The organism is Devosia marina (assembly GCF_009758415.1).
Lineage (GTDB): Bacteria > Pseudomonadota > Alphaproteobacteria > Rhizobiales > Devosiaceae > Devosia > Devosia marina.
The window spans coordinates 344075-401745 of the sequence record NZ_WQRF01000001.1 but is presented as its reverse complement, the minus strand read 5'-3'; the positions used below and the strand labels follow the sequence as shown (position 1 = coordinate 401745).

Genomic DNA, 57671 nt, shown 5'->3' with positions numbered 1-57671 from the left:
CCGGCACGATCTGCATGGTGCAGACCTCGGCGGTGCTGACGGTGGGCAAATGCACTGCCATGATCGTGCCGCGCGGCTCGGCCATGCCCGCCGGTTCCACGGCCCAGCAGGCGCCGCCGTCAAATGTCGCCTTGAGCAGAATCCTTTCGGCATCAATGCGGCAGGCGGATAGATGGGTGAAGCTGGCAACTTCCTGCGCCAGGGCAGCGCCGCCGCATAGGGCCGCGGCCAGCGCTAGCGGAATGGAAGCCATGGTCCTGCGCATTAGACATCTCCTCGGGCGCGCTGTATTGGCACAGCAACATTGCAAACGACTTTATGGACCGCTGACCTTGCTTATAGGGTCGGCGAGATTGTGGCATGCTGACGATCAATAACCTGACCTATCGCATTCAGGGCCGCCCCCTGTTCGAAGATGCCTCGCTGGTCCTGCCTGATGGCGCCAAGGCCGGCTTTGTCGGCAAGAACGGCACTGGCAAGACCACGCTGTTCCACCTGATCCAAGGACATATCAGCGCTGATAGCGGGTCGACCGAGGTCAACAAAAAGGCGCGTATCGGCGCTGTGGCACAGGAAGCTCCGGCGGGCGAAGAAACCGTGCTTGAGGTGGTGCTGGCCGCCGACAAGGAGCGCACGGCGCTCTTGGCCGAAGCCGAAACCGCCACGGACCCGCACCGGATTGGCGAAATCCATATGCGCCTTGCCGATATTGACGCGCATAGCGCCGAGGCGCGCGCTTCATCCATTCTCAAGGGTCTGGGGTTCGAGCAGGACCGGCAGAATGCGCCGACCCGGCAGCTGTCCGGCGGTTGGCGCATGCGCGTCGCCCTGGCCGCAGTGCTGTTCAGCCAGCCCGACCTGCTGCTGCTCGACGAGCCGACCAACTATCTCGATCTCGAAGGCACGCTGTGGCTGGAAAAATATCTTGCCACCTATCCCTACACGGTCTTTCTCATCAGCCACGACCGTGACCTCCTGAACAAGGCGGTTAGTTCGATCGTGCATCTCGAGCACCGCAAGCTGACCTTCTACAAGGGCAATTACGACACGTTCGAAGAAACCCGTCGCATGCAGATGGAGCTCAACAACAAGAGCCGTGAAAAGACGCTGGATCAGATCGCGCATCTGCAGAAATTCGTCGACCGCTTCAAGGCCAAGGCCACCAAGGCCAAGCAGGCGCAGGCGCGCGTCAAGATGATCGAAAAGCTCAAGCCGCCCGAGGCCATGTTCGACGAGCATGCCGCCCCGTTCCAGTTCCAGCAGCCAAAGGTGGATCTGCCCACCCCGATGATCACGCTGGACAAGGTCTCGACCGGCTATGGCGACACGGTGATCCTCAAGAATGTCACCCAGCGCATTGATCCGGATGCGCGCATCGCGCTGATCGGCGTCAATGGCAATGGCAAGTCGACCTTTGCCAAGCTGCTGGCGGGCGATATTCCGGTGATTGACGGCCAGCTCAAGATCAACAAGAAGCTCGATATCGCCCATTTCGCCCAGCACCAGATGGACAAGCTCAAGCCCGAGCAGACGCCGCTGGAACATGTCACCGCGCTGATGCCGCTCGACAATGAGGCAAGACGCCGGAGCCGCCTGGCGCAGATGGGCCTGACCACCTCGCGCATGGACACCAAGGCCAAGAACCTCTCCGGTGGCGAGCGGGCGCGCCTCCTGATGGGCCTCATCACATTTTCCGGCCCCTCGATGATGATCCTGGACGAACCGACCAACCATCTCGACATCGATAGCCGCGATGCACTGGTTTATGCCCTGAACGACTATCAGGGCGCCGTGCTGATCATCTCGCACGACCGCCATCTGATCGAGGCCACCTGCGACACGCTCTGGATTGCGGAGAACGGCACGATCCGTGAGCTGGACGAGGATCTGGACAGCTACCAGCGCAGCATCACTTCGAACAAGGACGCCAAGTCGGGCAACGGCGGGCCGGGCGTGAATGATCGCAAGCAGTCCCGCCAGGAAGCGGCGGCGCGGCGGGCCGAGCTGGCCCCGCTCAAGAAAAAGATTACCGACGCCGAAAACAGGATGAAGCAGCTGAAGACCGAGATCGACAAGATCGAGGCCCAGCTTGCCGACCCCAAGGTCTATGACGGCCCGCCGGACAGACTGATCGCCCTGGGCAAGGACAAGGCCCGGTTCAGCAGCGACCTGGAAGCGCTCGAGGAAAGCTGGCTCGAATTTAGCGCCGAACTGGAAGAAGCCGAACGCGCATAAGGGATCAGCAGGTCCCCGTGTGCGAGTAGCGTCTTCACCATCTGGGGCCATCGGCTGTTGACGGGCGCGCGATGCTGGCATTTGCTGGGAGCCCAACTTCCCGAGGCTAGAAATGACACGTCTGTCCGCCTTGATTGTCGTGCTGATCCTGTCCTTCTGCACCCTGCCTGCTGCGGCCCAGGACCTGTCCGGCCTCACCAAGCAGGAGCGCGCTGAAACGCTGCGCTTTGCGGTCAATAACAGCCTGTTCACGCTCTATCACGAGGTTGCGCATCTGCTGATCGACAAGCTGGCCCTGCCCGTACTGGGCAAGGAAGAAGACGCGGCCGACAATATCGCCACCTGGATCCTGCTCAGGAAAAACACACCCGAAGCGAACCAGGCGCTGGAAGATGCAGCGGATGGCTGGGTGCTCACCGGGGAAAGCTATGACAATTATTTCGCCGGGGACGATTATGCCTCGGGCTATAGTCCTGACCGGCACAGGGCCATGCAGATCATCTGCCTGATGGTCGGCGCCGACCGCACGGCCTTTCGCACCATTGCCAATGCCTATGACATCCCTTCTGAGCGGCAGCACACCTGCCTGTTCGACTATGAGCTGGTCAATCGCAGCCTTGATGCGGTTCTGGAAGGCGGCCAATCGGGCACATCCGTCAATGTGACCTACCACGATGGCGGAAGACGACTCCGCCTGGCCGAGCGCGCTTTCCGTGGCAGTGGCATCTTCGACGATGTGGCCGACGAATTGCGCCGCGGATATCGGCTTGACGGCAGGGTGCGTTTCACCGCCCGCCGCTGCGGAGAATCCAACGCCTTTTATGACCCCGCGACAACCGAAATCATCTTCTGCTATGAGTTGATGCAGGACTTCATGCAGCTCCATCTCGATCGGCGGGCAGAGCGCAGCCGGCACTGAACGGCGAGGTCTGGCGGAACAGGCGGTCCGCTGCCATAGGGGGTTACCATGAACAGATATGCAGCGGCCCTGGCCGCTATTTCCGTGTGCGTGTCACTCGGCGCCAGCAGCGCTCTGGCGCAGGATGAGGAGAACGTGATTCTGCGCGATGCTATGGCCTTTGCCATGCACGACGCAGCGTTCACCATCTACCATGAAGTTGGCCACATGCTGGTGGGCGAACTGGGCCTGCCTGTCCTGGGCAAGGAAGAGGACGCCGTCGACACTTTGGCAACCATCTGGTTGCTCAATGACGAGGATCAGGACTACGCCTTCAATGCCCTGATCGACGCCTCGGATGGCTGGTACTACAACGCGGTCAATTCCACCGGTTCGGGCGTCGACGAATTCTCCTACTATTCCGAACACAGCCTGGATATCCAGCGGGCCTATGCCATGGTCTGCCTGATGGTCGGCGCCGACCCCGACAATTTCGGGGAAACGGCGGATATCTATGAGCTCGATCCCGACCAGCAGGAGAATTGCGCCTATACCTATGAACAGGCGCAGGCGTCCTGGGGTAGCCTGCTTTCCGCGCATGAACTCAACGGCAACAAGAGCGCACCGATCGAGGTCGTCTATGATGACGCTGGTGAATACGAAGAGTTTGCCAGCGCGCTCAAGGAACAGGGCATACTGGAGCGGGCGGCGAACGAAATCACCAGCTCCTACGCCCTGCCCCAGCCCGTAACCTTCCGGGCCGCGCAGTGCGGCGAAGCCAATGCCTATTATGATCCGTCCGCCAGCGAAGTGACCTATTGCTATGAACTGGCTGCCGAGATGTTCAATCTCTACGTTTACGACATCGTCGGCTGGGGTGACACTGGCGAGGACACCGGGCAGGAGTGAACCGGCGACCGCCCCTTAGCTGAAACCGACATATCGCCCTGGACGGTGGTTCAGGGCGATAATCAGGTTCAGCACCAAGGCCCCGAGGATAGAATAGATCACCCGGTCAAAGGGCAGCACGAAAAAGGCGATGATCAGGATCACCGCGTCGACGCCAAGCTGAAAATAGCCGGCGCGGATGCCGAAATTCTCCTGCAGGAACAGCGCCAGGATATTGATCCCGCCAACGCTCGCCTTGTGGCGGAACAGCGAGAGAATGCCCAGCCCCATCAGCCCGCCGCCAACCAGCGCAGCAAATAGCGGGTCGATGCGTTCAATGCCGATCCAGCCCGGAATCTGGCTGGTGAAATAGGATACCATGGCCACGCTGGCGATGGTCTTGAGGGTAAAGGGCAGGCCCATGCGCCACCAGGCCAGCGCGTAGAATGGCAGGTTGATGGCGAAGAACAGCCAGCCGAAGGGAATGCCGGTAATATATTGCAACAGCAGTGCAAGGCCGGCGCTGCTGCCGGTGGTGAGCTGGACCTGCACATAAAAGGCAATGCCCAGAGATACCAGCATGGTGCCGATCAGCATGGCGAAGATATCTTCGTGCAGCTTGTGCCGGCTCGGCGTCGAGAGGTCTGGCGTCATGCCGCGGCCTTCTTTTCCCAGCGGCCGGTGGCGTCCTGCTGCCAATAGGTCAGGGTGTCAGAGCCGCCCCGCAGCGCTTTCCAGGCGTCGCGCGCCGTCTGCACGGCCGCCGGGTCGTGACCCGAGAACAGATAGACCAGCCGCTGATAGCCCTCGCCCGATTGTGGCACGGCACCATCGGCGAAAAAGCGGACGCTAGCGCCATTGGGATTGCCGGTTTCAGTGGTGATCAGAATGGGTTGCTGTGCGTCCAGTTCCTCACCGGCCAGGCCATGCGCCAGGAAGCTGTCATCGCGATAGGTCCAAAGATGGGCGTCCAGCGCCTCGGCGCGTTCGCGCGAACCGACCTCGACAACGGCGCGCCAACCCCGCTCGATGGTTTTTTCGAGCAGGAGCGGCATGACCGCCTCGAGCGGTCGGGTTTCGAGATGATAAAACAGGACTTCGGCCATGGCTCCACATTATCTGCCGCACGCTGGCGGCACCAGTTCGCCACGCGCCATGCTGGCATGCGCGAGGGCTCATCTGTGACGGTATGGGAGATTGTGCCGAACCAAGAACTGCCGCAAGGTGCGGCGCGATTCATCCCACGCTAATCTGCGCGGGCGCCAGCTTCGGACCCATATGAGACGACTGACCAGTTATCTGACGCGCCTGTTTGGCAGCGATGCGCTGATCCTGTTCGGAATCATGTGCTTCCTGCTCTGGCTGGTCAATTGCCTGCGTTCTTTCGACGTCGTCTCGGTCAAGGGCCAGGGATTTGGCACGCTGGCGCTGCAGGCGCTCTACACCATGCCGCCGCTGGCCTTGTCCTTCTTCTATATCTGCGTGGGGATTGGCGTGGTGCGGGCGCTCAGCGCCCTGCAGACAAGCCACGAGCTGCATATCATCCACACCAGCAACGGGCTGAGCGGGCTCTGGCGGGCCAGCATCGTGACCTGCAGCATTGCGGTGGCAATGGTGTTGCTGCTCGCCCATGTGGTGGAGCCGCTTGCCAACAAGCAGCTCAACCGGCTGTCGGCGGAAGTGGCCGCCGACCTTGTCAGCTCGACGCTCAAGCCGAACAGGTTCACCCAGGTCACGCCCGGCGTGGTGTTGCTGATCGGCGGACGCGCCGATGGCGGGGAAATCACCGAGTTCTTTGCCGATGACCGGCGCGATCCCGAGACGCGCCGCACTTATATCGCAGCCTCTGCCCGCGTGGTCAGCGTTGGCGAAGATTATGTGCTCGAATTGCGCGAGGGCACGCTGCAGCACACCGAGGCCGATGGCCGCTATTCGGAGATCAGGTTTTCCCGCTATGACGTGAGCGTTGAAAGCCTGGCCCAGCAGGTCGCCTATATCGATGTGCTCTCGGAGACCGACAGTTTCGGCCTGATCGCCCAGGCGCTCGAAACCGGCTGGTCGCCCGAAATCGTCAAACGCCTGCTCGACCGTTCTGCCGAGGGGCTGCGCGTGCTGGGACTGGTCCTGCTGGTCGTGGCGCTGGCCGGCTTTCCCAGCGGCAACCGCATGCGCATCAAGCTGCCACTCGAGGCATTTGTGATGCTCGTGGCATTTGGCGAGCGCGGCATCAGCGCCTATAGCCCGCTTGGCAGCGGCACAGGCGCGATCCTGCTGATCCTGGCTGGCAGCGTCATCCTCCTCCTGCGGCTCTGGCCGCGGCGCCCGATGGAGGCGAAACCGGCATGATCAACCATATCGACAGGGTCATTGTCGCCCGACTCACCAGCCGCATCGCCGCCACGGTGTTCATCTTTTACGGGCTGATCGCGCTGGTGGAATCGCTCGACACTTGGCGGTTCAGCCATGTGGCCGACGAGCGCGGCGTGCATATGGCCATTGTCATGGTGGCTATGAGCGCGGTGCGCTGGACCATCAAGACCCTGCCCGTGACCGTGTTGATGGGCACCATTTTGGGGCTGGTCGACCTCAAGATGCGACACGAACTGACGGTGATCAAGGCCAGTGGCCTCTCGATCTGGCGCGTGCTGCGCGCGCCTGTGGCCGTGCTGTTCGTCGCCAGCCTGGTGATAGCCCTTGGGGCGGAGACCATCAGCACCACGATCAACCGCGACCTGGCCCCGACCCCGCCTGGACAGGTGACGCAGTTGACCCCGCCGGGCGAGGTCTGGCTGGAGCAGCGCGGCGATGGGGTACACTATGTTTTGATGGGGCGCGGTATGTCGCAGGGCGGCTCAAGGCTGGCAGATGTGACGCTGTTTCATTTGGGCCCCAGCGAAACGCCGCGCATCGAAGCAGATGAAGCCATGCTCGAAGGCGGATTCTGGAACTTTCCCGAAGCCAGCGTGCGCACGCCCGATGGCCCGTTGCGGATCATGCGTGATCTGCGCGTGCCGACCCGCTCCACTGCGGCCGAAATCAGCCTCAAACTGGCCTCGACTGAAGACATGACATTTTTCGAGCTGGCCCAATTGCTGCAGCGAGGGGTCAGCGATCCCTCGATTTATGCTTCGACCTCGATGAGGCTGATCAAGCTGCTGGCCCTGCCGCTGGTGCTGACCGGTTCCCTGCTGATCGGCTTTGCCTTTACCGCCGGCTATAGCCGGCACGCGCAGATCGGGCCGGCCGTGCTCTATGGCATTGTGCTCGGCTTTGTCGTCTTCATCATCACCGAAATGGCAGACCGGGCTGGCGCGACCGGCGTGCTGGACCCGCTGTTTGCGGCCATAGGCCCTGCCCTTGTCGCCATCGTCATCGGTGTAACAGTGTTGCTCCGCAAGGAGGATGGCTGGACCTGACCGGTTCGGGCCGTTCCGATTTTGGCCTCAATCATCGCCCAATTGACAAGACTGGCTCTGACGCCGCATTGAAGGCGTCACAAGACAAGCGGACCTGACCATGACCTTTGCTGAATTTCGGCGCGCCCTCGGCGCGATGTTCATCGGACTTGCCCTGACCCTGGGTGGCATTGCCCCCGCCGTGGCGGCGACCGTGGTGACGGTCAATGGCGAGCCAATCAGCGATATTCAGGTTGATCAGCGCCTGCGCCTCTTCCGCATGGAAGGCAACAATACCGGCCGCAGCGGCGCGACCCAGCAATTGATAACCGAGGCCATTCAAATCCAGGAGGCCAAGCGGTTGGGCATCAATGTGTCCAATGCGCAGGTCGACGACGCATTCCTCCAGATTGCCCGCAATCTCAATGTCAGCCGCGACCGGCTGACCCAGATGCTGGAACAGGGCGGCGTCAGCTCCCAGACGCTGCAGGATCGCCTGCGCGCTGCCATTGCATGGAATGCCGTAACCGAAGCCGCCATCACCCCGCAGGTGCAGATTTCCGAGCTTGAACTGGACCAGCGCGCGGCCGAGCAGATCGCCGATTTCCAGAACTTCGACTATATCCTCAAGGAAGTGATCTTTGTGGGTGGCAGTGGCCGGTCCGGCCAGGCCAATCGTTTTCGCTCAAGCTTTGCCGGCTGCGATACGGCTGTCGAACTCTCGCTGGCCTATACCGACGTCGCCGTCGTCGATATCGGCCGCCGCCACGCCACGCAGATGCCCGATGCGATTGCCCGGGAACTGGCCGGCCTCAATGTGGGGGGCATCAGCAAGCCGCGTGCGATCGAGGCGGGCCTGTCCATGCTGGCCATCTGCGAAAAGGTGCAAGCCGAAGACCTGACCTTCGTCAAGGGCGGGCTGCGCGAGGATGTCGGCGGCGACGCCCTGGCCAAGGAAGCCGAGGCCTATCTCGAACGCCTGCGCAGCCAGGCCAAGATCTTCTACCAGTAGGCGCATCGCGGCCTGCTCAGAATAGCGGCCCATTCCGGGGGCCATTTCGCGGCCGCACTGTCTTGCGGCCGCCTCGCCTTTGGGGGACAGCATGACTGCGCCTTTGGCCGTCACAATGGGGGAACCGGCTGGTATCGGCCCCGACCTGATCCTGGCGCTTTATGCGCGCCGCCAGGCCCTCAACCTCACCCCCTTCGTGGTTTACGGACACACCAATTTTCTCAAGGCCCGCGCCCAGCGCCTGGGCCTTGAGATCGCGATTGAGGCCGTCGGAGCTGACGCCGCTGCCGAGACGTTTGCGCGGGCACTGCCCGTGGCGCATATCGAGGGCATGGTGGCCGACCTGCCCGGCGTAGCCGATGAACACGCCGCCCCCGTCGTCATCAATGCCATCTCCGAAGCCGTGCAGGCGGCCATGACGGGACATTGCCGGGGGGTTGTGACGGCCCCCATTCACAAGGGTGCGCTCTACCATGCCGGGTTCCGATATCCCGGCCATACCGAATTTCTGGCCGATCTTTGCGCCATGGGCAGCAAGCCTCGGCTACCGGTGATGATGCTGGCGCATGAAGATCTGCGCGCCGTGCCGCTGACCATTCACGTACCGATCAAGGATGTGCCGGGGCTGATCAGCCGCAAGCTGATCCTCGATACGCTGCGGGTGATGGCCCATGATCTGCGGCAGCGATTTCATATTGAAAATCCCCGCATCGCGGTGGCAGGGCTCAACCCCCATGCCGGCGAGGGCGGCTCGATCGGCCGCGAAGACGTGGAGATCATCGCGCCGGCCATTGCCGACGCGGTGGCCGATGGCATAGAGGTTGTCGGCCCGCTGCCCGCGGACACGCTGTTTCATCCGCCACATTGGCGGCAATATGATGCGGTGCTGGCCATGTATCACGATCAGGCGTTGATCCCGATCAAGACCGTGGCCTTCGATGCCGGCGTCAATGTCACGCTCGGCCTACCCATCGTGCGCACCTCGCCCGACCACGGCACCGCATTCGACCTGGCCGGCACCGGCAAGGCCTCTGTTTCCAGTTTTGCCGCGGCCCTGGCCATGGCGCATACCATGACGGCCCCCAAAACATGAGCCAGATCGATAACCTTCCCCCGCTGCGCGAGGTCATCAACGCCCACGGCCTGCGCGCCAAAAAGGAGTTGGGGCAGAATTTCCTGCTCGATCTCAACCTGACCGCGCGCATCGCCCGTGTCGGCGGCTCACTCGAAGGCGTGCGGGTGATTGAGGTTGGTCCCGGCCCCGGCGGGCTGACCCGTGCCCTGCTCGCCGAAGGGACCCGCGAGGTCATCGCCATTGAGCGCGACGCGCGCGCCCTGCCGGCCCTGGCCGAAGTGTCCGACGCCTATCCAGGTCGGCTGACCGTGATTGGCGGCGATGCCATGGAGATGGACTATCGCCTGCTGGCTGACGGTCCGACGCGGATCGTCGCCAATCTGCCCTATAATATCGGCACCCAGCTTCTCACCGGCTGGCTGACCATGGAGCCATGGCCGCCCTTTTTCGAAAGCCTGACGCTGATGTTCCAGCGTGAGGTGGCCGAGCGGATCGTGGCCCGGCCCGGCGACAATCACTATGGGCGCCTCGGCGTCCTGGCCGGCTGGCGGGCTGACGCCCGCATCGCCTTCAATGTCGGCAAGCAGGCTTTCGTGCCGCCGCCCAGCGTCACTTCGGCCGTGGTGCACATCGTGCCCAAGCCCGTCGAAGAGGGATTGCCGGTCAGGCTGGTCGAACAGGTGACCAAGGCCGCCTTCGGCCAGCGCCGCAAAATGGTGCGGCAGTCGCTGAAATCGCTCGGCGTGCCGGTGGAGGCCCTGCTGGCCGCTGCAGACCTCAAGGGCGACGAACGGGCCGAAACCCTGCCCATCGAAGCCTTCCTCGCCATGGCGCGGGCTTTGCCGGGGTTAAGAGCGGAAGGCTAACTCTCCGCCCTTCAGAGGAGAGGCGATGGCACTGCGGGCTTTTCCGGCACCGGCAAGGGCGTCACGAAGATCAGCCTGATGGCCACCAGCAGCGCCAATATCGCCGCGCCGCCGCTGACCAGCATGACACCGGGCCAGGCCCAGGCCGTCCAGGCATAGCCACCCAGCGTGCCCAGGATCGAGGCACCGAGGTAATAGGCCACCAGATAGATGGCCGAGGCCTGCGCCTTGCCAATCCTGGCGCGGCGGGTGACCCAGGCGCTGGCAACACCATGCGCTGCGAAAAATCCCGTTGTCGCAATGGCCAGACCAATGATGATGACAATGGTATCCTCGATCATCGTGACAGCCATGCCCGTCCCCATCAGCGCTACCAGCGCCCAGAACACCTTTCTTCGCCCCAGACGCTGCGACAGACCCCCTGCCCAGGTCGAGCTGACGCCACCCAGCAGGTACACAAGAAAGATCGCAGCGATGGCAGCGTGGCTGAGGTCGAATGGTGGCAGGGCCAGGCGGAAGCCGGCATAATTGTAGAGCGTGACAAATCCGCCCATCAGCAGGAAGGAACTGGCAAATAGCCAGGGCAGCGCCGCATCGTCAAAACTGGCCCGGCAGCGGCGCCAGAGGTCCGGCAGCCGGATCGGATCGCGCACGAAATGACGTGGCCGGGGCAGCAGGACAGCAACGGCGATGGCTGCGGCCACGATGAGGCTGGCCAGTATGCCGGTGCCCAGGCGCCAGCCCAGCCAGTCCGACAGAACGCCGGAGATGACGCGCCCGGCCATGCCACCAATCGCGGTGCCGCCAATGTAGAGCCCCATGGAATAGCCCAGCGCCTCCGGGTCCATTTCCTCGGATAGATAGACCATGGCAACCGCCGGCACACCGGCCAGGGTCAGGCCCATCAATGTGCGCAGGGTGATGAGCTGCCACCATACTTGGGTGAAGGGCAGCAATGCGCCCAGAATGGCCGTTGCCAGCAGGGCACCGACGATCAGCCGCCGCCGTCCGAGCCGGTCGGCCAGCATGCTGGCCGGGATCAATGCCAGCGCCATGGTGGCCGTGGTGGCTGATAGCGCCAGCGAAGCGGTGCCCGCATCGCGCACCCAATATTGCGCGAACATGGGCAGCAGCGGCTGCACCGAATAGAGCGATGCGAAGACCGAAAAAGCGGCGAGGAAGAAAGCGATATTGGCGCGGACAAATTCGGCTGTGCCGCGCTGGATGGCGGGGGCGGTCATGGGGCGCAACGGCAATTCAGCATCAGCATCACAAATCCCGAGATTGCCGCCCGACTGCTGAGTTTTGGATCGGCTTTGTGGCAAGCGCCCGCCATTCGAGCATAGCTCTCATGGCCTTTTCAGCCAAATTCGCTCCGGTGGAGCGAATTTGCCCTTAGGCACGGATCAAAGAGAATCGATCTGACTTTGCAAGCCCTTGACGAAGCTCTCAAAATTGGTTTGACGCTCGCGCTTGAGACGGGCCGCCGCGAGGATCGAGCGGACGTTTTGGACAGACTGCTCCAAATCGCGGTTGATGATGACATATTCGTATTCACCCGCGTGATCGAGTTCGATGCGGGCATTGCGCAGGCGCTTCTCAATGGTGCCCACGCTATCCTGCGCGCGACGCTCAAGCCGGGCCCGCAACTCCTCAATTGTAGGCGGGAGTATGAACACCGTTACCATATCTTGGCGGCATTTCTCATAGAGCTGCAGGGTGCCTTGATAATCGACATCGAAGAGAATGTCGTTACCTGCCGTAAGCTGCTCTTCCACCTGGGCGCGCGGCGTGCCGTAGAAATTGCCATGCACCTCAGCGGATTCGAGCAGTCCGTCATCGGCCTGCATGCGCTTGAAGGTGGGCACGTCGATAAAATGGTAATGCGTGCCGTCCACCTCGTCGCTGCGGCGGGCACGCGTGGTCACCGAGACTGACAGGCGGATATTGGGGTCCTGCTGAAACAGTGAGCGCGAAATCGATGATTTCCCAGCGCCTGACGGAGAGGCAATCACCAGCATGACGCCGCGGCGCTGAAAATCCATCTGACCCACTCTATTCGACGTTTTGAACCTGTTCGCGTAGTTGATCGATCGCCGCCTTGAGGTCAAGACCGATGGCCGTCAGCTCCACTGCGTTTGCCTTGGCGCAAAGCGTGTTGGCCTCACGATTGAACTCCTGGGCCAGAAAATCGAGCCGGCGGCCCACCGCACCGCCGTCCCCGATCAGCTTGCGCGCGGCGGCTATATGGGCGCGCAGCCGATCCAGTTCTTCCTGAATGTCAGCCTTGGTGGCCAGCAGCAGCGCCTCCTGTGCCAGCCGGTCCTGCGGCAGGCTGGCGTCGTCCCTCAGTGCCGCGATCTGCTCGCGCAGCCTGGCCTCTATTTTGGCGCGATCGCGGGACGGGTGAGCCTCAGCGCGGACCACCAGATCGGCAATCGTATCGAGATGGCTCAGCAGCACCGCCGCGATCTCGGCTCCTTCCTGCCGGCGCGCCGCCTGCAGGGATACGAGCGCCTGCCGGGCACAGTCCAGGACCAGCTCTGTCTGCTGGTCTTCATCGATCTCCCCCGCCTCCTCGCCGGTTTCGAGCACGCCGGGCAAGGCGAGAATGCCCTCCGGCCGCGGCAGGTCTGTCGTGACCTGTTGCCGGACTTGCGCGATGGCAGCCAGTACGCCGGCCAGAGCCTGCTGATTGAGTCGAACCGCCCCGGCGCCTGCGCTACGATCCAGCGTCAGCACAAGATTAATGGCGCCGCGCGCCAGTGATCTGGACAGCAATTGGCGCAGGGGAATTTCGAGGGCATCCAGCCCGGGCCCGAGCCGCAGGCGCAAATCGAGCCCGCGGCTATTGACCGATTTCAGCTCGACCCGGAGCCGCATGTCGCCAAGCTGCCGCTCCGCTCGGGCAAAGCCCGTCATGCTGGCGAGCGAAGCGCTCACTGTGCCGTTTCGGCTTCGGCGGCGCCCTCAGCCTCCTGGGCCTCCAGTGCCTGGCGCGCCGCCTCGGCCTCTTCCTCGGCCTGCGCCGCCGCCTCGGCGGCTATCTCGCGGTAGCGCGCCACATTCTGCTGGTGCTCGGCATAGGTCTCGGCGAAAACATGGCCCTCGCGCGGCGTCGCCCCCTTGGCCACGAAGTAGAGGTAGTCATGGCTGTCCGGGTGGGCCACGGCCTCCAGAGCCTCGATGCCCGGATTGGCAATGGGGGTCGGTGGCAGACCATCAATCTGGTAGGTATTGTAGGGCGTCCGCTCCTCGATTTCGGAGCGCCGAATGCCACGGTCGAGCGTCGCCTGGCCCAGCGTAATGCCATAGATGATAGTTGGATCCGACTGCAGGCGCATGCCCTGGCGGATACGGTTGACGAAGACGGCGGCAATCTGCGGCCGCTCAGACGCAATGCCGGTTTCCTTCTCGACGATCGAGGCCAGGATGAGCAGTTCGGCAGGCGATTCGAGCGGCAGATCCGCCTCGCGCCCGGCCCAGACCTGCGCCAGCGCCTGGGTCATGGCCAGTTGCATCGCGTCCAGCACCGACTGGCGGGTGTCACCGGGGGTGTAGTCATAGCTGCCGGGCAGGATCGACCCTTCGGGAGGAAGCTGGTCGATTGTGCCAGTCAGCCGGTCATCGGCATTGATGCGCTGGATGGCCTGCCATACGGTCCAGCCTTCGGGGATGGTGACGGCATAGCGCAACGGATTGCCGAGCGTCAGCTCCTTGAGGATCTCGGACATGGAGGCGCCGGCCGGGATGCTGAAATCGCCTGCCTTGATGATGGCGCTCTCCTCGACGCGGCTGCCAAACTGGCTGAAGATCATCGAATTGGTAATGAAGCCCTGTTCTTCGAGGCGGTTGGCCGTGGTGGAAAGCGTATTGCCCGATTCCACGCGGAACACGCGGTCCTCCCGCAACGGGCCATCGCCGTAATATTGCGAGGCAACATAGAAAAGACCGCCCCCGACCACGACAAGGCCGATGACCAGGAGGGTCAGCAGGCCATTGAGGATGTCGACCAAGCCATTACCTGAGCGGCGGCGGCGGCGATTCCTTCGATCGTTCATCGTATCCCTGTCACTCGCGAATATGGGCCTTGGCGGCCCTGGTTGTCATTATTCTTGCGCCAAACTGTGGCGGGGCGCCGGCATTGTTCGCAACGCCGGCGCGCAAAGACAAGGGGCACATCGCAGGTGAGTGCAATGTGCCCCTTACAATTCGTGGAAAAGCTCAAATCGTACGCATCGACTATGCGGGAAACCGCCGTCCACTTTTCCGCGCGATGCTATTGCACCTTGCGCATGACCAGGGTCGCATTGGTGCCGCCAAAACCGAAGCTGTTGGACAGTGCCACATTGATTTCCTTCTTGAGCGGCGTGTGCGGCACAAGATTGATCTCGGTTTCGACCGAAGGATTATCCAGGTTCAGCGTCGGCGGCGCGGTGTTGTCGCGCATGGCCAGCAGGCAGAAGATCGCTTCCACCGAACCGGCCGCACCCAGGAGGTGACCAACAGCGGATTTGGTCGAACTCATCACCGACTTGGACGCCGCATCGCCCAGAACGCGGGTGACCGCGCCCAGTTCGATCTCGTCGCCCAGGGGGGTCGAGGTGCCGTGGGCGTTGATGTAGTCGATCTCGGAGGCTGAAATGCCGGCTCGCTTGACCGCCGCGCTCATGGCGCGGAAACCGCCGTCACCATCCGGCGACGGGGCGGTGATGTGATAGGCATCGCCCGACAGGCCATAGCCGATCACCTCGCCATAGATCTTGGCGCCGCGGGCCTTGGCCCGCTCATAGTCTTCCAGAACGACAATGCCGGCACCCTCGCCCATGACGAAACCATCACGGTCCTTGTCATAGGGGCGCGAGGCGGCGGTAGGATTGTCGTTGAAACCGGTCGAGAGGGCGCGGGCGGCCGAGAAGCCCGCCAGCGACAGCCGGTTGACGCAGCTTTCCGTGCCGCCGGCGACCATCACATCGGCATCGCCAAGGGCGATGAGACGGGCAGCGTCGCCAATGGCATGGGCGCCAGTCGAACATGCCGTCACCACAGAGTGGTTCGGGCCTTTCAGACCAAATCGGATCGACACCTGGCCGGAGGCAAGGTTGATCAGTCGACCGGGAATGAAGAAGGGGCTGATGCGGCGCGGCCCCTTTTCGTGCAGGGTGATTGACGCATCATAAATGCCGCCGACACCACCAATGCCCGAGCCGATCAGGACGCCGGTGCGTTCCTGCTCTTCCTGGGTCTTGGGCTCGACGCCGGCATCTTCGATGGCCTGCTGGGCCGCAGCCATGGCATAGACAATGAAGGGGTCAACCTTGCGCTGCTCCTTCACCTCCATCCATTCGTCGGGGTTGTACTTGCCATCGGCATAGTCCCCGAGCGGAATGCGGTGAGCGATCTGGCAGGCGATATCGTCGATTTCGAAATCGTCGATACGCTTGGCGCCACTCTTGCCGGCAAGAATATTGGACCAAGTTGCTTCCACACCGCAACCAAGCGGTGTGACAAGCCCCAGTCCGGTGACGACGACTCGGCGCAATTCCATGGTCAGCGGCCTAGCCCCAGCGTTAGCTGGTGGCCTTGGTCAGGAAAGCGACCGCGTCACCGAAAGTCTGGATCGACTCAGCAGCGTCGTCAGGAATCTCGACCGAGAATTCTTCCTCGAATGCCATCACCAGCTCGACCTGATCCAGCGAATCTGCGCCCAGATCGTCGATGAAGCTGGCCTTTTCGGTGACCTTCTCGGCATCCACATTGAGGTGTTCCACAACGATCTTGCGGACCCGATCAGCGACATCGCTCATATTTGACTTCCCTTTTTAGAAATCGACGTTTCGTTTCGCTTCTTATTGGCGCAAAGCCAAATCATCAAGCGCACAATTGGTTTGCACAGGGGCAATGTATGCGGCCTTCTGTGCGCCCGCAAGGCAGGCTGGCAAGATCGACCGGGGCGCGAGGTACCATGTTTCTTCCGCCATAGCCAGCCGCAATTGCCAAGGTTTCCAAGGCTTTTGCCATGCAGCACCGCCATTCGAGCCTAGCTCTAATGGCCTTCTCACCTCAATTCTCTCCACCGGAGAGATTTACCCTTTGGGACGGTTCAAAGCATCGCCATGCCGCCATTCACGTTGAGCGTATGCCCTGTGATGTAGGCGGCAGAATCGCTGGCGAGGAACACCGTGCAACCGGCAATTTCCTGTGCAGTACCAAGGCGTCCAGCCGGAACGGTCGAGAGGATCGCGTCCCGCTGCTTGTCGTTGAGTTCGTCTGTCATGGCCGAAGCGATGAAGCCCGGGGCGATGGAGTTCACGGTGATGTTGCGGCTCGCCACTTCATAGGCCAGCGCCTTGTTCATGCCGATCAGGCCGGCTTTGGAGGCAGCATAATTGCCTTGCCCCGGATTGCCCATCACGCCCACCACCGAGGAAATGCCGATAATGCGGCCCCAACGCGCCTTCATCATGCCGCGCAGCACGGCGCGGTTGAGGTGGAAGGCAGCGGTCAGGTTGACGGCGATGACGTCGTCCCACTCCTCGTCCTTCATGCGCATGAAGAGATTGTCGCGGGTCATGCCGGCATTGTTGACCAGGATATCGACGCCACCCATCGCGGCCTCGGCGGCCGGCACGAGCTTGTCGACTTCGTCGAGCTTGGAGAGGTTCGCGGGCAGGATGGGACAATCCTTGCCGATTTCCTTGGCCGTATCTTCCAGTGCACCCACGCGGGTACCGGAAAGCGCTACCGTCGCGCCGGCAGCGGCCAGGGCCTTGGCGATTTCGCGGCCAATGCCGCCGCTGGCGCCCGTCACAAGAGCGCGTTTACCAGAAAGATCAAACATTTAGGTCTCCTCCGGGGAGAAAGCGATTCAAGCGCTTCAGATTGTGATTCAAGCGGGTCAGGCCCCGAGCTGGGCGGCGAATGCCTCGATATCGGCCGGCGTTCCGACGGCCTGGGCCGAGGCATCCGGTGCGATGCGTTTAGCTAGGCCCGTCAGCACCTTGCCCGAGCCGAGTTCGACCAGATTGGCCACACCACCCGCGGTGGTGAGCCAGGTCACGCTTTCGGTCCAGCGCACAACGCCGGTCACCTGCTCGACAAGGCGCTGGCGGATTTCGTCCGGATCGGAAATCGGAGCGGCAAGGACATTGGCCACGAGCGGCACCACGGGCGCCTTCATTTCGACTTCGGCGAGTGCCGCTGCCATGGCTTCGGCGGCCGGCTGCATCAGCGAACAATGGAAGGGCGCGCTGACCGGCAGCAGCAGAGCGCGCTTGGCACCCTTGCCCTTGGCAATGTCTACGGCGCGCTCGATGGCGGCCGTGGCGCCGGAGATCACAACCTGACCCGGAGCATTGTCATTGGCGACGGCACAGACCTCGCCCTGCCCGGCTTCATCGGCCACGGCCTGCGCGGTTTCAAGGTCCAGACCCAGCAGCGCCGCCATGGCGCCATGGCCCACCGGCACGGCTTTCTGCATGGCCTGCCCACGGGTGCGCAGCAGACGCGCCGCATCGGCCAGGCTGAAGGTGCCAGCGGCACACAGCGCCGAATATTCGCCCAGTGAGTGGCCCGCGACATATTTTGCGTGGTCCTTGAGCGAAATCCCCCTGGCCTCTAGCACCCGGATCACCGCCACGCTGACAGCCATCAGCGCGGGCTGCGCGTTTTCTGTCAGGCGCAGAATGTCTTCCGGCCCCTCGAACATGATCGAGGAAAGGCGCTCGCCCAAAGCCTCGTCCACCTCGTGAAAGACGGCCCGCGCCTCGGTGAACTCGTGCGCAAGATCTTTGCCCATGCCGACAGCCTGGCTGCCCTGCCCTGGAAAAGTGAAAGCGGAAATGGACATGTTCGATCCCTTTTCGAGCCAATGTGACAAGCCGCAAGCGGCCTGTCCAGTTGCCCGGCGCTTTGCCGGGAGTGTACGGCGGAGTCAAGGCGAACGGATGCGCCGCTTGCCTTCTTCCCCTCATTCCTCTATAGCCGCGCCAGCAATTCGTTTGGCCGGGGGCTGAACGGAGGGTTTATGCTTTGCATGAACAGGGTCCGGCGGACCCGGCCTCCCGTGTTCCCGCTCTTTGCAAGACTGCTTTGACGCCTTTCCGGCTTCGAAGGGGCTCCGCGCCAGGCATTGTTGAGTAAAACTCGAAAGGAAGGCGCATCAATGGCCCTCTACGAACATATCTACCTGGCTCGCCAGGACGTTTCCCAGCAGCAGGTTGAGGAACTGACCGCACAGCTCGCCGAAGTTCTCGGCCAGGGCGGCGGCAAGATCACCAAGAACGAATATTGGGGCCTCAAGGGTCTCTCCTACCGCATCCGCAAGAACCGCAAGGCGCACTACACCCTGCTCAACATCGAAGCACCGGCCACTGCCGTCGCCGAAATGGAACGCCAGATGCGCATCAATGAAGACATCCTGCGCTTCATGACCGTGCGCGTCGACGAGTTGGAAGAAGGCCCGTCCGCGATGATGCAGAAGCGCGACCGTGATGACCGCGATGGCGGTCGTGGTGGCTTCTCCGGCGAACGCCGTCCGCGCCGCTTCTAAGAGACAAGGAAGATCACGAAAATGGCTATCAAAGACCTTACCACTTCCCAGGCTCGCCGTCCGTTCCAGCGTCGCCGCAAGACCTGCCCGTTCTCCGGCGAGAACGCGCCCAAGATCGACTACAAGGATGTGCGCCTGCTTTCGCGTTACGTCTCCGAGCGCGGCAAGATCGTGCCGAGCCGCATCACCGCCGTGTCGGCCAAGAAGCAGCGTGAACTGGCCCGTGCCATCAAGCGCGCCCGCTTCATCGGCCTGATGCCCTACGCTGTCCAGTAAGCTTCAGCTTCACTGAGATTGCATCGCTGGGGTCGCGAATGGTTCGCGGCTCCTAACCGCTCCTATGAGAGCGGGACAGCCAAAGGAAAAAAAGACATGAAAGTCATTCTGCTCGAGCGCGTTGGCCGTACTGGCTCCATCGGCGACGAAGTCAACGTCAAGGACGGCTTTGCCCGTAACTTCCTGCTGCCCCAGGGCAAGGCCCTGCGTGCCACGGAAGCCAACCGCAAGAAGTTCGAAAACGAACGCGCCCACATCGAACAGCGCAATGAAGAGCGCCGCAATGCGGCCGCCGGCATTGCCGAGGGTCTGAACGGCCATGCCGTGATCATGATCCGTCAGGCTGGTGAAACCGGCCAGCTGTACGGTTCGGTTGCTGCCCGCGACATCGTCGATGCCCTGGCCAAGGACGGCTTCACCGTCCAGCGCAACCAGGTCGACCTGGCCGACCCGATCAAGACCGTCGGCGTGCACTCGGTTGATCTTTCGCTGCATCCGGAAGTGGCCGTTTCGATCACCGTCAACGTGGCGCGTTCGGAAGACGAAGCAGTGCGCCAGGCTGCTGGTGAAGACGTTACTGTCCCCACCTTCGACAGCGACGAAGATGGCGATTTCGCAGCCGGCCAGGCCGCTGCTGCCGCTGAAGACCGCTACGAAGAGTAGCCTTCGTTCAAATCTGCATTTGAAAGGCCGGGCCCAATGCCCGGCCTTTTGCTTTTGCACGACAATTGCGACAGACTCAGTGCAGCGCGCCAGTGAGTCTTGAGAAGCAACCGGCGTCAGGTGAAATCCCCGTTGTCCACAGAGTTCACAGGGGCCATCAGGGAAACTTTAACCCCCGTCCCGCTAGCCCAAGACTCAGCGCCAAAATGCATGGTTAAGAAAGGCTAACCCCCAGGAAGACCCATGGCCGAGATCGCCCGCCTTCACCCTGCCGATGACAAGTCGTTTCGCGTCGCGCCGCACAATGTGGATGTGGAGCAAGCGCTGCTGGGCGCCATCCTGATCAACAACGACGCTTTCTATCGCGTCGCCGATTTCCTGCTGCCCGAACATTTCTACGAGCCGATCCACCGCGATATCTATGAGCTCGCCGGCAAGATCATCCGCGCCGGCAAGGCGGCGGAACCGGCCACGCTCAAGACCCATCTGCCCGACCAGCTTCTGCCCGAAGTCACGATGATGCAGTATCTCTCGCGCCTGGCGGCAGAGGCGACGACGGTGCTCAATGCCGGGGACTATGGCCAGGCCATCTATGACCTCGCCATCCGGCGCAATCTGATCATGGTGGGCGAGGAAATGGTCTCGGTCGCCTATGACAGCGACGTCGAGATGACCCCGGTCAAACAGATCGAGAAGGTTGAGGGTGAGCTTTTCCAACTGGCGGAAAAGGGCCGCTATGACGGTGGCTTCCAGGCCTTTGGTTCTGCGCTCAATGCTTCCATCCAGATGGCGGGCGAAGCCTTTCAGCGTGATGGGGGCCTCTCGGGCGTTGCGACCGACCTGCACGATCTCGATCGGCAGATGGGCGGGCTACAGCGCTCCGACTTGATTATCCTTGCCGGCCGTCCCGCCATGGGTAAGACGTCGCTCGTGACCAATATCGCCTACAACGTCGCCAAGAACTGGCGGGGCGATGTGACCCCTGACGGGCATTCCAAGACCGTCAATGGCGGCATTGTCGGGTTCTTCAGCCTGGAAATGAGTTCCGAACAGCTCGCTACCCGTATTCTGGCCGAGCAGGCGGAGATTTCCTCGTCCGACATCCGCCGCGGCCGCATTCACGACAACCAGTTCGCCAAGCTGGTTGATGTGTCCAATGTGATGAGCAAGGTGCCGCTCTATATCGACGATACCGGCGGCATCTCGGTGGCCCAGCTTGCCGCCCGCGCCCGGCGCCTGAAACGCCAGAAGGGCCTGGATCTGCTCATCGTCGACTATTTGCAGTTGCTCTCGGGCTCCTCGAAGGCCTCGAGCCAGAACCGCGTGCAGGAACTCACGGAAATCACGACGACGCTCAAGGCGCTGGCCAAGGAGCTCGAAGTGCCGGTGATCGCGCTTTCCCAGCTCTCCCGTCAGGTGGAAGCGCGCGAGGACAAGCATCCGCAATTGGCCGACCTGCGCGAATCGGGCTCTATCGAACAGGACGCGGACGTGGTCTTGTTCGTGTATCGCGAAGAATATTATCTCAAGAACAAGGAGCCCAAAGAGGGCACGCCGGAGCATCTGACCTGGCAGGGCGAAATGGAAAAGGTGCATGGCAAGGCGGAAGTGATTATCGCCAAGCAGCGCCACGGCCCCACCGGCACGGTGCAGTTGAGCTTCGAGGCGCAGTTTACCCGCTTTGGTAACCTTGCTCGGGCAGACTATCTGCCTGAACGCATGGAATAGGCATGGCGCTGACTTCTGGCCTTGGTGGCCAATTGAGCATTGATCTGGGGGCCCTGGCCCGAAACTGGCGCGCCCTGGACAAGGTGAGCGCCGGCGCGCTGACCGCTGCCGTGGTCAAGGCTGATGCCTATGGCACCGGTATCGAGCAGGCGTCAAAGGCGTTGCATGCGGCAGGCGCGCGCTTCTTCTTCGTGGCAACGCCCGATGAAGGCATGGCGGTGCGTGCCGCGGTGCCGGACGCGCATATCTTCATTCTCTATGGCCTGTATCCGGGCGCGGCCAATCTCTACATCCGGCAGAATCTGATGCCGGTGCTCTCCTCCATGTCGATGCTGGAAGAGTGGATGGCCAAATGCATCGAGCGCAATGAGGCCTATCCGGCGGCCTTCCATTTCGACACCGGCATCAACCGCCTCGGCTTCCGCCTCAACGAGGCGAGCCTTGTGCGCGAGAGCATCGAAAAGCTCGGCTATGCGCCCCAAATGGTGATGAGTCATCTGGCTTGTGCCGATACGCCCAATCATGAAAAGAACCGGACGCAATTGGCACTGTTCGGTTCGGTCATGTCGCAATTTCCTGGCATTCCAGCGTCGCTCGCCAACTCAGCGGGCCTGATGACTGGACGCGACTATCATTTCCAGATGGTGCGCCCCGGTATCGCGCTGTTTGGCGGCCGCGCCGTGGGTGGCCGGAAGAACCCGATGCAACCGGTCGTCACGCTGCATGTGCCGATTCTGCAGGTTACCGAGGGCCGCACCGGCGAGTCGGTGGGCTATGGGGCCACCTATACGCTCAATCGCAATTCCAAGCTGGCCATCCTCGGCTATGGCTATGCCGATGGGTTCCTGCGCTCACTGTCGGGCACCAATCCGCGCCCGGGCGGCAAGGTCTTCATTCGCGGCAAGCACTGCCCGGTGATCGGCCGAATTTCCATGGACCTCACCGTGGTGGATGTGACTGAGCTCGGCTCCGACCTGCCCACGCCCGGCGAAGGCGCCGAAGTACTGGGCGTCAATGTCAGCGTCGACGATCAGGCCGATGCGGCCGGCACAATCGGCTATGAGATCCTCACCAGCCTCAAGGGCCGCTACAGCCGGAATTATGTCGGCGACGGAAACATCCCGGAATAGCATCACCTCCGCACGCCGCTCCAATCTTGCAATGGCGCAGCCGATTGGCCGGAGCGGCCATTAAACTCGCCATTGATTTGTTCTCATTTCGTTCTTGCCCAGGCCATCCAGTTTCTGCTAGCCTTTTTGGCGATTCAACGTCCGGATTCGCTTTGGCTGTCTTCCCGCCTATCTACGCCGTTTTGCCGCGCGCCAGTGGTCTGTCGACGCCCAGTTTCGTCCCACCGAAACGGGCGTCTATTTCTTCGCCGCTCGGCAGCCAGCTTTTGCTAGGCTGAACGACTATGAGGGTTCGGAGATCATCCACATCGTCCAGAAGCATCTGGTTGTGGATTTCTCGCAGGACGACGCCGGGTCGGGTAAGCTGATCCGGCTGATCGACTAGCGATTCGGGCTCAACACGGCCCGGAACTGGAACACGACGCGCAAGCTGGCGGAACGCTCGATCGCGCGGGGGAAAGAGTAAGCGTGGCCAAGAACCGATCCCAATTCATCTGCCAGTCCTGTGGGGCCGTCTCCAGCCGTTGGCAGGGGCGCTGCGACGCCTGCGGCGAGTGGAACACCATTGTCGAGGAACTGGTGGATTCCGGGGTTGGCGCGGGTCCGAAATCGGCCAAGGCCAGCGGCCGCCCGGCCAATCTGGTGCCGCTTTCAGGCGAAACCGAAAGCGCGGCGCGCGTGGTCACCGGTTTTGCCGAGCTGGACCGGGTGACCGGGGGAGGCTTCGTCAAGGGATCGGCCCTCCTGGTTGGCGGTGATCCGGGCATTGGCAAGTCCACCCTGTTGCTGCAATCGGCAGCGGCTCTGGCCCAGAAGGGCAAGCGCGTCATTTATGTCTCGGGCGAAGAAGCGGTCGCACAGGTCCGGCTGCGGGCGCAGCGATTGGGGCTGGGCGAAGCCGGGGTGCTGCTGGCCGCCGAAACCAATGTCGAAATCATTCTTGCCACCCTCGAAAGCGGGCCGCCGCCGGACCTGGTCATCATCGATTCCATCCAGACCCTGTGGACCGACCGCGTTGATTCGGCTCCTGGCACAGTCACCCAGGTGCGCACCTCTGCCCAGGCCCTGACACGCTTTGCCAAGAAGAGCGGCGCCGCCGTGGTGCTGGTGGGCCACGTCACCAAGGACGGGCAGATTGCCGGACCGCGTGTGGTCGAGCACATGGTCGATGCAGTGCTCTATTTCGAGGGCGACAGCAGCCACACCTTCCGCATCCTGCGCGGGGTGAAGAACCGTTACGGCGCCACCGACGAGATCGGCGTCTTCGCCATGACCGAGCTTGGCCTTGAACAGGTGGCTAACCCTTCCGCCCTGTTCCTGGATCAGCGCGACAAGGACGCGGCCGGGTCCGCGGTCTTTGCCGGCATGGAGGGGACCCGTCCAATCCTCATCGAAATCCAGGCGCTGGTTGCCCCCTCCCCGCTCGGCACGCCGCGCCGCGCCGTGGTGGGCTGGGACAGTTCGCGCCTCTCCATGGTGCTGGCTGTGCTCGAAACGCGCTGCGGGGTCCGGATCGGCGCCAATGACATCTATCTCAATGTCGCCGGCGGGCTGAAGATCAACGAGCCGGCGGCCGATCTGGCCGTGGCTGCGGCCCTGATCTCCTCGCTCACCGGCGCGTCACTGCCCGCCGATGCTGTCTATTTCGGGGAAATCTCGCTGGCCGGCGGGGTGCGGCCCGTGGTGCATGGAGCGCTACGCCTGCGCGAGGCCGAGAAGCTGGGCTTTGGCTCGGTCGTTACCGGCAAGCTGGGCAAGGCGGATCGCAATAGCGGCCTTGAGGTCACTGAATATGCGCAATTGAGCGACATGGTCAGCCGCATTGCTGCGCGCGGCAAGCGCCAGATGCCGGAACCGGAGCCAGAGGGCTGGTAAACAAATGGTTTCCGGGGAGATTATGAGGACGCGGCACCGCTAGGCTTGGCAGGGCGCATCAAAGCCGTTAAAGGTCCAGCAAAAGCCGGGGCGGCAAGACAACAGGGCAAAGACATATGCTGACTGCGTTCGACGTTGGTGTGGGTGTGCTGGTGCTGATTTCAGCGATCCTGGCCACGGCACGGGGGCTCACCCGCGAAGTCCTGTCATTGGCGACCTGGGCCGGCTCGGCCGCCATCGCCGTTTACATGTGGCAGTACCATCCCGATATTGCCCGGCAATATATCGCAGAACCCGTGGTAGCCGACATTGCCACGGTGGTCGTGACGTTCATCGTTGCGCTGATCGTACTGCATCTGCTTACCATGCGCATTGCCGATTTCGTGGTGGATAGCCGTATCGGCCCGATCGACCGCACGCTTGGTTTCGTATTTGGCGTGCTGCGCGGCATTCTGATCGCCATCGTCATCACCATTTTTGGCATCTGGCTGCTCGGCACCAATCTGCCGGATTGGGCCAGCAACGCCCAGTCGCTGCCTTATCTGCGCGACATGGGCAACACGCTGATTTCCATGCTGCCCGAAGGTCTTGAGCAGCAGGTGACCGACATTCTCTCGGGTGGCGGCGCCAATCTGACCGAAGATCCGCAGGCGCCGGCTGCCCCGCTTGAGGGCGGCACGCCGGACCCCAGCATCGATGGCACCGTCGACCCGACCGACCCGGTGGTTGACCCGGCGCCCGAGGCTTGAGGCCAGACAAGTTTGGCGGGCAGCAGCGCACCCGCCTCAATCCTGCCGACCCCATCTGTCATTGATGGCCGGCAGGTAAATGCGCTATTTGCGAGCAGGCCCCAATTCGCATGGAGAACCCGGTGACCCATTGGAACGATGACGATTTCGATCTCAATGGAGACACGCTGCACGAAGAGTGTGGCGTGTTTGGCATTTTGGGGCACACCGATGCCTCGACCCTTACCGCCCTCGGTCTGCATGCCCTGCAGCATCGCGGTCAGGAAGCGGCCGGTATCGTTAGCTTCGATGGCCGCCAGTTCTATCAGGAAAAGCGCATGGGTCTGGTGGGCGACCACTACACCGACCCCGCTGTGCTGGCGAAACTGCCCGGCAATATCGCGATTGGCCACACGCGCTATTCAACCACGGGGGAAGTGGCGCTGCGCAATGTGCAGCCACTATTTGCCGAACTGGAAGCCGGTGGCATCGCCATCGCCCACAATGGCAATTTCACCAATGGGCTGACCCTGCGCCGGCAGATCATCGCCACCGGCGCCATCTGCCAGTCGACATCGGACAGTGAGGTGGTGCTGCACCTGATCGCCCGTTCGCGCCATTCCTCCACCGCCGACCGCTTTATCGACGCGATCCGGCAGATGGAGGGGGGCTATGCCATGCTGGCCATGTCCCGCACCAAGCTGATCGCTGCCCGCGACCCGGTCGGCATCCGGCCGCTGGTGATGGGCGATCTAGATGGCAAGCCGATCTTCTGTTCGGAAACCTGCGCGCTCGACATCGTCGGCGCCAAATATGTTCGCGATGTCGAGAATGGCGAAGTCATCATCTGCGAGATGCAGCCGGATGGTTCCATCAGCATCGAGGCGCGCAAGCCCGCCCATCAGGTCCCCGAGCGCCCCTGCCTGTTCGAATATGTCTATTTCGCCCGCCCCGACAGCATGGTTTCGGGCCGCAGTGTCTATACGGCGCGCAAGAACATGGGCAAGAACCTGGCCATTGAGGCCCCGGTCGAGGCCGATGTCGTGGTGCCGGTGCCTGATGGCGGCACGCCAGCCGCCATCGGATTTGCGCAGCAGAGCGGGATTCCGTTCGAGCTGGGCATTATCCGCAATCACTATGTGGGCCGCACCTTCATCGAGCCAACCCAGCAGATCCGAGCCTTTGGCGTGCGCCTCAAGCATTCTGCCAACCGGGCAGAGATTACCGGCAAGCGTGTGGTGCTGATCGATGATTCCATCGTACGCGGCACCACATCAGTCAAGATCGTGCAGATGATCCGCGAAGCAGGTGCGACGGAGGTGCATATCCGCGTCGCCAGCCCGATGATTTTCCATTCGGATTATTATGGCATCGACACGCCCGATCCGGACAAGCTGCTGGCCAACCAATATGCCGAGCTTGACGACATGTGCCGCTATATCGGGGCGGATTCACTGGCCTTCCTGTCCATTGACGGGCTCTATCAGGCCGTGGGCGGAGAAAAGCGCGACGCCAAGGCACCACAGTTCACCGATCATTATTTCACAGGTGACTATCCGACGCAGTTGACCGATCTGCATGGACGCACGATGAGCGATCCCAAGCAGATTTCGCTGCTCAAGGAAGCGGGTTGATGACTGACAAAACCGAACTGGCCGGCAAGGTCGTCCTGGTCACTGGCGCATCGCGCGGCATTGGCTATGCCGCCAGCATTGAAGCAGCACAGCGCGGCGCGCATGTGATTGCCGTGGCGCGGACCGTTGGCGGGCTGGAAGAATTGGACGACGCAATTCAGGCGGCCGGAGGCTCGACCACTCTGGTGCCGCTCGATCTGCGCGATGGTGACGCAATTGACCGGCTGGGCGCTGCGATCTTTGAGCGCTGGGGGCATCTGGATGGGTTGGTGGCGAATGCCGGCCAACTTGGCGTACTGAGCCCGGTGGCCCATATCAAGCCCGATGATTTCGACAAGGTGCTGGCAGTCAATGTGACGGCCAATTATCGCCTGTTGCGCTCGCTGGATGTGTTGCTGCGCCAGTCCGAGGCTGGACGCGCCGTCTTCGTCTCTTCCGGCTCCGCCCGCTCTGCTCGCCCATTCTGGGGCCTTTACGCAGCCAGCAAGGCGGCTCTTGACGCGCTGGTCAAGTCCTATGCGGGTGAGGTCGCGACCACCAAGGTGCGCGCCAATGTGTATTATCCGGGTATTGTGCGTACCGCGATGCGGGCCAAGGCCATGCCTGGTGAAGATCCCAATACGCTGCCGACCCCGGCGGAGGTGGCGCCGAGCCTGATCGACATGCTGAGCCCGTCGCTTGACGAAAATGGCCGGCTGTTCGATGTCGGCACTGGCGCCTTCGAAGACATCTGAACCATGCTGGCCTTGCGTTCCTACCGCCCTGACGATCTCGACGCGCTCTATGCGATCTGCCTGCAGACGGGCGACGCCAGCAAGGATGCAACCGAGCTGCATAGCGACCACAAGCTTGTGGGACATATCTACTCGGCGCCCTATGGGGTTCTGGAACCCGAGAACGTCTTCGTCGCCGAAGATGACGCGGGCGTTGCCGGCTATATCGTGGGCACTCATGACAGCAATCGCTTCACACAGCGGCTGGAGCAGGACTGGTGGCCAGCTCTGCGCGCCAGATATGCCGACCCTTCCGGCATGACCGAAGCTGACCGGGGACGCATCGCAGCCATCATGCAGCCGGAAAAGACGCCGGCGGACATCGTGGCGGGCTATCCCGCCCATATCCATATGAACCTGCTCTCGCGCCTGCGCGGACAGCGGGTGGGCACACGCCTTCTCGATATGTGGGTCACCCAGGCGAAAGCGGCTGGCGTAAGCGGCATTCACCTGGGCGCCAGCGCCAGCAATAGTGGCGGCATAGCCTTCTGGACCCGCAGCGGCTTTACGCCGCTTCGTGAGGAGCCGGGTGTAGTCTGGTTCGGTATGACGCTTTAGTCCACGTTCTGCGGCGCGGCCGGCGTCACCAGCACCTTGTCGATACGGTGTCCGTCCAAATCAAGCACCTCAAATCGCCAGCCATCCTGCTCGAATATCTCGCCGACAGCGGGCATGTGGTTGATCTGAGACAGTACAAATCCGGCCACGGTTTCATAGCGCGCATCCTTGGGCACGGGCACGTTGAAGCGCTCGGCAAAGTCATAGACAGGCATCCAGCCTGCAACCAGCCAGGAGCCGTCCTGGCGCTGGGTCAATGCAGGCTCGTCGCCTGGCTCCTCATTGTAAATGCCGGTGATGACCTCAAGAACATCGCCATAGGTGATGATCCCCTCAAAGTGCCCGTATTCATCGACAACAAGCGCCATCTGGGCGCGTTCCTTGCGCATGGCCTCGACCACATCAAGCGCATCGGAATGCTCCATCACGACCGGAACGGGCTTGACCAGGGCACGCAGGTCCGGCTGCTTCCCGGCAACCAGTGCCGGTAGCAGGTCGGACTGGGCCAGGACGCCTTGTATGCTGTCGGCATCCCCTTCCTGCACCAGCACCTTGGTGTGCGAGGTCTCGAGGATGATCTTGAGATTGTCCTCATAGCTGTCTTCGAGGTCGATCAGCACAACATCGAGTCGTGGGGTCATGATGCCGCGTGCCGAGCGGTCGGCCAGCTTCATCACGCCCGAAATCATGGAGTGTTCCTCATGCTCGAGGATACCGGCTGTAGTGGCCTCGGCGATGATGGTACGCACTTCTTCTTCGGTGACGGAATCCTCGGTCTGGTGTCCCTGCCCCAACAGGCGCAGGACGGCCTTGCCCGTCGCGTCCAGCAGCCAGACGACCGGCGTGCCAATGAGAGCCAGCAGCGCCATAGGCCGGGCCACGCGAGCCGCTACAGCTTCAGGGTTACGCAAGGCAATTTGCTTGGGCACCAGCTCCCCCAGGATCAGCGACCCATAGGTAATCAGTACGACCACGACGCCAACGCCTGCGATGTCGGCAAGATTGTCCGCCAGCCCGACATCCTTGAGCCAGGTGGTAAGGCGCAGGCCCAGCGTCGCACCGGAAAAGGCGCCCGAAAGGATACCGACCAGGGTAATGCCGATCTGGACGGATGAGAGAAACTTGCCGGGTTCTTCGGCCAGGCGCATGGCTGTGGCCGCGCCGATATTGCCCTGTTCGGCCAGGACCCTGAGCCGCGCGGGGCGGGCCGAGACCACCGCCAGCTCAGACATGGCCAATGCGCCGTTCACCAGGATCAGCACAACAACAATGAGAATTTCTGTAAACAAGAGAGTGCACTATTGGCACGCCGCGACCAATGGCGGGGTGCTCCGACGGGCGCATCATAGGGCAAGGCGCCGAGACGTAAACAGGGCTTGGTGTGTTATCAGATGCCCCGGGCTCAGATTTGGCTATTTCTTGTCCACGTAAGGATTCTTGCCGCCACGCAGCCAAAGGCGGATTGGCGTCCCCTTCATGTCGAAGGCCTCGCGCAATCCGTTCACGAGATAGCGCTGATAGGACGCGGGCACCGCGTCCGGGCGGGAAGAGAAGACGATGAAGCTGGGTGGTCGCGTCTTGGCCTGGGTCATGTAGCGCAGCTTAAGGCGTCTGCCGGAGACGGCCGGGGGCGGATGCCCCTCAATCATGCCTGCCAGCCAGCGATTGAGGCGCGAGGTGGACACGTGCGCATTCCAGTTCCGCTCGATCTCGAAAATGGCATCCATCAGCCGATCGATATTCTTGCCGGTCAGCCCCGACAGGGTCACAAGTGGAACGCCGCGCAGTTGCGGCAATAGCCGTTCGCATTCCTCGCGCAGGAATTTGAGCGTTTCGTTCTTGTCCTCAATCAAGTCCCATTTGTTGAGCGCAATGACCATCGCCCGGCCCTCACGCTCGACCAGGTCGGCCAGGGCCAGATCCTGCTTTTCGAATGGCACGGTGGCATCGAGCATGAGCACGACGACTTCGGCATATTGGATGGAACGCAGACTATCGCCCACAGCCAGCTTTTCCAGCTTGCCGGTGACACGGGACCGGCGACGGATACCGGCGGTGTCCACCAGGTTGACGATGCGGCCTTCCCATTCCCAGGGCACCAGGATGCTGTCGCGGGTAATGCCAGCTTCGGGGCCAACCAGCACGCGATCCTCGCCCACCATGCGATTGACCAGGGTGGACTTGCCCGCATTGGGGCGCCCGACAATGGCCACATTGAGATAGCGGCGCGGGTTCCAACGCAAGGTCGCGTCATCCCCCTCCCCTTCGAGCATGTCGGGGGTGATGTCGACATCGACTTCCGGCAGGAAATCGAGATCGTCTGCGACTTCTTCGCCAAGGGCCGCAGCAGCCGCCTTTTGCTCCTCGGCCTTGTCGATGGCCGCCGAAACGATGGAATAGAGCTCAGACAGGCCCAGGCCGTGTTCTGCCGACAAGGGAATGGGTTCACCAAAACCAAGCTTGAAGGCTTCGACAAGGCCGGCTTCGGCGGCGCTGCTTTCGGCCTTGTTGCCAACGAGATGCACGTGTTTTCCGGCCTTGCGCAGCACCTGGGCAAAGCGCTGGTCGAGCGGCACGACGCCGGCCCGGGCATCGATCATGAACAATATGATATCGGCTTCGCGGATGGCCAGTTCGGTCTGCTGGCGCATGCGATCCTCAAGGCTGCCATCCTTGACGTCTTCATAGCCGGCGGTGTCGAGCACTTTGAAATGCAGGTCCGCAATGCGCCCATCGGCCTCTCGCCGGTCGCGCGTCACGCCCGGCGTGTCGTCGACCAGCGCGATCTTGCGACCGACCAGCCGATTGAACAGGGTGGATTTGCCGACATTTGGACGGCCGACAATGGCAAGTGTGACCGTCATGGCGGTTCCCCTGAAATGCGGACTATTCGGCCGCGGCTTCGGCAGCGGGCTCGCCGTCGATCGCTGCGCCATCGGCGTCGTTCGCGGCCGGCTCCGGCGCGGGCTCAGCCACCACGCCTTCGGACAACATCTGCGCCAGATAATAGGCCATGCGATTGCGGATGCCGCTCTGTGCCAGCGGATCGTTCAGCACGGTTTCAAAACTCTCTTCGGCCGCAGCGAATTCGCCCGCCTTATACTGTGCCAGGCCGAGCAGTTCTCCGGCAACGCGGCGCATCTGGCTGTCCTCGGTCGCAAGCGTGCCGATGCGCGCCTCGACATCGGCCAGCGAGCCGCTGTCGACCAGAAGGTTGGCGGCCAGCAACAGGGCCAGTTCGCGCAGGCGGGGGTTGGACTGAGTATTGGCCAGGCTGTCATAGGCCGCAACCGCACCAGCCGTGTCTCCCTGTTCGGCCAGCAGGGCGGCCTTGCGGAACTCGGCCAGAACCGGATAGCCGCCCGAACCACCGGCGGCCAGAGCATCGAGCTGGCTTATCGCCTCATCGATATTGCCGGCTTCAGCCGCGTCATAGGCTGCATAGAGTTCTTCGGAGGCCGCGGCCGATTGGCTGCTGGTGTACCAGGACCAGCCCTCATTGATCGCCACCAGAGCGACGATGGCAACGGCGCCACCGATGACAAACGGCGCAAAGCGGCGCCACAGCGCCCGCATGCGATCGGTGCGCAGTTCCTCGTCGATTTCACGGAAAATGTTCTCGTTGGACATGGTCAGCCTAAGGCAAGAAAGAATTTGAGGGCGAGCATTATCACGCGCCCCCCGGAATGCAAACCGGCTCGCCAAGGCGAGCCGGGTGGAATGGCACTGTGCTCGTTAAGGCCTATGGCCGGTCACCGATGCCCGCCGAGCATAGCTCTCCGGGCGTAGCCCCCTAAAATCAGTCCACTGGACTGATTTTGCGGCGCTTTGCACCGCCGGTGGCTACTCCCACTCAATCGTGCCGGGCGGCTTGGATGTCACGTCGTAGACCACCCGGTTGATGCCCCGAACTTCGTTGATGATGCGCGTGGCCGTCTTGCCCAGGAAATTCATGTCGAACTGGTAGAAATCGGCGGTCATACCATCGACTGAGGTGACGGCACGCAGCGCACAGACGAACTCATAGGTGCGGCCGTCGCCCATGACGCCGACCGTCTGCACCGGCAGGAGCACCGCAAAGGCCTGCCAGATCTTGTCGTATTGGCCGGACTTGCGGATCTCGTCGAGATAGATGGCGTCGGCCTGGCGCAGGATGTCGAGCTTTTCAGGCGTGATGCCGCCGGGACAACGGATAGCGAGGCCCGGCCCCGGGAATGGGTGGCGACCGATGAAACTCTCTGGAATGCCCAGTTCGCGACCCAGCGCGCGCACTTCATCCTTGAACAGTTCGCGCAACGGTTCGACAAGCTGCATGTTCATGCGCTCGGGCAGACCACCCACATTGTGGTGAGACTTGATCGTGACCGATGGGCCACCACTGAAGGACACGGATTCGATGACGTCGGGGTAAAGCGTGCCCTGCGCCAGGAAATCGGCGCCGCCGAGCTTCTTTGCCTCTTCCTCGAACACCTCGATGAAAAGGCGGCCGATGATCTTGCGCTTGGTCTCGGGGTCCGACTGACCTTCCAGCTCGCCGATGAAGAGTTTTTCGGCATCGACATGGACGAGCGGGATATTGAACTGATCGCGGAACATGGTGACGACCTGTTCGCTCTCATTCAGCCGCATCAGGCCGTGATCGACATAGATACAAGTGAGCTGATCGCCGATGGCCTCGTGAATCAGCACGGCGGCCACCGAAGAATCGACACCGCCAGACAGACCGCAAATCACTTTGCCGGTGCCCACCTGTTCCCGAATCTTTTCGACCATCTTCTCGCGGTAAGCCGCCATGGTCCAATTGCTTTCGATGCCACAGATGTTGTGCACGAAATTGGCGTAGAGCCGGGCCCCATCGGGCGTATGGACCACCTCGGGGTGGAACTGCACGGCCCAGATCCGGCGCTCCTCATTGGCAATCATGGCGAAGGGCGCGTTGGGCGAGGTGCCCACCACCTCAAAGCCTTCAGGTAGCTCGACCACCCGATCGCCGTGGCTCATCCAGACCTGATGATCGGAGCCGAGTACCCACACACCTTCGGAAAGGCTGTTGTTCTTGTGGACGGTCAGGTCAGCGCGGCCGAACTCGCGATGATGGCCGGCTTCGACCCTGCCACCCAGCGCCATGCAGAGCGCCTGCTGGCCGTAGCAGATGCCCAGGATCGGCACGCCGGCGTCGAGAATGACCGGGTCGATGGTGGGCGCATTCTCGTCCAGCGTCGAGGCAGGGCTGCCCGAGAGCACGACGCCCCTGGGATTGAGCTCTGCCATGGCAGCGCCGGCGGACTGAAAGGGATGAATTTCGCAGTAAACACCTGTTTCGCGAATACGGCGGGCGATCAACTGGGTGACCTGCGAGCCGAAGTCGACGATCAGGATGGTGTCGTTGCGGGTGGCGGTGTCTGGGTGCTGCATGGCGAGGCTTTAGCCTCGCCACACGAATTCCGCAAGGTTACGAGCCATGCAAAAACGCAAGGCTCCCCGTAGCCCTATGCGTTAAGGACCGCGATTGAGAGATTGAGGTAGGTCGCAAAGCTCACCCAGGCCAGATAGGGCACAAACAGCCATGCGGCCAGTTGATCCCGTTTGCGGGCGATGACAATGAACCCGACAATGACAAGCCAAAGCGCAACGATGATAGCCAGCGCCAGCCAGGGCATGTTCGCGCCGAACCAGGTTGGCGACCAAGCCCAATTGAGCAGCATCTGCACACCCCAAAGTGTCATGGCCGTGGATTTGGGTTGATCCATCCAGATGCGCCAGCCTGCCACGGCGATCATGACGTATAGCGTGAACCAGACCGGCCCGAAAACCCAGTTGGGTGGGTTGAGTGGTGGTTTGACGAGTTCTTCAAACCACGGACCCGGCGCCGTTTGGCTGCCGATAAACCCACCAACACCCACGACGAGAGCGAGGAAGATCGCCAAGGTGATCCAAGATTGCGGACTGCGATATTCGCTGGTGGCTGCAGACATGTTGCTCTCCCGTCGGACTTCGTTTGAGAAGAACGTTGAATAACGTGTCGTGGTTCAACCTTGAACCCGCGTGGCCCACTGGTCAATCAAGCGCCGGCTGCCCCCCCAGGCCAAGCGGGAAGCTTACGCCATCTTGCGCAGCAGATGGCAGTAAAAGCCATCGGTATTTGTACGTTGGGGTGTCAGGCAGATGCCACCGCCCGGGGTAGCCAGGCCCTCGGGAAGGTCGGTGATCAGGGTCTGGCGCCACGCGATGGTCATGTCCTGGGTTGCAAAGCCGGCATTGGCCGCCAGAAACGCGCTGATTTGATCGTCGTTCTCCTCGGGCAGAATGGAACAGGTGATATAGACCAGCGTGCCGCCCGGCTTGAGGTAGCGCGAGGCCTCCACCAATAGGGCCGCCTGTTCGGACTGGCGCTGGGCCAGCAGTTCCGGCGTCAGCTTCCATTTGGTATCCGGACGGCGACGCCAGGTGCCCGTGCCGGTGCAGGGCGCATCGACAACCACCCGGTCCATCTTGCCGACCAGATCATCCAGCGCGCCATCCTGCGGCGCACGGACCTGGGCATTGCGCACCGTGTTGCGCTTGAGGCGGTCATAAATCGGCGCGAGCCGCGAACGGTCGGCGTCATAGGCAAAGATCTGGCCCTTATTGCCCATTGCGGCGGCCAGGGCCAATGTCTTGCCCCCTGCCCCGGCGCAGAGGTCGAGCACCTGTTCGCCCTCGCGGGCACCAGAGAGGATGGCTACGATCTGACTGCCCTGGTCCTGCACCTCGAACCAGCCCTTCTGGTATCCCTCGTCAGTTGTGACATTGGGCGTGCGAGCGTCGCGCGGGCCGGCCGGAATGGTGATACCGAACGGCGCGATCGTGGTGGGCTGAGGTGAAAACCGCGCCAGCGACTTCATCACCTTTTCGGGCGATGCCTTGAGCGCATTGGTGCGCAGATCCAGTGAGGGACGCCCGGTCATTGCCGCGCCTTCTGCGATCCAGTCATCCCCGAACGCACGCTCGAGCGAGGGGACCAGCCATTCGGGCACATCGGCGCGCGCAGCCGCCGGCGCACTGGAAATATCCGCCGTCGCTCCCGCAATCTCATCTGTCGTCAGCGCCTCGGGGGCATGGCTATCGCCCTCGAAGGCCGCAGCAAGGCTGTCCGGCGTTTCACCCCAATCGCGCATGGCCACAGCCAGCACGAGGGCACGCGGGCTGTCCGTGCCCATCGCGGCTGCGTGGGAGGCGCGGCGGCGCAGGGCGTCATAGACAAGATTGCCGATGGCGGCGCGATCTCCGGCCCCCGCGAAGCGATTGTTGATGCCCCAGGCCTTTAGCGCCTCGGAAACGGGTCGGTGCCGCGTTTCGACGTCGGACAGAACTTCAATGGCGGCGGCAAGTCGGCCGGGGAGGCGCATGGATCAAACACTCGGGGCAAGCAAAAGGCGAAGGACCAGCCATAGCCAGAACAGGGCCAGGACGGCAAGACCGGCAACATAAGCGGTAAATCGCCGATAGACCCGGTTGGTGGTGACATGAATGGCGGCGTGTACGTAGCGCAGGAAGACGAATAACCAAGCCAGGCCGACGGTGAACCAATCGAGCAGGCCAAAGAGGAGAGCGGTCAGCGCGCCGACGAAGAACAGCAGGGGCAGCTGAAACTGATTGTCGAAGCTATTGGAAAGCAGCCGCGCCTTGAGCGGATAGGCGTCTTTTTCAACGGCAATGTCAGCCACCCGGATTTCGCCCCGCACGACGCGTGGCACACGCTCCCGTCCCATCCATACCAGCAGGCCCAGCGTCAAGAGGACCTGGGCAGCCATGGCGAGGGCGAGCATTTTGTCGAGAAGGGGCATGTCTTGAGGCTCCGCCAGAGAGTCGGTTTTTCTCAGTAACGTCTTGTTGCTGAATCAGTTTTCCGGCGAGCCGTGCGGCGCCGCCGGGCGCGCCGGCAACGCCAGGGTGTCTTAGCGCCCGCTGCGGTAGTTGGGCGCTTCGCGGGTAATGGTGACGTCGTGCACATGGCTTTCGCTCAAGGCTGCGCCGGAAATCTTCACGAAGACCGAGTTCTCGCGGAAGTCCTTGAGATTGTGCGCCCCGGTATAGCCCATGGACGCCCGAAGGCCACCGGCAAGCTGGTGCAGCACGGCGTTGACCGGGCCCTTGTAGGGCACCTGGCCTTCTATGCCTTCAGGGACAAGCTTCATCTGGTCGCGCACGTCCTGCTGGAAATAGCGATCGGCAGAGCCGGCGCCCATGGCGCCGACCGAGCCCATGCCGCGATAGGATTTGTAGGAGCGGCCCTGATAGAGGAACACTTCGCCCGGCGCCTCGTCGGTGCCCGCAAGGAGCGAGCCGACCATGACGCAGGACGCGCCACCGGCGAGAGCCTTGGCCAGGTCGCCGGAGAACTTGATGCCGCCATCGGCGATGACCGGCACGCCCGATTTACCCGCCTCTTCGGCACAGCCCATGACTGCGGCCAGTTGCGGCACGCCGACACCAGCCACGATGCGGGTGGTGCAGATCGAGCCGGGACCGATGCCCACCTTGATGGCATCGGCGCCGGCATCGATCAGGGCGCGCGCAGCTTCCGGAGTAGCAACATTGCCCGCCACGATACGGGTGGAATTGCTCTCGCGCTTGACGCGCTCGACGGCCTCGGCGACGCGTACCGAATGGCCGTGCGCCGTGTCGATGACCAGAAGATCGACGCCCGCATCGATCAGTTGCAACGAACGATCAAAGCCGGCGTCACCCACGGTCGAGGCGGCGGCGACGCGGAGGCGCCCCTGCTCGTCCTTTACGGCATTGGGGTGAAGCTGGGCCTTTTCGATGTCCTTGACGGTAATCAGGCCGACGCAACGGAAGTCGGCATCCACCACCAGCAGCTTTTCGATGCGGTGGCGATGCAGCAGCACCTTGGCTTCGTCCTTGGACACGCCATCGCCGACGGTGATGAGATTGTCCCTGGTCATCAGCTCGGCAATGGGCTGATTGGGATTGGAGGCGAAGCGCACATCGCGATTGGTGAGGATACCGACCAGCCTGCCGATGGCCCGGCCACCCTTGCCGCCATTTTCGACGACTGGAATGCCCGAAATCCGGCTTTGCTGCATCAGCGCAAGGGCGTCGGCCAGGGTCGCCTCGGGACCGATGGTGATGGGGTTGACCACCATGCCGCTTTCAAAGCTCTTGACCATCCGGACCTGCTCGGCCTGCTGCTCGGCGGTCAGGTTCTTGTGAATGACGCCCATGCCGCCGGCCTGCGCCATGGCAATGGCCATATTGGCTTCGGTGACCGTGTCCATGGCCGACGACAGGATCGGCAGCTTGAGCGCTATGTCCTTGGTGACATAGGTGGAGATGTCGGTCTCGGTGGGCAGAATGTCCGAACGCGCTGGCTGCAGCAGCACATCGTCGAAAGTGAGCGCCGATTCGCCGGTGATGGTGGTAATAATCTTCGCCAAGGCCAGACCCTTCCTGCCTTCTGATGAAATCCAGAACTGTTGGAATGTGAACCGGCGATTGAATGTGCGCGGGTTCAGGTTGGCGAGGGTCAATAGCACCCGAGACAGCCTTTGCCTAGAGTGCCGTGGCGCTTTGTGCCCGCCGGATTTGACCGATGACAAGATCTGACACACCCGAAGGTGATACGCTTTCAAGATGACAACTTCTTGGGTGCCGAAATGAACGATTGGCGACTTTATCTGCAATATGGTGCCGGCTGGGGACTGCTGTTGTGGCTCTTCGGCTATCTTCTGGGCATTGCCCTGTTTCCTGTCGTCCCGACGCAGCATCTGGGCTGGTACATTAGCCCGCTTGGCCTGGCGGCGACCTTTTTCGTTCTGTGGAGATGGGCCCATGTCAAAACGCTCGCACAGGGTTTGGTCGTTGGCCTGATCTGGGCGTCAATTGCGGTTGCGATGGACTATGTGTTCATCGTCCTGCTGCTGCAGCCCGCCGATGGCTATTACAAGGCCGATGTCTATCTCTACTATGTGAGCGCCCTGGTTTTGCCTCTGTTGGCCGGATGGCTGCGCGGCCGTCGCTAGCGCGTTCCGGTCCAGCCACATGCGCCTGAAGCGAACGAGCGGACGCATTTTTGACTAGGCGCATGCGGCGGATGGGCTCATAATGGCGCTGTCGCATTCGCGTCCTTTCCCCTTGTCCCATTCGCAATAGTGTCTTGATCCGCGTTACCCCGCTCATCCTGGCGGTCGCCCTGTTCATGGAACAGATGGACTCGACCGTCATCGCCACGTCGCTGCCCGCGATTGCCAATGATATCGGCACCGAGCCGATTGCGCTCAAACTCGCGCTGACGGCCTATTTCGTGGCGCTGGCGATCTTCATTCCGATCAGCGGCTGGATGGCCGATCGATTTGGCGCAAAGAATATCTTTCGGCTGGCGATCTTCGTGTTCATGCTCGGGTCGCTTGCCTGTTCCTTCGCCTATTCGCTGGAAACTTTCGTGGGCTCGCGCTTCTTCCAGGGCATCGGCTCGTCGATGATGACGCCGGTTGGGCGCCTTTTGCTGGTGCGCTCCACCCCGCGCAACGAACTTGTGGCCGCCATGGCGTGGCTGACCATACCCGCGCTGATAGCCCCGGTTTCCGGACCACTTATCGGCGGGTTTCTGACAACCTATCTTTCCTGGCACTGGATCTTCTGGATCAATATCCCCATCGGTATTGCCGGGATCATCTTTTCCAGCATCTATCTCCAGGTGCCCGACGAGCGCACGCCGCGGCCGGTCGACATGGTCGGGTTCTTCATTGCGGCTGTCGCCTTTGCCGGCTCGGTGTTCGGGCTGTCGGTGATCAGCCTGCCGGCCCTGCCGATCATCTATGGCTATATGACACTGGCGATTGGGGTGACCGCGGCCCTGCTCTATCTGCTGCATGCCCGCAAGACGAAATATCCCCTGCTCGATCCGAGCCTGTTCCGCCACAAACTGTTCCGTTCCTCGGTCACCGGGGGATCTTTCTTTCGCATCGGAGTGGGCGCAATGCCCTTTCTGCTGCCGCTGATGCTGCAGCTGGGCTTTGGACTCAATCCGTTTCAATCCGGCGCCATCACTTTCGTCTCGGCGATTGGCGCAATCATGAGCAAGTTCATTGCCGAGCGGATATTTGCGCGTTTCGGCTTTCCGCGCGTACTGGGTTTTGCGGCAGTATTTGGTGGCCTCCTGATCGCAGCGCAGGGACTGTTCACCACCGAAACACCGGTGGCAGTGATGATGATCATCCTGGTCGCTGGTGGTGTGTTGCGCTCGATATTCTTTACCGGCACCAATGCCATAGGCTATGCCGATATCTCCGACGAAGAAGCCAGCCAGGCCACCGCCATCGTTGCGGTGGCCCAGCAACTCTCGGTCGCCTTTGGAGTGGCGGTGGCAGGTGCCATTCTCGAGATCACCACTACTTTCAGCGGCGGCCACCTGTCGCTGCTCAATTTTCAGATCGCCTTTTTCGCTGTTGGGGGCATGAGCGCCCTCGCCGGCATCATCTATTTCCGCCTGCCGCATGACGCCGGCAACAATGTTTCCGGCCATCGGGCCGTCCGGGAGTGAGCGGCACCGGAACACCGGGCCGAAACAAGACATGTCGCGCGCAACGCCTCTGATCCTCGCCACGGCGATCTTCATGGAAAACATGGATTCGACGGTGATCGCCACGTCGCTGGCGGCCATTGCAGCCGATATCGGCACCGATCCGATCTCGCTCAAACTGGCCCTGACCGCCTATTTGGTGGCCCTGGCCATCTTCATCCCGATTTCGAGCTGGATGGCGGACCGCTTCGGCGCGCGCCGGGTTTTCCGGCTGGCCATGCTGGTGTTCATGATCGGCTCGATCGGCTGTGCGTTTTCCGGCTCGCTGGCCCAGTTCGTGGGCGCCCGCTTCATTCAGGGCATGGGCGGCGCGATGATGGGACCGGTGGCGCGGCTGGTGCTGGTGCGGATGACGCCGCGCCATCAATTGGTCGATGCCATGGCCTGGCTAACCATTCCGGGGCTGATTGGCCCGATCGTCGGCCCACCCTTTGGCGGGTTCCTGACCACTTATTTCTCCTGGCACTGGATCTTCATCATCAATATTCCCATCGGCCTGCTCGGAATGGCGCTGGTGGGGATCGCGCTGCCCAATGAGACGCGCAACAAACCGCGCAATATCGACGGCAAGGGCTTCGTGCTAGCCGGGCTGGCCTTCGCGCTTTTCGCCTTCGGCTGCTCGGTCATAAGCCTGCCCGCCCTGCCCCCGATTTACGGTTTTGTCGCCGCGGCGCTAGGGATCGGGCTGGGCTATTTCTACACCCGCCATGCGCTTGCAACGGAATATCCCCTGCTCGACTTGCGACTGCTCCGCCTGCCGATCTTCCGCGTTTCGGTGGTGGCGGGCAGCTTCTTCCGCCTCGGCCAGGGCGCCGTGCCATTCCTGTTTCCGCTGATGCTGCAACTCAGCTTTGGGCTTAGTCCGTTCGAAAGCGGCATGGTGACCTTCGTCGCCGCTGTCGGAGCGCTGGCCGCCAAGTTCGTCGCCAACTGGATCTTCAAACTCTGGGGGTTCAAATACCCGCTCCTGATTGCCAGCCTGGTTTCGACCCTGGGCATACTGGTGATGGGCTTTTACGTGCCTAGCACGCCCATTCCTTTGATCCTGGGCATTCTCGTGTTCACCGGCTTTTGGCAATCGACTTTCTGGACCGGCTCGAACGCCTTCGTTTTCGCGGACGTCGAGGACAAGGATGCCGGTCAGGCCAATGTCATCAGCCAGGTCTGGGGACAATTGATGTTCGCCATGGGCGTGGCTGTGGGCGGCGGCACGCTCGAACTCGCGCATCGCCTGCGCGGCGGGGGCGAACTGGCCCTGGCCGATTTCCACATGGCCTTCTTCGTGGTCTCTGCCATCAGCGCCGTCGCCGTGGTCATGTTCCTGCGCCTTCCGCGCAATGCGGGCCACCAATTGATGAGCGGCCCGCATATGCATTGATCTGGCGAAGGATCAGTTCACCGTGACCCAGCGCAGCATGAGGAAATTGTCTGGGCGCTGCACCAGGTCGATTCCCTCACGCGCGGCCCAGACCAGCGGCTCTTCATAGAGCGGCACATAGGCCGTTTCGTCCTGAATGATGCCCGCGACTTCGTCCAGCATGGCCTGGCGGGCCGCCGGATCGAGTTCCTGCTGGATCTGGGGCAGCAATTCATCGATGCGCGCATTGGAATAGCCGCCGAAGTTCCAGGTACCGAGTTGCTCGGTCGGCGTGTGTGCGAGGAAGCGGATGGGATGCTCGGCGTCGAACGTGCCCGGCGACCAGCCGAGCAGGTAGATGTCGGCATTGTCCTCGCGCAGTTCGGGCCAGTAATTGGCAACCGGCATGGTTTCAAGTTCGGCATTCAACCCCACCTGCCGCAGCATGCCGGTGATGGCCAGGCACACATCGGCGTCATTGAGGTAGCGGTCGTTGGGGCAGCGGAAGCTGAAGGTGAAGCCGTCGGGATAACCCGCTTCGGCCAGCAAGGCGCGAGCCGCCTCCGGGTCGTAGGCGGGGCGTTCGGTATGGGCTTGTGAATAGCCAGAGAGCCCTGCAGGCTGCAATTGCGCCGCCGGTTTGGCGAGACCGCCCATGATCACCTGAACGATCGCGGGAACGTCGACCGCATGCGCGACTGCCTGGCGGACGCGTTCATCGGTGAAGGGATTCCCCTCGACATTGCCGTCGGTGAAATAAAGCGTGTCCTTGTCCTGGCTGAAGCCGAGCATGATGACGCGCGCCTCGACCCCGGAGAACACCGTGACGCCATCGGTCTCTGCCAGGCGCGGCGCGTTCTGCACCGGCACGGTGGCCAGCATGTCCAGTTCCCCCGAGAGCAGCGCGGCAATGGCCGTAGCCGAATTGGTGATCGGGCTCAGCACGGCTTCGGTGAGGTTGTGTTCGGGCTCATCCCACCAATCGGGGTTGGCCACCAGGCGCGTGGCGACGCCCGGCTCGCGCCTATCGAGCATGAACGGACCGGTGCCGTTCGCGTTCAGGGTCGCGTAGGTTTCGCTGTCCCGCGCCGGCGCGGTCGCGCCATTGGCCTCGGCCCAGTCGCGATCGAGAATCATCCAGTTGGCGATGCTGTCGGGAAACAGCGGATTGGGGCCATTGGTGATGAATTCGACGGTATAATCATCGACCACCCGCAATTCGCTGACTGGCGCGAACCAGGATTTCACATCCGACTGCTCGGAAATTGCGCGCTCATAGGAGAACAGCACGTCATCGGCATTGAACTGGGCACCATCCTGAAAGGTGACGCCCTCGCGCAGCGTGAAGCGCCAACCATCCTCATCCCCGGTCAAGGGTTCCCAGGCTGTGGCCAGGGATGGCTCGATGGCCATGTCCTTGCCCCGTCGCACCAGCCCTTCATAGATATTGTTCAGGAACGAGGTGACCGGCGCCAGATTGGCGGCATGCGGGTCCATGGTCTGCGGGTCGGTCGCGGCAGACCAGCGGAAGGTTTCGGCCATGGCGGTGCCGCCGAGCAGGGCGACCATCGATGTGGCCAGGATTATTCGGGTCGTTGTATGACGCAACATGGGTTCCTCCCGGGTCATTACTGCCAAGCAGCATTTCAGCCTTGGCCGCAATGACCAAGTGCAATGTCAAAGAAGTGTTCGAATGCCAGGGGCGCTCGGTTACCGGCGCAAGTATTTTTTCTCGATCCAGCGCCACTTTGGGCGCGATAACACCTTGCTAGTCCCGGTCGCTATCCTCAGCGTCGACGCCGTTGTTCGAGCCTTTGAACCCCTTTGCCACAAGATAGGCCTCCGCCGAATCCTTGCGGCTCGAAGGCGGTTTGACGTGAAAAGTGGTCGCAAAGTGCCGCTTGAGCATGTGCAGCAGCTCATGCTCGGTTCCGCCCTGAAACACCTTGGCCACAAAGGACCCACCGGGATTGAGCACCTGGATGGCGAAATCGGCGGCGATTTCGATCAGATGCACGATCCGCAAATGGTCGGTGGCGCGGTGGCCAGTGGTCGGCCATGCCATGTCGCTCATCACCACATCGGCGCCGTGACCGCCCATGGCCTCGATCAGCATGGCGGGCGCATCCTCCTCGGTGAAATCTTTCTTGAGCAGGATGACGCCGGGGATGGCGTCCATGTCCAGATAATCGATGCCCACGATCAGCGGATTGTCGGTGGTAGACCCCACCGCACTGGCCGCGACCTGCGACCAGCCCCCGGGCGCGGCCCCGAGATCGACCACGCGCATGCCCTTCTTGAAGAGCTTGTGCTTCTCGTTGATCTCCCGAATCTTGAAGGCTGCGCGGGAGCGATAGCCTTCGGCGCGTGCGCGCGCCACGTAGGGATCGTTGAGCTGGCGTTCGAGCCATTTGGTCGAGGCGACCTTGCGACCCTTGGCCGTTTTCACCCTGATCTTGAGGTCCTTGTCGGACTTGCGGCCGCCCGTGCCCAGCGCCTTGTTATTGGCCATTGCCTTGCCTCCTGGGATAGCGGTTCGGGCGCTTCTGCGTGCGGTCGGCGTCCATCAGGGAAATCAGAATGCCTTCACGCAAACCGCGATCGGCGACGCGGACGCGATCGGTGGGCCATTCACGGCGGATGGCCTCGAAAATGGCGCAGCCGGGCAGCACCAGATCGGCCCGGTCCTTGCCGATGCAGGGATGCGCCACGCGCCGCGCGAAGGGCATGCCGAGCAGGGCCCGCATGGTCTCATCGACCTGGTCGCGCCGCATCCAGAGGCCATCGACCTTCTGCCGTTCATAGCGCTCCAGCCCCAGATGCAGCCCGGCCAGGGTGGTTACTGTGCCCGAGGTGCCGATCAGGTGGACCGGGTGCGTGCCAATCATCTGCTTGAGCTTTTCGCGGCCGCGGAACTGGCGCAGATGCGAGCCGACATGCTCAACCATGGCTTCGAAGACTTCTGGGGTGACATCGACACCGCCGAATTTCTCGGCAATCGAGACGACACCCACCGGAAGGGATTGCCAGGAGCGGATGGAGGCCGACATGCGGCCCTGGGCGCGCGGGCGTCCCCCACGAAAATCGAGCCAGGCCAGTTCCGAGGAGCCGCCGCCAATGTCGAACATCAGCGCGCCCTGCGCTTCACCATCGATCAGGTCGGCACAGCCGGTCACGGCCAGCTCGGCCTCGGTGCGGCGATCGACGATCTCCAGCTCCAACCCCACTTCATTGCGGACACGGTCGAGAAAAGCCGGACCGTTTTCCGCGGCGCGGCACGCCTCGGTGGCGATCAGACGCATGCGCCCGGGTTGATGGTCGCGCAGCTTGTTGCGGCACTGGCGCAAGGCGTCCAACGTACGGTCCATGGCGGCGTCTGACAGCCGGCCAGTGACTGAAACCCCCTCGCCCAGGCGGACGATTCGGGTGAACCCATCGAGCACGCGAAAGCCGCGTTCATGCGGACGGGCGATCAATAAGCGGCAATTATTCGTGCCTAGGTCCAGCGCCGCGTAGAGCGGCCCGCGACCGCGCCTGGGATGGGGGGCGTTTGGGGTCCGTTGGTCCGGCACGACAGGCGGGGCAGCGCCCGCCCTCTCCCTCCGGCTCTGGCCGGTAGAGACGCCGGCTCCAGCCTCGTCCACAAGGGCCGAGACCAGGGCGGACCGAACAGGTTCGGTCACTTTTGGCTCCTTTGTGCACGGTCGCTGGACCGGTTGAACCGGCCGCGCCCGAGGGCACATCATGTTGCGTTGTCGAAAACGACGGTAGAGCAAGGCAGGCGGAAGCGCAACGCAAAGCATGCCCCCCACGCCCACTGCCCCCGCGCCAATGGATGACGACATCAGCCCGATTTGCGGGGCGCATGGCCGGGCACAAGGATTTTTCCCCAGCACCGCATTATTCGCGCGCCGTTCCGCTTGCATTCGGCCCCAGCTTTGTCTAATGAGACCCCCGTCGCGCTTCGCCGCCCCCCGGGCCGCCGCGCTGACCTGCCAGCAGGCATCTGCTGGGGAATAGTTCAATGGTAGAACAGCGGACTCTGACTCCGTCGATCTTGGTTCGAATCCAGGTTCCCCAGCCAACTCAAAATATACGTTATAAATCAATGATTTGAGCCACTGTCGATTGGCTTGTCTAGTACACTTTTCTAGTACGGTGGGCCTCCCACGCCCAACTAGAATGACGAGACAAAAACAGAGGCTTCTGTCTGAACGCAGCGAAAGTAGATGTCCTGGCAAAGCCTTGGCGGCATTCGCCATTGGTGAGAAAATCTCCGGTTCGAACTATTCGGAAACCGAAAAAACGGTCCGTTAGGGTTGCCGCTGCGGTTCTACAATCCCGAGCGCGGGCCAGAAAGCGGGGTTGATGACGTAAGTGCCGCCGTCTGCCTCGCGCTCTGCACGCACTTTGAGCACTTTCAGATCATAGTTGACGTCGTGGATGTAGTACTCGTCAGCACCCACTTTTGACCCTAGAACTCCGTAATATAGAAGATAGTCCACGACTTCTGTATATTCCTCAGGAGGAATAGCAGCCTGACGCATGATATCCTCGAGGTTTGCTCTGCTCAGTTCCGACGGTTGATCTAGGAAATGATAGAGCAGGTCCTGAGCTACAGGTTTGACGTCTGTTAACTCTCGGTCCAATTCCTGCAAAAGATCTTGAGCGTAAGCCTTAAGGCCCTTCTCAATGTGATCCTCTGCTACCACGCTATGGCGAAAGTTGATGGCAAACCCGCGACAGTGGTTGAACAGTTTCAGCAAATTTCGCGGACGCATCAAGGCCCGTCCTATCAGGAGTGTCGAAGTCTCTTCGCCTTGAAAATGCGATACAAAGAGATGCCGCCATATCGTCTGAAAGTCCATAGTATCGAATGCATCCACGCGGTCGCTCAAGCGTAACCTAAGCATTTCACGCAACATGTCGGCATCACTCCAGTCGGTCGACACCCGTATTTCCTTGCCGTAGTCCGGACTGTTCTTCATCAAGTGATCGTAAACGTCGTTTCGCACAAAGACGATGCAGTGAAATATGTGCCCATCACGGCGCATATCTCTCTCTAGTTTTCGCCCCGCGTCTACGAGGCAGCGCAGAATAATGGCATCGATGACATCTACGCCCTGGGTACTCCACCCTTTGTCAAGGTTATCGAACAATACCCATATCTCTCCACGTTTACGCATATATCGGGAGATAATGTCCCTTAACTTTCTGAGATCGTGTCTGTGAACGAGTTGAGTGATTTCCGCCGCAGATAGTTTGTCGCCCCCAACCTCCCCTTTGGTTTCATAGTCTCGGGCGATATGAGCAGACAAACTCGACAATCTCTCTGAAAAGTCGCCCTCCGCAGTGAAGTCGCCAGCTTGATAAGTATCCTCTAACTCCCGATACAGATCATAAATCTCGTGATTGTGGCGATGCGAGACCCGATCTTTCTCAAGTATCTTATATGCCACCTCAAGGAGGACGAGGTACTCCCAGAAGACAGTAATAAGGTGCTGCGCGGCGCCTTGAGAGAGATGTGAAAGTATGTCTTCTTTAATTTTGATAAGCTGGTATCCTTCGGGCTTCAGGTCCACAACGACGTTGCGCCTGTTTGCTCGGACCTCGTCCCGAACTCGGATGAACAGGGCCGTTTTGCCAGAACCTTTGCGACCGACAACCAAATTGGCCTCGCCCCGGATGGCCCTCCCGAATTGGGCTGTTTCCAAATAGTATCGTCCTAGTGATGCCATCTCGTTCTCAGCACGAGGGTCGCCCACGTTCAGTGAAACCAGAAGACCTTTGTCGACAGCAACCTTCGGCTCATATTTACTGCTGTATTCAGCGACAAGAGGGCAAAAATCCGCAACTATTTCGACTATATCTTCCACCTTGCCGAATTTCTTTGCGTCATCACGTAGATCTAATGGGACCTTGTACGCAGAAGGAGCCAATAGGAGCTTGGGCTTCTCCATTCCGTCGGCAAGTCCTGCCACGAACATCGCTCGCACATTGTGAACCAGACCGTCTTCCCGGCCATCAAGCGGCAGCACCACCCCTAGAGATGAAGCCACCTGTCTGATCGCTTCGGTGGCAGAGAGGCGGGCGTCTTCGTCTGGGGTGAAGCTTCTATAACGTCCGTAGCCCGCCTTCTTTAGCCGAGAAACAAGTACCCCGACCGCATAGTCTCGGTTTGGAGGTTCGACAATGTATATTGGTGATCGCCTATCGAGGCTCGCTTCATGCTCCAGCGCAAACGGCTCAATTTCTGCGGCAAGGCGGTCTTTTAGCTCGCTAGCGTCTGAGTACTCGAAGTATCCCAGTGTGTCGAAGATACCGACCCTGTCAGAGATGGCCCTGTGGGTGGTGTCATCTCGCCGCCGTATGAGGAACGCACGCTTCCCTCGGCCGATTGCGTACCCGATTTCATAGACCACATTGAGGTTGAGAAGCGTGATGTCCGCTACGATGAACGAGGCATTGCTAATCTTGCCCACAATGGGAGAGGTCAGCGGCGACCCCGGGACGTCATTGAATGGCCAAGGTTCGTACCTTACGGGTATTGCCAACGCGTTCGCTTGACGAACGGCCGTAAAGACGTCTTCGGCGACAGCGCCGTCAGAAGGATATGCGACGAACGCTGTTTGATCCTTCAATGCCTACTCCCCATTTCATGAAACTGAAGCTGTTGCGGCTAAAGTTGGCAGATCATCCCTGTCCGCATCCATCTTTGGCAATGGCCCTGAGTCTCGCATTCGACGAATTATTGCCCAAACACAGAGGAATAGACTAGCTATGGTTTAGTTATACAAGAGTTTCGCATGACCCCTGAAGCCTTCATTGCCAAGTGGCAGAACTCGAAGATCAAAGAGCGCGCTGCGGCCCAAGAGCATTTTCTGGACCTTTGCCGGATGCTTGGCGAGCAGACACCAGCGGAGGCGGACCGGGATGGCATCGACTATGGCTTTGAGTTCGGCGCGACGAAGACCACAGGAGGTCGCGGCTTTGCGGATGTCTTCAAGCGCGGCTTCTTCGGCATGGAATATAAGGGGACCCATGCCGACCTGACGGCAGCCTTTGCGCAACTGCAGCGCTACGCAGTTGCACTAAACAACCCCCCGCTGCTGATCGTATCCGACGTCGGCACCACCATCCGTATCCACACAAATTGGACAAACTCGGTTTCAAGAATTTATGACATCCCCATAGCCGAGTTGGGTGATCCCGAAAAACGTGGGTGGCTGAAAGCTGCCTTCACGGACCCTGACGCGCTCCGTCCCAAGCAGACCCGGCAGGAGCTGACGGAAGAGGTCGCTGGTGAGTTCGCACGGCTAGCCCGATCGTTGCGCGATCGCGGCCACGAACCAGAGCCGGTGGCACATTTTATCAACCGGCTGGTGTTTTGCATGTTTGCTGAGGACGTGAAGCTCCTCCCAAACCACATCTTCACTCAGATGCTAGAGCGCGCACTAGAAACGCCTGAAGAGTTCGTTGATTTCGCGGGGCAACTCTTCGCAGCGATGCGCTCCAAGGGCGGTCGCGTGGGCTTTGAACGGATCGCCTGGTTCAACGGCGGCCTATTCGATGATGACACGGTGTTTGTCCTTACCCGCGATGAAATACGGATCGTTTACAAGGCCGCCCAACACTACTGGGGCGACATCGACCCAGCCATTCTTGGGACACTGTTCGAACGCGGCCTCGATCCCGACAAGCGTAGCCAGCTCGGTGCTCACTATACGGATCGCGACAAGATCATGATGATCATCGACCCGGTCATCGTTGAGCCTCTGTCGGCCGAGTGGGAGGTAGTGAGAACTGAGATCGAGGGGTTCATAGCAAAGGCAAACCAAGCAAGAGGTGGCGCTGGCACCCGCGCATTTAATCAAGCAAGAGCGGCGCTTGATGGCTTTCTGCAGCGGCTTTCCCAGTATCGAGTGCTTGACCCAGCTTGTGGCTCCGGCAACTTCCTCTATCTCGCATTGCGAGCGTTGAAGGATTTGGAGCATCGCGCGCAGGTGGAAGCGGAGGCTCTGGGGCTTCCCCGAACGTTCCCGCGTATCGGACCAGAAGCTGTACTGGGCATTGAGTTAAACCCCTATGCGGCCGAGTTGGCGCGAGTGTCTGTCTGGATCGGCGACATTCAGTGGAACTTGAAGAACGGGTTTGCTGCTGCCGAGAACCCAATCCTCAAACCTTTGCGCAACATCGAGTGCCGGGACGCGCTAGTCAGCTGGGTACCCGACACAAGCTTTGCGGGTGGCAAGTGGGTGTCCGCCGAATGGCCGATAGCCAATGCTATCATCGGCAATCCCCCTTTTCTCGGAAGTCGGAAGATGGCCCCTGCGATGGGCAGCCAATACGTCTCGGCGCTTCGCAAGATCTACACACGGACAGTGCCAAAGGGTGCAGATTTCGTGTGTTTTTGGTTTGCAAAAGCGCATTCGGCGCTCCGAGGCAGCACTGAACGAATGGGGTTAGTTAGCACCAATTCCCTCAGCAATGCAGCTAGTAGGCAGGTTCTAAGGGACTTGTTCACCGACCAATATCCGATAGCGGTGTGGCGCGATGAGCCGTGGACGGTGTCTGGCGCGGCCGTTCGTGTCGCCATTGTGTGCATGTCCTCTGAGCCTGTTGCGAACCCAATGCTTGACGATATGGCGGTGGACGAAATCCATTCTGATTTGCGGTCTGCTGGCACCACGCGTGGGGCCGACCTCACACTCAGCAAACCATTGCGAGAGAATGCCAATAAGGCGTATCAGGGTGTGGTCCCGCGCGGTTCAATAAATCCTACCGATGCTTCAAGACTCGGACTACCAAATGGGGACTTCGCCGTTAGCGCTGCTCAAGCGCGTGAGATGCTGGTGGCGCCGCTGAACCCCAATGGGCGCCCGAATACAGATGTGGTCGTACCCTATCTGATCGCCCGTGATCTCGCCCAACGGCCATCCGGTCGCTTTATCGTCGCCTTCGGGACGATGACCGAACGGGAAGCGGCAATGTACGAACTCCCATTCAATCATATTGCGCCCGTCAAGCTTCACCGACAGCACATGGCCCAACCCGAGGCACTAACCACTTGGTGGCAGCATTGGCGTCCGCGGCCTGAGATGAGCGCCGCCCTCGCCCCACTTACGCGGTTCATCGTAACACCAAGAGTTTCGAAACATCGGCTATTCCTCTGGCGTACCCACCCCATTCTTCCGGACAACGCCGTAGTCGTGGTGGCTCGTGAGGATGACGTCACGTTCGGCGTCCTACATTCGAGATTTCATGAGCTTTGGGCCCTTCGAATGGGCAGTACTTTGGAAGATCGGCCACGATATACGCCGACCACGACATTTCAGACATTTCCTTTTCCACACGGCCTAACGCCGGACATTCCATCAGTAGTTTCAATGGCGGATGATGCAGCGAAGCATATCGCGCACTGTGCGAAAGAATTGAACCAACTGCGAGAAAACTGGCTGAACCCGGCCGACTTGGTTCGGAGGGAGCCAGAGGTCGTGCCCGGCTATCCCGAACGTATTCTCCCGATAAACGAAGAGGCAGAGTCGTTCCTAAAGAAGCGCACCCTCACCAACCTCTACAATGAAAGACCCGCTTGGCTGCACCACGCGCACGAGGCACTGAATGAAGCCGTGGCTGCAGCCTACGGCTGGCCCGCTGATCTTGGAGACGATGAAGTGCTTGCACGCCTTTTTGCGCTCAATCAAGAAAGGGGGAGCGAGGGTCACGCAGACGCGCTGTGAAAGCAATTGGCGGGCGTTGGAACCATCTCGTCGCTACACGGTACGCACCATCACTAGTTCTCCTTCACCCTTCCTAGCGTCTTCTGCACGGTCGCCTTGGACAGCCCAACCTCAGCAGCGATTGCTCGAATGCTTGCTCCGCCCTCGCGCAGTCGCTGGATACTCGTTCGCACTTCATCCGTTACCAGCTTGGGACGACCCCCGGTCCTGCCCTGGGCCTTTGCGCGGGCTATCCCCTCCATTTGACGTTCCCGCCTGATCTCGGTCTCGAACTCTGCGATGAGCGCTAGTATGCCCATGACTAACTTCCCGGTTCGGGTGGTGGTATCTACGGCGCTATCATCCAGCACCTTAAAGGCGACACCCCTGTCCGTCAGTGCGGTGACAATCTTGTACAAGTCAGCGGTGGAGCGGGCTAAACGGTCTAGCTTGGTGACGATCAGGGTGTCACCCTCTCGCACATACTCGAGGCATCGCGCCAGTTCCGGCCGCTCCCCATCCAGGCCGGATCGCTTCTCACTAAATACCTTCTTCGCACCCGCTGCAGTCAGGCGGTCCACTTGAGAGATGAAATCCTGCTGTCCCGTGGATACGCGGGCATATGCAACGATGGCCATAACTGTACCCTTTCATCTAAAACCATGATGGACGCATCGTTAATGGACGCAAAAAGTACGGTCAAGCCACCGCGTCCAGAAAGTATAGATAAATGGACACGCGTGAGCTTCAGATATCAAGAGGGTCCATTTAACTCGTGGCAGTTTCAGCTGGCTTTGCCAGCCTCTCTAGCCTTTCGCCGTGACAGTAGCGAACAGAGGTAGCAGCCCTGCATTTCCTTCCCCCGCCAGGGTGGGCTTCGAGGCCGGGGGGTACGGGGGAGATCCCGCTCGCGCCGGGGGAATATATGCCCGTAAATCCGGCTACAATTTTTAGGCGATCAAGGGCAGACGCGATACCAGAGGGTGTCTTGGAAGACCAACAGCTCAGAGAAGTCATCGCCGTCAGGCGTGGCTGGGTAGAACCCAAACGGGAAGCTCAGGCCATCGTCACACGTCATCGTATTGGCGCCCTCGTCGCCATAAGCCAACTCACAGGTCACCTCGAAGCCCAGCCCCTGATCCCAGACCGCTGTCTTTTCATCAGGGAAGCTCACGTGGCCCCAGTCGTGCCTCGATTGGTACTGACACTCGGCAGCCAGAGAAGACCCGCCAGTGAGTCCGAGAATGGCCGCTAGGGCGATTGTGCGTAGCTTCACTGTTCCTCCTTTGGGGGTGCGTATTTTTTGGACCCTCTTGCCGGAGGCCCCCTCCCGTCCCCGTTCGATATACCTATGACAAACATAGAGTTAGACGAGAGTTCGTCGAGAGACAGTCACGAGACCAACGCGAAGTTCACGCAGCGTGTGGACCATATCAGGGGGACCGGGACGAAGTCCCCCCAATTGAGTTTCTAACGCATGGTTCAAACCAAAGCGTAGGCACCGAGTGCGTCTCTAGTTCGACCATGCCTAGCCGTCGGTGCCAAAGAGGGAGGCGCCATCAGCGGACCCGCCATCATGCGTAGGCCGGCCGCCAAGGAGCTGCGCAACACACAGAGTCCTTCATCTCGAAGGCACTCTCAGCAAAGCGATCAGATCAGCCTTCTGCCTAATGGTCAGACCGTTGGGCGAGTAGACCCCATACGTCAATCCGGCCTTCTTATGACCCAGTATTTGCGAAGACTCGTGCTCACGCACTCGTTCGCGTTCAAATGTCTGAGCGACGTTCTTTCGGAATGCGTGGAAAGTCGAAGCGCCGTCAATTTGTCGAAACAACCGGCCGAACCGTTTGCCGACGTTCCAAGATCGTTTCCGGTCCGGCCCTCCCGGGGTGAGATTTGGGAACAAGAAACCGCGTTCAGGTGCTATGTCCAGCAGAGGCAACAGAGCGTCATGTACCGGGACAACGCGAATACTGCCTTCGGCTTTGCCTTGGGGGATGTCGAAATAGCGTACTCCTTCGGCGGACTTGATATCTGATCTCTCCAGCGAACAGATCTCCTCAAGCCTCATGCCCGACAGAAGCGCGACCATTGGCAGCCAATATGCTGGATCGGGAAGGCCGGAGCTACTTCGGTCTCTGACGCGCCTGAAATAGGTGGCAATGGCATCATCGGTCCACGGAGCATTGGCTGAAACCCGTGCCCGTTTTGCCCTCCTGGTGTTAGGTGCTTCGAACGGGGTGTCTCCGGCCACCTCGCCACGTCCGACTGCCCACTCCCAAAGGCTATTCAGGGCGGACACATGCCTAGCAAGGGTGACAGTGCTAAGGCGATCTTCTGGACTAGCGCCCGCGGAAGCAAGCAACTGATCTAGACTCCTGTGCTTGGTTTCGGGAGACCGTCCCCAGTGTCGGTTTAGCTTGCCAAGCTTGTCGACGAAGTCAGACGCAGATCTTCTGTCGACGCTGGCCAGGGCAGCATCCTTTATATGGTCTCGAAACAACCGAAAAGTTGCTTCCATCTGCCCAACGGTCTGCGCGGTCAGCCGATCTCTAGGATCACGCTGCCGGTCTAACAAGAATTGCTCTGCTAAGTCTGAGAACGACTTCTGGTACTTTAAAGGAACCTGACGAGATCCACGAATGGCTGCTTGGACTGCGTCCGCCGCCGCCTCTACATCTCTAGGTAGATCCCCGGGTTCAATCTGTGACGCGTCGTGATAGCCCAGCTCAGCAAGGTATGGGCCGACATGCTCGTCCAGTAGAAGATCGAGTGCCGAAGAACGATCTTCTTCATCGCGGTGAGTCCGCTTGATCCACTCGATGCGCTGCAACGTCGACTCGAAAGTGGATTGAAAGATCTCTGATGGGGCCTCTGACGATGGCTGACGATCTAGGTCGAAAGCTCGTTGCCAATAGGCGGCCCGCTCGTTGGCCTTGACCTGCGCCACTAGCTGATCGGTCGTATAGAGGTTCTCCTGAATGGTTGCCTTTTTCAACCGAGGCTGACTTCTGGCGGGCACCGCCATTTGAAACCACCACCTCCGTCCCCGCAGCTTAAGATACCTAGTTCGCGGCGCCACACCCTGCCCTTCTCTAGTACAGTTTTCTAGTACAGTAGCTCAACTTAATTCCCGTAACAACCTGTGCTTGTTACATAAAAGCGGACTTAGGCTGGGCGTCCAGGTTCCCCAGCCACACTCTCCGACCGATTTACTCAAATTGAAGAGCCTGTGACGCTCGCGCTGATGGGTGTTGCCGCATTGTGCGTTAGGAGGCTTGGCGAATCGCTCATCCTGCGCCCGGGCGTTTTGCGGCCGGATCAGCTTGCGAGCCGAGAGTTCGGGAGTTGAGATAGCGCAGCGAGGAGAGCATGGCAGAGTGGGGCCATATTTTCAAGCAAACCCGTCGGATTCAACACTATATTGTGGCGACCAAGCCCCAACTATATTGTGGTGACCGGATCCCATATTTGTTTTTTCTTGATACAGTATGAATTGCAGGCCGAGCCCGTGTGTCCGGACCGACGGTTTAATCCAGTGTCATTTGGCGTATAGTGGAAGCAAGCGCGGTCCATGGCGGGTCGATATGACCTGTCTCAAGCAAAGTACGTTGCACCCATGGCAAGACAAGCGGGTCCATCCGCAACGGAGCAGACGGGACAGTACTCGACCCGGGTGATTGCCGCCTTTCGCTATGGCTCGCTGGCCATTGCCGCCTTGGGCGCAGCATGGGGCGTCGTCTTCGGCATCATGGGGTGGTGGGGCATTGTTGCCCTGGACGTGGCTGTTGTTGCCAGTGGGCTCTCGATCTATGCACTGGTCAGCCGCGGACAGTTCGCGCTCGGCCTGCTGATCGCCCAGGCGGTTCTGATCGTGATCGCCTCCGTCATGGCACTGATCATCGATGTGCCTACGACCGAAGCGCCGCGAGTGAGCCATTTGTACCTGCTGGTGGTGGCTGCGCTGGGGTTCCTCAACTACCGGCGGCAGGCGTCGCGGTCGCAACTGGCCCTGATCGTCGTCAGCTTGTTGCTCTTTGTGGTGTTCGCCAGTACGCCACTGGCCAACCCGTTTGTCGTCGATATGCCTGTTGCTCTGCATACAGGCGGCACCTGGGCCAATGCCATTGTAGCCACGGCCCTGCTGGCAGGCTGCGCCTATGCCATGCAGGCAGAGCTGGCGCGCAATGACAGAATTGGTCGCGACCTGATCTCCGCCATGTGGAATGAGGAGTTCCACCTAGTGTACCAGCCACAGGTGGATCTGGACCACCGGACGGTTGGCGCCGAAGCCCTCTTGCGCTGGACCAGTCCAGGGCGCGGCGTCGTGCCGCCGGCCTCTTTCATTCCGCAGGCTGAACGGGCGGGGCTGATGGTGGCAATCGGGGGCTGGGTTCTCAAGCAGGGCTGCAACACCCTGGCAGAGTGGGGAAAACATCCCGATTTCAAGCATTTGACGCTCTCGATCAATGTCAGCGCCAGCCAGATATTGGACGATGGGTTCGAAAATCTGGTCCGCGATACACTGTCGACGACCGGCGCCGATGCCCGTCATCTGATCCTTGAAATGACCGAAAGCGTGCTGGTAACAGACACCGACACGGTCGTGGCCCGGCTGGCGGGCCTGCAGGCCCTGGGCATTACCATTGCCCTTGATGATTTCGGCACCGGCTATTCCTCGCTCGCCTATCTGCGCAGCCTGCCCATCCAGCAGATCAAGATCGACCGAGGGTTTGTCAAAGACATGCTGGACGATCCGCGCAGCGCGTCGTTAATCAAGAATGTCGTCCAGATCGGGCGGGATCTGGGACAGCAGGTGTTGGCCGAAGGCGTGGAAACGTCCGATCAGCAGGCCATGCTGGCCCAAGTGGGATGCGTGCAGTTCCAGGGGTATTTTCATGGCCGGCCGATGGAGCTGGCGGATTTCGAAGCCCGTATCGCGGCCGAGACGAAACGCGCGCCGCCCGGCTAGCTCACAGGGCGGAACTGACCCGCGCCTCGAGCTCTATGTCATCGATGACCCACCGACCTCTGCCGCCGCGTTTTGCCGCGTAGCAGGCCTGATCCGCCCGCTTGAGGAGGCTGCGCACGCCCTCGCCCTGCCATGCCACGGCAATACCGATACTGGCGGAAAGTACCGCTCCGCCCGCATCGGTCGAGAGCCCGCGCACGGCGTCAATGATCTTGCCGGCGAGCATGCCAGCCAGTTCCTCACCTATATCAACGAGAACAGCGAACTCATCGCCACCAAGCCGGGCGGCGTGCCCGTTCCCGGCGGTCCAGCGCAGAACATCGGCAATCTGGCGCAGAGCGGCGTCGCCCGCATCGTGCCCACCGCTGTCATTGATCGATTTGAAGTGGTCGATATCGATATAGAGCAACGCGCATGGTGGGCTTTCGGGATCTGCGAGGTGTTTGGCCAGGCGATGCTCGAAGGTTGAGCGAGTCAGCAGGCCCGTGAGCCCGTCATGTTCGGCGGCCCATTTGAGGGCGGCCCGGCGTTCGACATCCTCGGTGACGTCGCGGATCGTGCCGGTCAGGCGTTTGGTCATGGAAGGCGTCTGAACCAGGCGGGCGAAGGTCTCGACATGGCGAATCTTGCCGTCCTCCCGGATGATCCGATACCGGATGATATCGGTGTTGATCCCGACAGCTTCGTGCTGACGCTCCGCCATTTCCCGGTCCTCGGGATGCAGATAGTGCTGCCATGACTGCAATTTGTGCGTTTCGAGGTCGGGATCGACCCCAAAGATTTCGCGCGTCCGGGCATCCCAGAAACTGGTCTGGCTGACCGGATCGAATTCCCAGATGCCCACATCGCTCGCTTCAAGGGCCAGGCGGAACCGCTCATTGGTCTGCTGCAGGGCGAGTTCGGCCTCTTTCTGCCGGGAGATATCGGCCTGTACCCCGACCATGCGCGTCGGACGGCCATCGGCGTCCCGCTCGACGATGCCACCCCGGTCGAGCCCCCAGAGCCAGGTGCCGTCCTTGCGACGCAGGCGGATTTCGGTCTCGATTTCAGCCGTCTCGCCGCGCAGATGGCGTTCGCCGCTCTCAATGGCGCGTGCGCGATCATCGGGATGGGTCAGTTCGAGCCAGAGATCGCTGGCCTGCTCCAGCTCACCAGGCGCGTAGCCGAGCATGTCGAACCAGCTCGCCGAATAGCCACATTCACCGGTGACCAGGTTCCAGTCCCAGACACCAAGGCGAGCGCGCACGATGCCATGCAGATAGGCGTCGACATCCAACTGGCCGTGTTCGTGACTAAGCATCGTCAAGTTCCAACTCAGGGCCCAAAATGTGCCCCAAGACGCAAAGATAGGATTAAGCTGGGCCCCAGAATTTAATGCCGCCGCTTTTATTGAGAAGCGGCGGCAGAGTTTTCACCAGGCTTTTGTCATCTGGCCGCGGCAGAACGCAAGGCCTTCGCGGCAGCCACCAGGTTCTGCAGCGCGGCATTCACCTCCGGCCAGCCGCGAGTCTTGAGCCCGCAATCGGGATTGACCCAGAGCTGATCGGGGGCAATGCCCCGCCCGGCCTTGCGCAGCAGAGCCAGCATATCGGCCTGATCGGGCACGCGCGGGGCGTGGATATCCCAGACGCCGGGGCCGATTTCATTGGGATAGTTGAAGTCGCGGAAGGCCTCGAGCAGTTCCATGTCCGAGCGCGAGGTTTCAATGGAGATGACATCGGCATCCATTGCGGCAATGGCGGGCATGATGTCGT

General features: G+C 61.1%; 51 protein-coding genes and 1 tRNA gene (2 of these 52 running past the window's edge). 24 read left to right on the top strand and 28 right to left on the bottom strand.

Annotated features, from left to right (window positions below; translation table 11 throughout):
• Positions 1-265, bottom strand: partial view of a hypothetical protein gene (locus GO014_RS01825; protein WP_157288891.1) — the 5' portion only. Its footprint begins 143 nt before the window's first position; 265 of the gene's 408 nt are visible here — the first part of the coding sequence; the start codon lies at positions 263-265; its stop codon lies off the left edge, out of view.
• Between the two features lie 95 nt (positions 266-360).
• Here GO014_RS01825 and GO014_RS01820 point away from each other — a divergent pair, with 95 nt between their 5' ends.
• The 3 genes from GO014_RS01820 (at position 361) to GO014_RS01810 (ending at position 4042) form a co-directional block, all read left to right on the top strand.
• A complete protein-coding gene (locus GO014_RS01820) occupies positions 361-2235 on the top strand; it encodes an ABC-F family ATP-binding cassette domain-containing protein (RefSeq protein ID WP_157288890.1) in 1875 nt (624 codons plus the stop codon).
• A gap of 112 nt (positions 2236-2347) precedes the next feature.
• A complete protein-coding gene (locus GO014_RS01815) occupies positions 2348-3154 on the top strand; it encodes a DUF4344 domain-containing metallopeptidase (protein ID WP_157288889.1) in 807 nt (268 codons plus the stop codon).
• Between the two features lie 48 nt (positions 3155-3202).
• Positions 3203-4042: a DUF4344 domain-containing metallopeptidase gene (locus GO014_RS01810; protein WP_157288888.1), complete on the top strand. Its 840-nt coding sequence runs from the start codon at positions 3203-3205 to the stop codon at positions 4040-4042.
• A 15-nt stretch (positions 4043-4057) separates the two neighbouring features.
• On the opposite strand, the gene GO014_RS01805 is transcribed toward GO014_RS01810, so the two are convergent.
• Positions 4058-4675, bottom strand: a complete 618-nt coding sequence (locus tag GO014_RS01805; protein WP_157288887.1) for a YitT family protein — start codon at positions 4673-4675, stop codon at positions 4058-4060.
• The gene (locus GO014_RS01800; protein ID WP_157288886.1) at positions 4672-5127 is read right to left on the bottom strand and encodes a DNA polymerase III subunit chi; all 456 of its coding nucleotides are present in this window, start codon (positions 5125-5127) and stop codon (positions 4672-4674) included. The genes GO014_RS01805 and GO014_RS01800 overlap by 4 nt, the downstream gene beginning before the upstream one ends.
• Before the next feature lie 172 nt (positions 5128-5299).
• On the opposite strand from GO014_RS01800, the gene GO014_RS01795 reads away from it, so the two are divergent.
• The 5 genes from GO014_RS01795 (at position 5300) to rsmA (ending at position 10369) form a co-directional block, all read left to right on the top strand.
• On the top strand, positions 5300-6367 hold the full coding sequence (locus GO014_RS01795) for an LptF/LptG family permease (protein WP_157288885.1): 1068 nt from the start codon (positions 5300-5302) through the stop codon (positions 6365-6367).
• The gene (locus tag GO014_RS01790; protein WP_157288884.1) at positions 6364-7437 is read left to right on the top strand and encodes an LptF/LptG family permease; all 1074 of its coding nucleotides are present in this window, start codon (positions 6364-6366) and stop codon (positions 7435-7437) included. The genes GO014_RS01795 and GO014_RS01790 overlap by 4 nt, the downstream gene beginning before the upstream one ends.
• Positions 7438-7537: 100 nt before the next feature.
• A complete protein-coding gene (locus GO014_RS01785) occupies positions 7538-8428 on the top strand; it encodes a peptidylprolyl isomerase (protein WP_157288883.1) in 891 nt (296 codons plus the stop codon).
• Between the two features lie 91 nt (positions 8429-8519).
• A complete protein-coding gene (gene pdxA, locus GO014_RS01780; RefSeq protein WP_157288882.1) occupies positions 8520-9521 on the top strand; it encodes a 4-hydroxythreonine-4-phosphate dehydrogenase PdxA in 1002 nt (333 codons plus the stop codon).
• Complete coding sequence (rsmA, locus tag GO014_RS01775) at positions 9518-10369, top strand: 16S rRNA (adenine(1518)-N(6)/adenine(1519)-N(6))-dimethyltransferase RsmA (RefSeq protein WP_157288881.1); 852 nt, start codon at positions 9518-9520, stop codon at positions 10367-10369. The genes pdxA and rsmA overlap by 4 nt, the downstream gene beginning before the upstream one ends.
• Positions 10370-10380: 11 nt before the next feature.
• On the opposite strand, the gene GO014_RS01770 is transcribed toward rsmA, so the two are convergent.
• The 8 genes from GO014_RS01770 to fabD all read right to left on the bottom strand — a co-directional run bounded on the left by GO014_RS01770 (position 10381) and on the right by fabD (position 18218).
• Entirely contained in the window at positions 10381-11610 is a 1230-nt protein-coding gene (locus GO014_RS01770; RefSeq protein ID WP_157288880.1) for an MFS transporter, read from the bottom strand.
• Positions 11611-11775: 165 nt separating this feature from the next.
• A complete protein-coding gene (gmk, locus tag GO014_RS01765; protein WP_246204348.1) occupies positions 11776-12414 on the bottom strand; it encodes a guanylate kinase in 639 nt (212 codons plus the stop codon).
• Positions 12415-12424: 10 nt separating this feature from the next.
• A complete protein-coding gene (locus GO014_RS01760) occupies positions 12425-13291 on the bottom strand; it encodes a YicC/YloC family endoribonuclease (RefSeq protein WP_157289772.1) in 867 nt (288 codons plus the stop codon).
• A gap of 17 nt (positions 13292-13308) precedes the next feature.
• Positions 13309-14430, bottom strand: a complete 1122-nt coding sequence (mltG, locus tag GO014_RS01755) for an endolytic transglycosylase MltG (RefSeq protein ID WP_157288879.1) — start codon at positions 14428-14430, stop codon at positions 13309-13311.
• Positions 14431-14648: 218 nt separating this feature from the next.
• Positions 14649-15911, bottom strand: coding sequence for a beta-ketoacyl-ACP synthase II (gene fabF / locus GO014_RS01750; RefSeq protein WP_116590755.1), 1263 nt, complete (start codon positions 15909-15911; stop codon positions 14649-14651).
• Between the two features lie 28 nt (positions 15912-15939).
• Positions 15940-16176, bottom strand: coding sequence for an acyl carrier protein (locus GO014_RS01745; RefSeq protein WP_046103861.1), 237 nt, complete (start codon positions 16174-16176; stop codon positions 15940-15942).
• Positions 16177-16472: 296 nt separating this feature from the next.
• Positions 16473-17210, bottom strand: coding sequence for a 3-oxoacyl-[acyl-carrier-protein] reductase (gene fabG, locus GO014_RS01740; RefSeq protein ID WP_116590649.1), 738 nt, complete (start codon positions 17208-17210; stop codon positions 16473-16475).
• Positions 17211-17267: 57 nt separating this feature from the next.
• Complete coding sequence (fabD, locus tag GO014_RS01735; protein WP_157288878.1) at positions 17268-18218, bottom strand: ACP S-malonyltransferase; 951 nt, start codon at positions 18216-18218, stop codon at positions 17268-17270.
• A gap of 315 nt (positions 18219-18533) precedes the next feature.
• On the opposite strand from fabD, the gene rpsF reads away from it, so the two are divergent.
• The 10 genes from rpsF (at position 18534) to GO014_RS01685 (ending at position 28285) form a co-directional block, all read left to right on the top strand.
• Positions 18534-18920 (top strand): 30S ribosomal protein S6, encoded by a 387-nt coding sequence (rpsF, locus tag GO014_RS01730; RefSeq protein ID WP_116590647.1) that lies wholly within the window; start codon positions 18534-18536, stop codon positions 18918-18920.
• A gap of 21 nt (positions 18921-18941) precedes the next feature.
• Positions 18942-19196, top strand: a complete 255-nt coding sequence (gene rpsR, locus GO014_RS01725) for a 30S ribosomal protein S18 (RefSeq protein WP_157288877.1) — start codon at positions 18942-18944, stop codon at positions 19194-19196.
• 96 nt (positions 19197-19292) lie between these two features.
• The gene (gene rplI / locus GO014_RS01720) at positions 19293-19859 is read left to right on the top strand and encodes a 50S ribosomal protein L9 (RefSeq protein WP_116590646.1); all 567 of its coding nucleotides are present in this window, start codon (positions 19293-19295) and stop codon (positions 19857-19859) included.
• Positions 19860-20102: 243 nt separating this feature from the next.
• Complete coding sequence (locus GO014_RS01715; RefSeq protein ID WP_157288876.1) at positions 20103-21587, top strand: replicative DNA helicase; 1485 nt, start codon at positions 20103-20105, stop codon at positions 21585-21587.
• Positions 21588-21589: 2 nt separating this feature from the next.
• Positions 21590-22717: an alanine racemase gene (gene alr, locus GO014_RS01710; protein WP_157288875.1), complete on the top strand. Its 1128-nt coding sequence runs from the start codon at positions 21590-21592 to the stop codon at positions 22715-22717.
• Between the two features lie 468 nt (positions 22718-23185).
• Positions 23186-24592: a DNA repair protein RadA gene (radA, locus tag GO014_RS01705; protein ID WP_104891326.1), complete on the top strand. Its 1407-nt coding sequence runs from the start codon at positions 23186-23188 to the stop codon at positions 24590-24592.
• 116 nt (positions 24593-24708) lie between these two features.
• Complete coding sequence (locus tag GO014_RS01700) at positions 24709-25341, top strand: CvpA family protein (RefSeq protein WP_116590642.1); 633 nt, start codon at positions 24709-24711, stop codon at positions 25339-25341.
• Between the two features lie 110 nt (positions 25342-25451).
• Positions 25452-26954, top strand: a complete 1503-nt coding sequence (gene purF / locus GO014_RS01695; protein WP_157288874.1) for an amidophosphoribosyltransferase — start codon at positions 25452-25454, stop codon at positions 26952-26954.
• Positions 26954-27688: an SDR family NAD(P)-dependent oxidoreductase gene (locus tag GO014_RS01690; protein WP_116590640.1), complete on the top strand. Its 735-nt coding sequence runs from the start codon at positions 26954-26956 to the stop codon at positions 27686-27688. The genes purF and GO014_RS01690 overlap by 1 nt, the downstream gene beginning before the upstream one ends.
• A 3-nt stretch (positions 27689-27691) precedes the next feature.
• Positions 27692-28285 carry a GNAT family N-acetyltransferase gene (locus tag GO014_RS01685; protein WP_116590639.1) on the top strand — a complete coding sequence of 198 codons (594 nt, stop codon included), beginning with the start codon at positions 27692-27694 and terminating at the stop codon, positions 28283-28285.
• Here GO014_RS01685 and GO014_RS01680 read toward each other — a convergent pair.
• From GO014_RS01680 to guaB, 8 genes are all read right to left on the bottom strand, one after another.
• A complete protein-coding gene (locus tag GO014_RS01680; protein ID WP_157288873.1) occupies positions 28282-29574 on the bottom strand; it encodes a hemolysin family protein in 1293 nt (430 codons plus the stop codon). The two genes, GO014_RS01685 and GO014_RS01680, sit on opposite strands and share 4 nt — an antisense overlap.
• A gap of 123 nt (positions 29575-29697) precedes the next feature.
• Complete coding sequence (gene der, locus GO014_RS01675) at positions 29698-31149, bottom strand: ribosome biogenesis GTPase Der (RefSeq protein WP_157288872.1); 1452 nt, start codon at positions 31147-31149, stop codon at positions 29698-29700.
• 22 nt (positions 31150-31171) lie between these two features.
• A complete protein-coding gene (locus tag GO014_RS01670; protein WP_157288871.1) occupies positions 31172-31915 on the bottom strand; it encodes a tetratricopeptide repeat protein in 744 nt (247 codons plus the stop codon).
• Between the two features lie 213 nt (positions 31916-32128).
• Positions 32129-33700 carry a glutamine-hydrolyzing GMP synthase gene (gene guaA, locus GO014_RS01665; RefSeq protein WP_157288870.1) on the bottom strand — a complete coding sequence of 524 codons (1572 nt, stop codon included), beginning with the start codon at positions 33698-33700 and terminating at the stop codon, positions 32129-32131.
• Between the two features lie 74 nt (positions 33701-33774).
• Positions 33775-34260: a TspO/MBR family protein gene (locus GO014_RS01660; RefSeq protein ID WP_157288869.1), complete on the bottom strand. Its 486-nt coding sequence runs from the start codon at positions 34258-34260 to the stop codon at positions 33775-33777.
• Between the two features lie 123 nt (positions 34261-34383).
• Positions 34384-35673 carry an RsmB/NOP family class I SAM-dependent RNA methyltransferase gene (locus tag GO014_RS01655; RefSeq protein ID WP_157288868.1) on the bottom strand — a complete coding sequence of 430 codons (1290 nt, stop codon included), beginning with the start codon at positions 35671-35673 and terminating at the stop codon, positions 34384-34386.
• Between the two features lie 3 nt (positions 35674-35676).
• A complete protein-coding gene (locus GO014_RS01650; protein WP_157288867.1) occupies positions 35677-36111 on the bottom strand; it encodes an MAPEG family protein in 435 nt (144 codons plus the stop codon).
• A 111-nt stretch (positions 36112-36222) separates the two neighbouring features.
• Positions 36223-37725, bottom strand: coding sequence for an IMP dehydrogenase (guaB, locus tag GO014_RS01645; protein WP_116590754.1), 1503 nt, complete (start codon positions 37723-37725; stop codon positions 36223-36225).
• A gap of 219 nt (positions 37726-37944) precedes the next feature.
• Between guaB and GO014_RS01640 the strand changes: the two genes are divergently transcribed.
• The 3 genes from GO014_RS01640 to GO014_RS01630 all read left to right on the top strand — a co-directional run bounded on the left by GO014_RS01640 (position 37945) and on the right by GO014_RS01630 (position 41247).
• Positions 37945-38310, top strand: a complete 366-nt coding sequence (locus GO014_RS01640; RefSeq protein ID WP_157288866.1) for a hypothetical protein — start codon at positions 37945-37947, stop codon at positions 38308-38310.
• Between the two features lie 134 nt (positions 38311-38444).
• Positions 38445-39830, top strand: a complete 1386-nt coding sequence (locus GO014_RS01635) for an MFS transporter (RefSeq protein ID WP_157288865.1) — start codon at positions 38445-38447, stop codon at positions 39828-39830.
• A 31-nt stretch (positions 39831-39861) separates the two neighbouring features.
• On the top strand, positions 39862-41247 hold the full coding sequence (locus tag GO014_RS01630; RefSeq protein WP_157288864.1) for an MFS transporter: 1386 nt from the start codon (positions 39862-39864) through the stop codon (positions 41245-41247).
• Positions 41248-41259: 12 nt separating this feature from the next.
• On the opposite strand, the gene GO014_RS01625 is transcribed toward GO014_RS01630, so the two are convergent.
• The 3 genes from GO014_RS01625 to GO014_RS01615 all read right to left on the bottom strand — a co-directional run bounded on the left by GO014_RS01625 (position 41260) and on the right by GO014_RS01615 (position 44909).
• On the bottom strand, positions 41260-42837 hold the full coding sequence (locus GO014_RS01625) for an ABC transporter substrate-binding protein (protein WP_157288863.1): 1578 nt from the start codon (positions 42835-42837) through the stop codon (positions 41260-41262).
• 157 nt (positions 42838-42994) lie between these two features.
• Positions 42995-43738: an RlmE family RNA methyltransferase gene (locus GO014_RS01620; RefSeq protein WP_116590630.1), complete on the bottom strand. Its 744-nt coding sequence runs from the start codon at positions 43736-43738 to the stop codon at positions 42995-42997.
• Complete coding sequence (locus GO014_RS01615) at positions 43728-44909, bottom strand: Ppx/GppA phosphatase family protein (protein WP_343030709.1); 1182 nt, start codon at positions 44907-44909, stop codon at positions 43728-43730. The genes GO014_RS01620 and GO014_RS01615 overlap by 11 nt, the downstream gene beginning before the upstream one ends.
• A gap of 327 nt (positions 44910-45236) precedes the next feature.
• Here GO014_RS01615 and GO014_RS01610 point away from each other — a divergent pair.
• Positions 45237-45310: transfer RNA gene (locus GO014_RS01610), tRNA-Gln, on the top strand.
• Positions 45311-45539: 229 nt separating this feature from the next.
• On the opposite strand, the gene GO014_RS01605 is transcribed toward GO014_RS01610, so the two are convergent.
• Positions 45540-47867, bottom strand: coding sequence for a P-loop ATPase, Sll1717 family (locus GO014_RS01605; protein ID WP_157288861.1), 2328 nt, complete (start codon positions 47865-47867; stop codon positions 45540-45542).
• Between the two features lie 165 nt (positions 47868-48032).
• On the opposite strand from GO014_RS01605, the gene GO014_RS01600 reads away from it, so the two are divergent.
• A complete protein-coding gene (locus GO014_RS01600) occupies positions 48033-50966 on the top strand; it encodes a class I SAM-dependent DNA methyltransferase (RefSeq protein ID WP_157288860.1) in 2934 nt (977 codons plus the stop codon).
• A 53-nt stretch (positions 50967-51019) separates the two neighbouring features.
• Here the strand turns inward: GO014_RS01600 and GO014_RS01595 are convergent, their stop codons facing one another.
• From GO014_RS01595 to GO014_RS01585, 3 genes are all read right to left on the bottom strand, one after another.
• Entirely contained in the window at positions 51020-51583 is a 564-nt protein-coding gene (locus GO014_RS01595; protein ID WP_157288859.1) for a recombinase family protein, read from the bottom strand.
• A 320-nt stretch (positions 51584-51903) separates the two neighbouring features.
• A complete protein-coding gene (locus tag GO014_RS01590) occupies positions 51904-52221 on the bottom strand; it encodes a hypothetical protein (protein ID WP_157288858.1) in 318 nt (105 codons plus the stop codon).
• A gap of 345 nt (positions 52222-52566) precedes the next feature.
• Positions 52567-54027 (bottom strand): tyrosine-type recombinase/integrase, encoded by a 1461-nt coding sequence (locus GO014_RS01585; RefSeq protein ID WP_343030707.1) that lies wholly within the window; start codon positions 54025-54027, stop codon positions 52567-52569.
• Positions 54028-54564: 537 nt separating this feature from the next.
• On the opposite strand from GO014_RS01585, the gene GO014_RS01580 reads away from it, so the two are divergent.
• Complete coding sequence (locus tag GO014_RS01580) at positions 54565-55917, top strand: putative bifunctional diguanylate cyclase/phosphodiesterase (RefSeq protein WP_157288856.1); 1353 nt, start codon at positions 54565-54567, stop codon at positions 55915-55917.
• Position 55918: 1 nt separating this feature from the next.
• Here GO014_RS01580 and GO014_RS01575 read toward each other — a convergent pair whose 3' ends face one another.
• Positions 55919-57217 carry a PAS domain-containing protein gene (locus GO014_RS01575; protein ID WP_157288855.1) on the bottom strand — a complete coding sequence of 433 codons (1299 nt, stop codon included), beginning with the start codon at positions 57215-57217 and terminating at the stop codon, positions 55919-55921.
• Between the two features lie 125 nt (positions 57218-57342).
• Positions 57343-57671 carry the end of a 5-methyltetrahydropteroyltriglutamate--homocysteine S-methyltransferase gene (metE, locus tag GO014_RS01570; RefSeq protein WP_157288854.1) on the bottom strand. It continues 1936 nt past the right edge of the window, so 329 of the gene's 2265 nt are visible here — the last part of the coding sequence; its start codon lies off the right edge, out of view — the gene reads right to left on this strand; it ends in the stop codon at positions 57343-57345.

What these genes read in the sequence shown, in the direction of transcription:
- GO014_RS01785 (WP_157288883.1), top strand. Translation starts at nt 7,538, where the DNA reads ATGACCTTTGCTGAATTTCGGCGCGCCCTCGGCGCGATGTTCATCGGA.
- rpsF (WP_116590647.1), top strand. Translation starts at nt 18,534, where the DNA reads ATGGCCCTCTACGAACATATCTACCTGGCTCGCCAGGACGTTTCCCAG.
- GO014_RS01820 (WP_157288890.1), top strand. Translation starts at nt 361, where the DNA reads ATGCTGACGATCAATAACCTGACCTATCGCATTCAGGGCCGCCCCCTG.
- GO014_RS01715 (WP_157288876.1), top strand. Translation starts at nt 20,103, where the DNA reads ATGGCCGAGATCGCCCGCCTTCACCCTGCCGATGACAAGTCGTTTCGC.
- alr (WP_157288875.1), top strand. Translation starts at nt 21,590, where the DNA reads ATGGCGCTGACTTCTGGCCTTGGTGGCCAATTGAGCATTGATCTGGGG.
- GO014_RS01745 (WP_046103861.1), bottom strand. Translation starts at nt 16,176, where the DNA reads ATGAGCGATGTCGCTGATCGGGTCCGCAAGATCGTTGTGGAACACCTC.
- purF (WP_157288874.1), top strand. Translation starts at nt 25,452, where the DNA reads ATGGAGAACCCGGTGACCCATTGGAACGATGACGATTTCGATCTCAAT.
- GO014_RS01795 (WP_157288885.1), top strand. Translation starts at nt 5,300, where the DNA reads ATGAGACGACTGACCAGTTATCTGACGCGCCTGTTTGGCAGCGATGCG.
- GO014_RS01630 (WP_157288864.1), top strand. Translation starts at nt 39,862, where the DNA reads ATGTCGCGCGCAACGCCTCTGATCCTCGCCACGGCGATCTTCATGGAA.
- rsmA (WP_157288881.1), top strand. Translation starts at nt 9,518, where the DNA reads ATGAGCCAGATCGATAACCTTCCCCCGCTGCGCGAGGTCATCAACGCC.
- rpsR (WP_157288877.1), top strand. Translation starts at nt 18,942, where the DNA reads ATGGCTATCAAAGACCTTACCACTTCCCAGGCTCGCCGTCCGTTCCAG.
- GO014_RS01760 (WP_157289772.1), bottom strand. Translation starts at nt 13,291, where the DNA reads ATGACGGGCTTTGCCCGAGCGGAGCGGCAGCTTGGCGACATGCGGCTC.
- guaA (WP_157288870.1), bottom strand. Translation starts at nt 33,700, where the DNA reads ATGCAGCACCCAGACACCGCCACCCGCAACGACACCATCCTGATCGTC.
- GO014_RS01670 (WP_157288871.1), bottom strand. Translation starts at nt 31,915, where the DNA reads ATGTCCAACGAGAACATTTTCCGTGAAATCGACGAGGAACTGCGCACC.
- GO014_RS01580 (WP_157288856.1), top strand. Translation starts at nt 54,565, where the DNA reads ATGGCAAGACAAGCGGGTCCATCCGCAACGGAGCAGACGGGACAGTAC.
- der (WP_157288872.1), bottom strand. Translation starts at nt 31,149, where the DNA reads ATGACGGTCACACTTGCCATTGTCGGCCGTCCAAATGTCGGCAAATCC.
- GO014_RS01620 (WP_116590630.1), bottom strand. Translation starts at nt 43,738, where the DNA reads ATGGCCAATAACAAGGCGCTGGGCACGGGCGGCCGCAAGTCCGACAAG.
- GO014_RS01655 (WP_157288868.1), bottom strand. Translation starts at nt 35,673, where the DNA reads ATGCGCCTCCCCGGCCGACTTGCCGCCGCCATTGAAGTTCTGTCCGAC.
- GO014_RS01700 (WP_116590642.1), top strand. Translation starts at nt 24,709, where the DNA reads ATGCTGACTGCGTTCGACGTTGGTGTGGGTGTGCTGGTGCTGATTTCA.
- GO014_RS01815 (WP_157288889.1), top strand. Translation starts at nt 2,348, where the DNA reads ATGACACGTCTGTCCGCCTTGATTGTCGTGCTGATCCTGTCCTTCTGC.
- GO014_RS01640 (WP_157288866.1), top strand. Translation starts at nt 37,945, where the DNA reads ATGAACGATTGGCGACTTTATCTGCAATATGGTGCCGGCTGGGGACTG.
- fabG (WP_116590649.1), bottom strand. Translation starts at nt 17,210, where the DNA reads ATGTTTGATCTTTCTGGTAAACGCGCTCTTGTGACGGGCGCCAGCGGC.
- GO014_RS01685 (WP_116590639.1), top strand. Translation starts at nt 27,692, where the DNA reads ATGCTGGCCTTGCGTTCCTACCGCCCTGACGATCTCGACGCGCTCTAT.
- GO014_RS01770 (WP_157288880.1), bottom strand. Translation starts at nt 11,610, where the DNA reads ATGACCGCCCCCGCCATCCAGCGCGGCACAGCCGAATTTGTCCGCGCC.
- fabD (WP_157288878.1), bottom strand. Translation starts at nt 18,218, where the DNA reads ATGTCCATTTCCGCTTTCACTTTTCCAGGGCAGGGCAGCCAGGCTGTC.
- GO014_RS01690 (WP_116590640.1), top strand. Translation starts at nt 26,954, where the DNA reads ATGACTGACAAAACCGAACTGGCCGGCAAGGTCGTCCTGGTCACTGGC.
- pdxA (WP_157288882.1), top strand. Translation starts at nt 8,520, where the DNA reads ATGACTGCGCCTTTGGCCGTCACAATGGGGGAACCGGCTGGTATCGGC.
- GO014_RS01595 (WP_157288859.1), bottom strand. Translation starts at nt 51,583, where the DNA reads ATGGCCATCGTTGCATATGCCCGCGTATCCACGGGACAGCAGGATTTC.
- GO014_RS01575 (WP_157288855.1), bottom strand. Translation starts at nt 57,217, where the DNA reads ATGCTTAGTCACGAACACGGCCAGTTGGATGTCGACGCCTATCTGCAT.
- GO014_RS01625 (WP_157288863.1), bottom strand. Translation starts at nt 42,837, where the DNA reads ATGTTGCGTCATACAACGACCCGAATAATCCTGGCCACATCGATGGTC.
- GO014_RS01805 (WP_157288887.1), bottom strand. Translation starts at nt 4,675, where the DNA reads ATGACGCCAGACCTCTCGACGCCGAGCCGGCACAAGCTGCACGAAGAT.
- gmk (WP_246204348.1), bottom strand. Translation starts at nt 12,414, where the DNA reads ATGGATTTTCAGCGCCGCGGCGTCATGCTGGTGATTGCCTCTCCGTCA.
- GO014_RS01790 (WP_157288884.1), top strand. Translation starts at nt 6,364, where the DNA reads ATGATCAACCATATCGACAGGGTCATTGTCGCCCGACTCACCAGCCGC.
- GO014_RS01650 (WP_157288867.1), bottom strand. Translation starts at nt 36,111, where the DNA reads ATGCCCCTTCTCGACAAAATGCTCGCCCTCGCCATGGCTGCCCAGGTC.
- GO014_RS01660 (WP_157288869.1), bottom strand. Translation starts at nt 34,260, where the DNA reads ATGTCTGCAGCCACCAGCGAATATCGCAGTCCGCAATCTTGGATCACC.
- mltG (WP_157288879.1), bottom strand. Translation starts at nt 14,430, where the DNA reads ATGAACGATCGAAGGAATCGCCGCCGCCGCCGCTCAGGTAATGGCTTG.
- GO014_RS01600 (WP_157288860.1), top strand. Translation starts at nt 48,033, where the DNA reads ATGACCCCTGAAGCCTTCATTGCCAAGTGGCAGAACTCGAAGATCAAA.
- GO014_RS01810 (WP_157288888.1), top strand. Translation starts at nt 3,203, where the DNA reads ATGAACAGATATGCAGCGGCCCTGGCCGCTATTTCCGTGTGCGTGTCA.
- GO014_RS01800 (WP_157288886.1), bottom strand. Translation starts at nt 5,127, where the DNA reads ATGGCCGAAGTCCTGTTTTATCATCTCGAAACCCGACCGCTCGAGGCG.
- rplI (WP_116590646.1), top strand. Translation starts at nt 19,293, where the DNA reads ATGAAAGTCATTCTGCTCGAGCGCGTTGGCCGTACTGGCTCCATCGGC.